The organism is Microbacterium profundi (assembly GCF_000763375.1).
Taxonomy (GTDB): domain Bacteria; phylum Actinomycetota; class Actinomycetes; order Actinomycetales; family Microbacteriaceae; genus Microbacterium; species Microbacterium profundi.
In genome coordinates, this window is the sequence record NZ_JPSY01000003.1 from 112,634 (window position 1) to 168,520 (window position 55,887).

At 67.1% G+C, this 55,887-nt stretch carries 57 protein-coding genes, 4 tRNA genes and 3 pseudogenes (2 of these 64 only partly in view); 20 read left to right on the top strand and 44 right to left on the bottom strand.

The genetic code is table 11. From position 1 onward, the window contains the following. The 16 genes from JF52_RS0113200 to JF52_RS0113275 all read right to left on the bottom strand — a co-directional run. Positions 1–632 carry the 5' end (the start) of an FAD-dependent oxidoreductase gene (locus tag JF52_RS0113200; protein WP_033107076.1) on the bottom strand. The gene continues 991 nt to the left of window position 1, outside the view, so only the first 632 of its 1,623 coding nucleotides appear in the window; its start codon is at positions 630–632; the stop codon falls past the left edge of the window. A 2-nt stretch (positions 633–634) separates the two neighbouring features. Next, a complete protein-coding gene (locus tag JF52_RS0113205) occupies positions 635–2,023 on the bottom strand; it encodes an MFS transporter (RefSeq protein WP_235272463.1) in 1,389 nt (462 codons plus the stop codon). Between the two features lie 197 nt (positions 2,024–2,220). Beyond that, entirely contained in the window at positions 2,221–5,475 is a 3,255-nt protein-coding gene (locus tag JF52_RS0113210) for a DEAD/DEAH box helicase (RefSeq protein ID WP_033107078.1), read from the bottom strand. A gap of 65 nt (positions 5,476–5,540) precedes the next feature. Then, positions 5,541–5,951 carry a transcription antitermination factor NusB gene (nusB, locus tag JF52_RS0113215; RefSeq protein ID WP_033107079.1) on the bottom strand — a complete coding sequence of 137 codons (411 nt, stop codon included), beginning with the start codon at positions 5,949–5,951 and terminating at the stop codon, positions 5,541–5,543. A gap of 3 nt (positions 5,952–5,954) precedes the next feature. Further along, entirely contained in the window at positions 5,955–6,515 is a 561-nt protein-coding gene (gene efp / locus JF52_RS0113220; RefSeq protein WP_033107080.1) for an elongation factor P, read from the bottom strand. 95 nt (positions 6,516–6,610) lie between these two features. Next, the gene (aroQ, locus tag JF52_RS0113225; RefSeq protein WP_033107081.1) at positions 6,611–7,048 is read right to left on the bottom strand and encodes a type II 3-dehydroquinate dehydratase; all 438 of its coding nucleotides are present in this window, start codon (positions 7,046–7,048) and stop codon (positions 6,611–6,613) included. Further along, on the bottom strand, positions 7,045–8,133 hold the full coding sequence (gene aroB, locus JF52_RS0113230) for a 3-dehydroquinate synthase (protein ID WP_033107082.1): 1,089 nt from the start codon (positions 8,131–8,133) through the stop codon (positions 7,045–7,047). The genes aroQ and aroB overlap by 4 nt, the downstream gene beginning before the upstream one ends. Then, a complete protein-coding gene (locus JF52_RS0113235) occupies positions 8,130–8,648 on the bottom strand; it encodes a shikimate kinase (RefSeq protein ID WP_033107083.1) in 519 nt (172 codons plus the stop codon). The genes aroB and JF52_RS0113235 overlap by 4 nt, the downstream gene beginning before the upstream one ends. Continuing rightward, positions 8,635–9,864, bottom strand: coding sequence for a chorismate synthase (gene aroC, locus JF52_RS0113240; protein ID WP_033107084.1), 1,230 nt, complete (start codon positions 9,862–9,864; stop codon positions 8,635–8,637). The genes JF52_RS0113235 and aroC overlap by 14 nt, the downstream gene beginning before the upstream one ends. A gap of 57 nt (positions 9,865–9,921) precedes the next feature. Beyond that, positions 9,922–10,746, bottom strand: coding sequence for a shikimate dehydrogenase (locus tag JF52_RS0113245; protein ID WP_033107085.1), 825 nt, complete (start codon positions 10,744–10,746; stop codon positions 9,922–9,924). 4 nt (positions 10,747–10,750) lie between these two features. Further along, positions 10,751–12,226, bottom strand: a complete 1,476-nt coding sequence (mltG, locus tag JF52_RS0113250; RefSeq protein WP_084595860.1) for an endolytic transglycosylase MltG — start codon at positions 12,224–12,226, stop codon at positions 10,751–10,753. Between the two features lie 2 nt (positions 12,227–12,228). Next, entirely contained in the window at positions 12,229–12,702 is a 474-nt protein-coding gene (ruvX, locus tag JF52_RS0113255) for a Holliday junction resolvase RuvX (RefSeq protein ID WP_033107086.1), read from the bottom strand. Next, positions 12,699–15,359, bottom strand: coding sequence for an alanine--tRNA ligase (alaS, locus tag JF52_RS0113260; protein ID WP_033107087.1), 2,661 nt, complete (start codon positions 15,357–15,359; stop codon positions 12,699–12,701). The genes ruvX and alaS overlap by 4 nt, the downstream gene beginning before the upstream one ends. 74 nt (positions 15,360–15,433) lie before the next feature. Continuing rightward, positions 15,434–15,637: a hypothetical protein gene (locus tag JF52_RS0113265; protein ID WP_033107088.1), complete on the bottom strand. Its 204-nt coding sequence runs from the start codon at positions 15,635–15,637 to the stop codon at positions 15,434–15,436. Positions 15,638–15,762: 125 nt separating this feature from the next. After that, on the bottom strand, positions 15,763–16,392 hold the full coding sequence (gene rpsD, locus JF52_RS0113270) for a 30S ribosomal protein S4 (RefSeq protein WP_033107089.1): 630 nt from the start codon (positions 16,390–16,392) through the stop codon (positions 15,763–15,765). A 192-nt stretch (positions 16,393–16,584) separates the two neighbouring features. Then, entirely contained in the window at positions 16,585–17,913 is a 1,329-nt protein-coding gene (locus JF52_RS0113275) for a replication-associated recombination protein A (protein ID WP_084595861.1), read from the bottom strand. Between the two features lie 85 nt (positions 17,914–17,998). On the opposite strand from JF52_RS0113275, the gene JF52_RS16600 reads away from it, so the two are divergent. Next, positions 17,999–18,283, top strand: a complete 285-nt coding sequence (locus JF52_RS16600) for a hypothetical protein (protein WP_052167042.1) — start codon at positions 17,999–18,001, stop codon at positions 18,281–18,283. A 103-nt stretch (positions 18,284–18,386) separates the two neighbouring features. Here JF52_RS16600 and JF52_RS0113285 read toward each other — a convergent pair whose 3' ends face one another. Genes JF52_RS0113285 through nirB form a run of 5 tightly spaced genes read right to left on the bottom strand, consistent with a single transcriptional unit; the run spans position 18,387 to position 24,420 of the window. Beyond that, the gene (locus JF52_RS0113285; RefSeq protein ID WP_033107090.1) at positions 18,387–19,067 is read right to left on the bottom strand and encodes a sirohydrochlorin chelatase; all 681 of its coding nucleotides are present in this window, start codon (positions 19,065–19,067) and stop codon (positions 18,387–18,389) included. Next, positions 19,064–20,197, bottom strand: coding sequence for a uroporphyrinogen-III synthase (locus JF52_RS0113290; protein ID WP_033107091.1), 1,134 nt, complete (start codon positions 20,195–20,197; stop codon positions 19,064–19,066). The genes JF52_RS0113285 and JF52_RS0113290 overlap by 4 nt, the downstream gene beginning before the upstream one ends. Further along, on the bottom strand, positions 20,194–21,450 hold the full coding sequence (cobA, locus tag JF52_RS0113295) for a uroporphyrinogen-III C-methyltransferase (protein WP_033107092.1): 1,257 nt from the start codon (positions 21,448–21,450) through the stop codon (positions 20,194–20,196). Before cobA ends, JF52_RS0113290 begins: the two co-directional genes overlap by 4 nt. 1 nt (position 21,451) lies before the next feature. Then, positions 21,452–21,844, bottom strand: coding sequence for a nitrite reductase small subunit NirD (gene nirD / locus JF52_RS0113300; RefSeq protein WP_052167043.1), 393 nt, complete (start codon positions 21,842–21,844; stop codon positions 21,452–21,454). Then, positions 21,841–24,420, bottom strand: a complete 2,580-nt coding sequence (gene nirB / locus JF52_RS0113305; protein ID WP_268746251.1) for a nitrite reductase large subunit NirB — start codon at positions 24,418–24,420, stop codon at positions 21,841–21,843. Before nirB ends, nirD begins: the two co-directional genes overlap by 4 nt. 206 nt (positions 24,421–24,626) lie before the next feature. On the opposite strand from nirB, the gene JF52_RS0113310 reads away from it, so the two are divergent. Then, positions 24,627–26,000, top strand: a complete 1,374-nt coding sequence (locus tag JF52_RS0113310; protein WP_234000239.1) for a DUF349 domain-containing protein — start codon at positions 24,627–24,629, stop codon at positions 25,998–26,000. A gap of 51 nt (positions 26,001–26,051) precedes the next feature. Beyond that, positions 26,052–26,657: a hypothetical protein gene (locus tag JF52_RS0113315; RefSeq protein WP_052167044.1), complete on the top strand. Its 606-nt coding sequence runs from the start codon at positions 26,052–26,054 to the stop codon at positions 26,655–26,657. Here the strand turns inward: JF52_RS0113315 and JF52_RS0113320 are convergent. The 10 genes from JF52_RS0113320 to pdxS form a co-directional block, all read right to left on the bottom strand. Further along, positions 26,627–28,876: a RelA/SpoT family protein gene (locus tag JF52_RS0113320; RefSeq protein ID WP_033107093.1), complete on the bottom strand. Its 2,250-nt coding sequence runs from the start codon at positions 28,874–28,876 to the stop codon at positions 26,627–26,629. The genes JF52_RS0113315 and JF52_RS0113320 overlap by 31 nt on opposite strands. 65 nt (positions 28,877–28,941) lie before the next feature. After that, the gene (gene secF, locus JF52_RS0113325) at positions 28,942–29,931 is read right to left on the bottom strand and encodes a protein translocase subunit SecF (RefSeq protein WP_033107094.1); all 990 of its coding nucleotides are present in this window, start codon (positions 29,929–29,931) and stop codon (positions 28,942–28,944) included. Next, a complete protein-coding gene (secD, locus tag JF52_RS0113330; protein WP_033107095.1) occupies positions 29,931–31,658 on the bottom strand; it encodes a protein translocase subunit SecD in 1,728 nt (575 codons plus the stop codon). Before secD ends, secF begins: the two co-directional genes overlap by 1 nt. Before the next feature lie 43 nt (positions 31,659–31,701). Beyond that, positions 31,702–32,112, bottom strand: a complete 411-nt coding sequence (locus tag JF52_RS0113335; RefSeq protein WP_033107096.1) for a preprotein translocase subunit YajC — start codon at positions 32,110–32,112, stop codon at positions 31,702–31,704. A gap of 69 nt (positions 32,113–32,181) precedes the next feature. Further along, positions 32,182–33,222, bottom strand: coding sequence for a Holliday junction branch migration DNA helicase RuvB (gene ruvB / locus JF52_RS0113340; protein WP_052167045.1), 1,041 nt, complete (start codon positions 33,220–33,222; stop codon positions 32,182–32,184). Then, positions 33,215–33,838 carry a Holliday junction branch migration protein RuvA gene (ruvA, locus tag JF52_RS0113345; protein WP_033107097.1) on the bottom strand — a complete coding sequence of 208 codons (624 nt, stop codon included), beginning with the start codon at positions 33,836–33,838 and terminating at the stop codon, positions 33,215–33,217. Before ruvA ends, ruvB begins: the two co-directional genes overlap by 8 nt. A 9-nt stretch (positions 33,839–33,847) precedes the next feature. Continuing rightward, the gene (ruvC, locus tag JF52_RS0113350) at positions 33,848–34,432 is read right to left on the bottom strand and encodes a crossover junction endodeoxyribonuclease RuvC (RefSeq protein ID WP_033107098.1); all 585 of its coding nucleotides are present in this window, start codon (positions 34,430–34,432) and stop codon (positions 33,848–33,850) included. Between the two features lie 47 nt (positions 34,433–34,479). Further along, positions 34,480–35,238 (bottom strand): YebC/PmpR family DNA-binding transcriptional regulator, encoded by a 759-nt coding sequence (locus JF52_RS0113355; RefSeq protein WP_033107099.1) that lies wholly within the window; start codon positions 35,236–35,238, stop codon positions 34,480–34,482. A gap of 196 nt (positions 35,239–35,434) precedes the next feature. After that, on the bottom strand, positions 35,435–36,028 hold the full coding sequence (pdxT, locus tag JF52_RS0113360) for a pyridoxal 5'-phosphate synthase glutaminase subunit PdxT (protein WP_033107100.1): 594 nt from the start codon (positions 36,026–36,028) through the stop codon (positions 35,435–35,437). Then, positions 36,018–36,935, bottom strand: coding sequence for a pyridoxal 5'-phosphate synthase lyase subunit PdxS (pdxS, locus tag JF52_RS0113365; protein WP_052167046.1), 918 nt, complete (start codon positions 36,933–36,935; stop codon positions 36,018–36,020). Before pdxS ends, pdxT begins: the two co-directional genes overlap by 11 nt. 96 nt (positions 36,936–37,031) lie before the next feature. Here pdxS and JF52_RS0113370 point away from each other — a divergent pair, with 96 nt between their 5' ends. Both JF52_RS0113370 and pdxY read left to right on the top strand, forming a co-directional pair. Next, positions 37,032–38,339 (top strand): aminotransferase class I/II-fold pyridoxal phosphate-dependent enzyme, encoded by a 1,308-nt coding sequence (locus JF52_RS0113370; protein ID WP_033107101.1) that lies wholly within the window; start codon positions 37,032–37,034, stop codon positions 38,337–38,339. Positions 38,340–38,378: 39 nt separating this feature from the next. After that, positions 38,379–39,230, top strand: a complete 852-nt coding sequence (gene pdxY / locus JF52_RS0113375; RefSeq protein ID WP_033107102.1) for a pyridoxal kinase PdxY — start codon at positions 38,379–38,381, stop codon at positions 39,228–39,230. 214 nt (positions 39,231–39,444) lie between these two features. On the opposite strand, the gene JF52_RS0113380 is transcribed toward pdxY, so the two are convergent. The 3 genes from JF52_RS0113380 to JF52_RS17850 all read right to left on the bottom strand — a co-directional run bounded on the left by JF52_RS0113380 (position 39,445) and on the right by JF52_RS17850 (position 42,743). Continuing rightward, positions 39,445–39,978 carry an HIT family protein gene (locus JF52_RS0113380; protein ID WP_033107326.1) on the bottom strand — a complete coding sequence of 178 codons (534 nt, stop codon included), beginning with the start codon at positions 39,976–39,978 and terminating at the stop codon, positions 39,445–39,447. Positions 39,979–40,034: 56 nt separating this feature from the next. Beyond that, positions 40,035–41,963 carry a threonine--tRNA ligase gene (gene thrS / locus JF52_RS0113385; protein WP_052167077.1) on the bottom strand — a complete coding sequence of 643 codons (1,929 nt, stop codon included), beginning with the start codon at positions 41,961–41,963 and terminating at the stop codon, positions 40,035–40,037. A 387-nt stretch (positions 41,964–42,350) separates the two neighbouring features. Beyond that, positions 42,351–42,743, bottom strand: a complete 393-nt coding sequence (locus JF52_RS17850) for a transposase (protein ID WP_033107104.1) — start codon at positions 42,741–42,743, stop codon at positions 42,351–42,353. A 19-nt stretch (positions 42,744–42,762) separates the two neighbouring features. On the opposite strand from JF52_RS17850, the pseudogene JF52_RS17855 reads away from it, so the two are divergent. After that, positions 42,763–42,954 (top strand): annotated as a pseudogene (locus JF52_RS17855) (glutaminase); the annotation flags it as partial. 67 nt (positions 42,955–43,021) lie between these two features. Here JF52_RS17855 and JF52_RS17660 read toward each other — a convergent pair. Further along, positions 43,022–43,558 (bottom strand): annotated as a pseudogene (locus tag JF52_RS17660) (transposase); the annotation flags it as partial. A 371-nt stretch (positions 43,559–43,929) separates the two neighbouring features. Between JF52_RS17660 and JF52_RS0113400 the strand changes: the two are divergent. The 5 genes from JF52_RS0113400 to JF52_RS0113420 all read left to right on the top strand — a co-directional run bounded on the left by JF52_RS0113400 (position 43,930) and on the right by JF52_RS0113420 (position 46,408). Continuing rightward, on the top strand, positions 43,930–44,175 hold the full coding sequence (locus JF52_RS0113400) for a type II toxin-antitoxin system Phd/YefM family antitoxin (protein ID WP_033107328.1): 246 nt from the start codon (positions 43,930–43,932) through the stop codon (positions 44,173–44,175). Between the two features lie 10 nt (positions 44,176–44,185). Further along, a complete protein-coding gene (locus JF52_RS0113405) occupies positions 44,186–44,443 on the top strand; it encodes a type II toxin-antitoxin system RelE family toxin (protein ID WP_033107105.1) in 258 nt (85 codons plus the stop codon). A 296-nt stretch (positions 44,444–44,739) separates the two neighbouring features. Continuing rightward, positions 44,740–45,531 (top strand): nucleotidyl transferase AbiEii/AbiGii toxin family protein, encoded by a 792-nt coding sequence (locus JF52_RS0113410; RefSeq protein WP_200881026.1) that lies wholly within the window; start codon positions 44,740–44,742, stop codon positions 45,529–45,531. 1 nt (position 45,532) lies between these two features. Then, positions 45,533–45,985, top strand: coding sequence for a helix-turn-helix domain-containing protein (locus tag JF52_RS16605; RefSeq protein ID WP_052167048.1), 453 nt, complete (start codon positions 45,533–45,535; stop codon positions 45,983–45,985). Positions 45,986–46,015: 30 nt separating this feature from the next. After that, entirely contained in the window at positions 46,016–46,408 is a 393-nt protein-coding gene (locus JF52_RS0113420; protein WP_033107106.1) for a hypothetical protein, read from the top strand. A 206-nt stretch (positions 46,409–46,614) separates the two neighbouring features. Here JF52_RS0113420 and JF52_RS0113425 read toward each other — a convergent pair. From JF52_RS0113425 to JF52_RS0113435, 3 genes are all read right to left on the bottom strand, one after another. Next, positions 46,615–46,686, bottom strand: a tRNA-Val gene (locus JF52_RS0113425). A 28-nt stretch (positions 46,687–46,714) separates the two neighbouring features. Next, positions 46,715–46,785 (bottom strand) — tRNA-Cys (locus JF52_RS0113430). A 54-nt stretch (positions 46,786–46,839) separates the two neighbouring features. Beyond that, positions 46,840–46,911, bottom strand: a tRNA-Gly gene (locus JF52_RS0113435). Positions 46,912–47,060: 149 nt separating this feature from the next. On the opposite strand from JF52_RS0113435, the gene JF52_RS0113440 reads away from it, so the two are divergent. Continuing rightward, positions 47,061–47,136, top strand: a tRNA-Val gene (locus JF52_RS0113440). Positions 47,137–47,174: 38 nt separating this feature from the next. On the opposite strand, the gene JF52_RS18035 is transcribed toward JF52_RS0113440, so the two are convergent. Next, the gene (locus JF52_RS18035; RefSeq protein WP_160175068.1) at positions 47,175–47,498 is read right to left on the bottom strand and encodes a tyrosine-type recombinase/integrase; all 324 of its coding nucleotides are present in this window, start codon (positions 47,496–47,498) and stop codon (positions 47,175–47,177) included. Between JF52_RS18035 and JF52_RS17860 the strand changes: the two genes are divergently transcribed. Continuing rightward, on the top strand, positions 47,383–47,688 hold the full coding sequence (locus JF52_RS17860; RefSeq protein ID WP_234000244.1) for a phage major capsid protein: 306 nt from the start codon (positions 47,383–47,385) through the stop codon (positions 47,686–47,688). The genes JF52_RS18035 and JF52_RS17860 overlap by 116 nt on opposite strands. Before the next feature lie 46 nt (positions 47,689–47,734). Here the strand turns inward: JF52_RS17860 and JF52_RS17350 are convergent, their stop codons facing one another. Further along, positions 47,735–48,268 carry a hypothetical protein gene (locus JF52_RS17350; protein WP_152594903.1) on the bottom strand — a complete coding sequence of 178 codons (534 nt, stop codon included), beginning with the start codon at positions 48,266–48,268 and terminating at the stop codon, positions 47,735–47,737. Here JF52_RS17350 and JF52_RS0113455 point away from each other — a divergent pair. Together JF52_RS0113455 and JF52_RS0113460 are read left to right on the top strand one after the other, a co-directional pair. Beyond that, entirely contained in the window at positions 48,245–48,628 is a 384-nt protein-coding gene (locus JF52_RS0113455) for a hypothetical protein (RefSeq protein ID WP_152594904.1), read from the top strand. The two genes, JF52_RS17350 and JF52_RS0113455, sit on opposite strands and share 24 nt — an antisense overlap. A gap of 48 nt (positions 48,629–48,676) precedes the next feature. Then, positions 48,677–48,946 carry a hypothetical protein gene (locus JF52_RS0113460; RefSeq protein ID WP_033107110.1) on the top strand — a complete coding sequence of 90 codons (270 nt, stop codon included), beginning with the start codon at positions 48,677–48,679 and terminating at the stop codon, positions 48,944–48,946. A 156-nt stretch (positions 48,947–49,102) separates the two neighbouring features. On the opposite strand, the gene JF52_RS17510 is transcribed toward JF52_RS0113460, so the two are convergent. Further along, complete coding sequence (locus tag JF52_RS17510; protein WP_160175069.1) at positions 49,103–49,261, bottom strand: hypothetical protein; 159 nt, start codon at positions 49,259–49,261, stop codon at positions 49,103–49,105. A 210-nt stretch (positions 49,262–49,471) separates the two neighbouring features. On the opposite strand from JF52_RS17510, the gene JF52_RS0113465 reads away from it, so the two are divergent. Beyond that, entirely contained in the window at positions 49,472–50,032 is a 561-nt protein-coding gene (locus JF52_RS0113465) for a dihydrofolate reductase family protein (protein ID WP_033107111.1), read from the top strand. A 15-nt stretch (positions 50,033–50,047) separates the two neighbouring features. On the opposite strand, the gene JF52_RS0113470 is transcribed toward JF52_RS0113465, so the two are convergent. Next, complete coding sequence (locus JF52_RS0113470) at positions 50,048–50,653, bottom strand: helix-turn-helix domain-containing protein (protein WP_033107112.1); 606 nt, start codon at positions 50,651–50,653, stop codon at positions 50,048–50,050. Between the two features lie 64 nt (positions 50,654–50,717). Between JF52_RS0113470 and JF52_RS0113475 the strand changes: the two genes are divergently transcribed. Together JF52_RS0113475 and JF52_RS0113480 are read left to right on the top strand one after the other, a co-directional pair. Then, positions 50,718–51,725 carry an NAD(P)/FAD-dependent oxidoreductase gene (locus JF52_RS0113475; protein ID WP_052167049.1) on the top strand — a complete coding sequence of 336 codons (1,008 nt, stop codon included), beginning with the start codon at positions 50,718–50,720 and terminating at the stop codon, positions 51,723–51,725. Further along, on the top strand, positions 51,722–52,042 hold the full coding sequence (locus tag JF52_RS0113480) for a class I SAM-dependent methyltransferase (protein ID WP_052167050.1): 321 nt from the start codon (positions 51,722–51,724) through the stop codon (positions 52,040–52,042). The genes JF52_RS0113475 and JF52_RS0113480 overlap by 4 nt, the downstream gene beginning before the upstream one ends. 370 nt (positions 52,043–52,412) lie before the next feature. Here the strand turns inward: JF52_RS0113480 and JF52_RS0113485 are convergent, their stop codons facing one another. Further along, positions 52,413–53,354: a GlxA family transcriptional regulator gene (locus JF52_RS0113485; RefSeq protein ID WP_033107113.1), complete on the bottom strand. Its 942-nt coding sequence runs from the start codon at positions 53,352–53,354 to the stop codon at positions 52,413–52,415. 107 nt (positions 53,355–53,461) lie between these two features. Here JF52_RS0113485 and JF52_RS0113490 point away from each other — a divergent pair, with 107 nt between their 5' ends. Then, a complete protein-coding gene (locus tag JF52_RS0113490) occupies positions 53,462–53,773 on the top strand; it encodes a putative quinol monooxygenase (protein WP_033107114.1) in 312 nt (103 codons plus the stop codon). 355 nt (positions 53,774–54,128) lie between these two features. Here the strand turns inward: JF52_RS0113490 and JF52_RS0113495 are convergent. Next, a pseudogene (locus tag JF52_RS0113495) lies at positions 54,129–55,364 on the bottom strand (IS3 family transposase). Positions 55,365–55,704: 340 nt separating this feature from the next. Here JF52_RS0113495 and JF52_RS0113505 point away from each other — a divergent pair. Then, positions 55,705–55,887, top strand: the 5' end (the start) of a protein-coding gene (locus tag JF52_RS0113505) for an ISL3-like element ISPfr2 family transposase (RefSeq protein ID WP_033107116.1). 1,143 nt of this gene lie beyond the right edge of the window; only the first 183 of its 1,326 coding nucleotides appear in the window; its start codon is at positions 55,705–55,707; its stop codon lies beyond the right edge, outside the window.

Sequence of the window (55,887 nt, forward strand, 5' to 3'; positions counted from 1 at the left end):
CGGGGCATGGGCGTCGCCCCGTGATGCACCACCGCGACCTCTGCGTCCGCACCGGCCGCCAGCAGAGCGAACTCCAGCCCGAGCACACCGGCGCCCAGCACGACCAGTCGCGCCCCTTCGCTCACTGCCGCACGAACACGCTCGGCGTCTGCGAGATCTCGCAGCACCGTCACCCCGTTCGGAAGCACGGGATCCGCGCCGATGACGCTGGCACCCGATCTGGCCAGCGAGTCGACGTCGAAGGCAGGCCGGTGGATACCGGTCAGCGTGGGTATGTTGGCGCGCGCGCCGGTCGCGAGCACCAGTCGGTCGTAGGCCACCCGCTCACCGTTCGAGAGCTCTATCTGCTTGATCGTCCTGTCCACGCTGACTGCCCTGGTGCCGAGGCGCACGTCGACCCCCGCCCGCATGCTCTCCTGCGGATCGTGCAGGGTGATGCCCGCGGCATCCGCTCTGTCGACCGCCAGTTCGGCGACGAGAACACGGTTGTACGGCGCATCCGACTCAGCCCCGATCACGGTGAGAGCCATCGAACCGGTCTTGACCGCAGGAAGCAGTTCCTCGCACAGCCGCGCGCCGACGGGGCCGAACCCGACGATCACGACTCGGAGCGGTGGAGCGCCTTCCGACACGTTCAGATCCGCCGTCCGTCGAGCGAGGCCCGTGGCACGGCGTATGCGAGGGCTGTGATGATGAGGAGTACGAGGTAGGCGATGCCGAACCCGACGAACGCGGCCTGGTACCCGCCCGAGGCGAGCTGCGAAGCGTTCAGCACCTGGGGCACGACGAAGCCGCCGTACGCTCCGATCCCGGCGATGAGTCCGAGTGCTGCTGCGGCACGACGCGCCACCATCGCAGCGTCGCCCTCTCGTCGCGCGATCGCCCTTGCGGAGAAGACGATGGGGATCATCCGGTACGTCGAGCCGTTCCCCACTCCGGTGGCGGCGAACAGCACCAGGAAGCAGACGAGGAAGAGCCAGAACTGCTCGAGCGCGAGCACACCGAGAATGCCGAATGCGCCGACGGCCATCACGGCGAAGGCCGCGATGGTCACCCGGGCGCCGCCGAAACGGTCGGCCAGACGCCCGCCCAGCGGTCGGAAGACGGAGCCGACGAGCGCGCCGAGGAACGCCAGGGACACGACGGCGGCGCCGACATGCAGACTTGAGAACTCGGGAAACTCATCCACGATCAGCTTCGGGAAGACGCTGGAGAATCCGATGAACGATCCGAAGGTGCCGATGTACAACAGTGAGAGCAGCCACAGGTGCGGTTCTCGCAACGCCGCTGCCGATCCCGCGAAATCGGCCTTCGCCGAGGACAGGTTGTCCATGTACCGCCAGGCACCCCAGGCAGCGAACAGGATGAAGGGCACCCACATCCAACCGGCCAGTGGCAGACCGAGACCGATCCCTGCACCGATCGAGACGACGACCGGCACGAAGAACTGTGCCACCGAAGTGCCGAGGTTGCCGCCCGCGGCGTTGAGGCCGAGAGCCCAGCCCTTCTCCCGCTGAGGGAAGAAGTACGTGATGTTCGCCATGGAGCTGGCGAAGTTGCCCCCGCCGAAGCCTGCGAGCCCGGCGATCACCAGCATCAACCAGAACGGCGTCTCAGGGTTGCCGACCGCGACCGCCAGCAATGACGCTGGGATCAGCAGCAGCACAGCGGAGACGATCGTCCAGTTGCGTCCGCCGAAGCGCGGCACCATGAACGTGTACGGAAAGCGCAGCGTCGCGCCGACGAGGCTCGGCACTGAGAGCAGCCAGAACGTCTCCGCGCTGGTGAAGGTGAAGCCCGCAGCAGGCAGCAGCACGACGACGACGCTCCACAGCTGCCAGACGATGAAGCCGAGGAACTCCGCGTATATCGACCAGCCGAGGTTGCGTCGTGCGATTCGGCGGCCCTCGGTGCGCCAGAACTCGGAGTTCTCGGCGTCGAACCCGTCGACCCACCGTCCCGGCCGGCGAGTGAGCACGACCGGACGTGCGTGCTGATCCTGTGTTGCTGCGACGGACGAGATGACCACGGCTGACCCCCTGATGCGCGCGGGTCCGAGACTTCCGGACGGTACGGCATCGACGATAGGAGGACGCTGTTTCGGGAGATCGCGGGATTCGTTTCCGGCGCGTCACTTCTGCGTCACCTGCGCGGATGGGCTCCGTGAGGCGCGTGTCATGTCGTCGTAACACGCGCTGCGCCGGCACCCGCACGCAGCCCTCAGCTCTCGAACAGTCCCCTGATGTCGTCGGCGGTGAGCGACTGGGCGAACATCTCCTCGTCGTCCATGACCGCCGTGAACAGGCGCGCCTTGCGCTCCTGGAGGGCGAGGACCTTCTCCTCGATCGTTCCGGAGGAGATCATCCGGTACACCATGACCGGGTTCTGCTGACCGATGCGGTGCGTACGGTCCACCGCCTGCGCTTCGGCGGCCGGGTTCCACCATGGATCCAGCAGGAATACGTAATCGGCTTCGGTGAGGGTGAGGCCGAATCCGCCCGCCTTCAGGCTGATGAGGAACACGGGCTGCTCGCCTGCGCGGAAGGCGTCGATGACCTGGGGCCGCCTGGTCGTCGATCCGTCCAGGTACGCATACGCGATGCCGGCGTGATCGAGCCGCGCTGCCGCCTCCTTGAGGAACGAGGTGAACTGGCTGAACACGAGTGCGCGGTGGCCTTCTGCCTGCAGCTCCTGTACATGCTCGAGAAGTGCATCCAGCTTGCGGGAGCCGATCTTCGCGTCCGCGGGGTCGACGAGTCCGGGTGACAGGCTCAGCAGACGGAGCATCGTGAGCGAGCGGAACACGATGAAGCGATTGCGGTCGAGATCCTCCAGCAGACCCAGCACCTTCTGCCGCTCGCGCTGCAGCACCACGTCGTACAGGGCCCTGTGCGACGGGCTGAGCTCGACGTGCAGCTGCTGCTCCTGCTTCTCTGGAAGGTCTGCGGCCACCAGCTGCTTGGTCCGGCGCAGCATGAGCGGACGGATGCGGCGGCGGAGCCGTTCCAGGCGCCGCTGCCGGTACTCGCCGCCCTCCTCGTTCTCCGGAACCTTGCCCTTCTCGATGGGCTGCACGTAGTCCTCGCCGAACTTCCTGGCCGACGCGAACAGGCCGGGAGCCGCGAGCTTCAACAGCGCCCAGAGATCGGTGAGGCTGTTCTCCATCGGGGTGCCGCTCACGGCGTACACGACATCGGCCTTCAGCGCCGCGACGGCGCGGTGCTGCTTCGTCTTGGGGTTCTTCACGAACTGCGCCTCGTCGAGGATGAGGCCGGCCCATCGGGTCTCAGCGAATTCCTTCTCGTCAAGACGCACCAGGGTGTACGAGGTGATGACGAGGTCGGCGCCGTGGGCAGCATCCGTCATCACTTCACGTTTGACGCTGCTGCTGTCGATCACGCGCACGCGCAGGCCGGGAGCGAATCGCGCGGCTTCGCTCTGCCAGGAGCCGAGCACGGACGTGGGGGCGACGACGAGGAACGGCCGCTTCTCCCCCGCCTCCTTCGCGTGCAGCACGAGCGAGAGCAGCTGGATGGTCTTGCCGAGTCCCATGTCGTCGGCGAGGATGCCGCCCAGGCGATGCGTCCACAGGAATGCGAGCCAATCGAATCCGGTCCTCTGGTACGGCCGCAGCTCGGCCACGAGCCCCGCGGGCACGGGTGTCGACGGCACCTCGGTCGCCTGACGCAGTCCCTCGGCTGTGGCACGCCAGCTCACAGCGGGGAGCGCTTCGTCCGCGAGGTCTTCGAACTCCTGCCACAGATCGGTCTGGTAGCGGCTGATGCGCGGGCCGGTCTCCCATTCCTGCAGCTCTGAGGCCTCGTCGATCAGCTCACGGAGCCGGTCGAGCGCGGGGTGATTGAGAGACAGATAACTGCCGTCGACGAGCAGCAGCTTGCGCCTGCCCTTCGCCATCGCCGTGAACAACGGAGTGAACGGGATGGTGCGCCCGTCGATCTTCACGAGCACCCCGAGATCGAACCAGTCGGCGTCGACGGTCTCCACGGTCGAGACGGTGATCTCCGGGATGCCGGTGATCTCCTGGTAGTCCTTGCGCGTGCCGTTCTCGATGATGCTGACGCCCTGAGCCTGGAAGGCGGGAACGACGTGCGCGACGAACTCGGCGGCGTCGATGTCGTGCAGCGTCGCGGATGCCGTGAAGACCGAGTCGGAGAGCTGCTGCCAGATCTGCTCGATCTCGCTCTGACGCTCCCGTTCGGCGGGCGCGTCGCGCACGGCATCCGCTGTCGGCGAGAGCGGGAATCTTCCGTGGCCCTTGTACGTCCATTCGAATGCGTAGTCGATCGTGTCGCCGCTGCGGAACGTCACGACCAGAGTCGGCTGCGGCAACGGCACAGCGGGCAGCTTCACCGCGCCGACGGTACGGATCGGCGCGCGTCTCGCCAGCGCAGGGTACGCCTCACGCAGGAACGCCGCTTCGTCGGCCTTGGTGACGGTGATCGCGCCCTGCGCCTTCAGGAGCGTGTGGACGGGGTCGCTGAGCTCGACCTCGGCCAGCGTGAGGGCGATGCGGCTGCCGATCGACTCGGCCGTGTAGATCCCCGAGTGTCCGATGGCCCGCACGGACGCAGTCGGAACCACCCGCTCGTCGAGGATGACCTCCGCGCCGATGCTGAGCGCGCCGTCGTCGTTCCGCGTGAACTCCGCCGCGACGGACGCCGCCTCGCCGAGCGCCACGGTCGTGCTCTTCCGTGTCGACACCAGAGGGATGCCGAGTCCGGGTGCCTGGCGAAGATGGCCCCACAGCAGCGAGGATTCGATCAGATCCATCGAGAGCCAGTCCCCCGCGGTGCCCGACAGCAGGGAGTCGCGTGAGAGGCTCAGCAGGTCGGCGAACCAGCGCACGCGCTCGCGACCGAACTGAGCAGCCGAGCGGCGCACCGAGTCCCATGACACATCGCCCTGGATCCAGGAACCGGTCGCCGCGCTGCGCATGAGCGGACGGATGCCGAGCAGCAGTTCGCCTGTTCCCTTGGCGAGGTCGCGCGGGGTGGCGGGGCGCACCGGTCGCGGCGACCAGTGGTGCGCTCCACCGGCCGCCCGCTGGCGCAGTTCCACTCCGAGCGCGATGTCCGTCGAGCCGTCGGCAGAGGCGGAGGGAACGAGGGCACGCCAGGCGGCGGGTCTCGGCCGGTCGTCGACGACCGCCGGCGACTGCAGGGCATCGTCATTGTTCACGAGGAGCGTCGCGACGATGTGCTTGCAGCCCTGCGCCACCGGGCACGAGCAGAATGCCGATGCCACGGCGGCGGTCACACCCCTTGCGGAGAAGCGGACCGAGCAGCGGTACGCGTGGCCGGCCGACCCCGCCACGACCGATGTCAGTACTCGCTCGGCATCGTCCCACGCGGTGCGTGTCACCATGCCCGAACGCTGATACGACAGACCGCGGCGGTACCCGCCGTCGTCCGTCAGAGCACGGATGACAGCGGGATCGACGTACGGCGCTGGCATACCGGCATCCTCTCGTCGAGCATCGACGCTGCACTCCCAGGATGCGCGTGCGCGCATCCATCGGGTCAGCCGGCTCGGGCCACCCTCGCGAGTACGCCGTGCACGAATGCGCCGGAGTCGTCGGTCGAGAACTCCTTGGCGAGCTCAACCGCCTCATCGATTGCGACCGCGGTCGGCACCTGCTCGTTGTGCAGGATCTCCCACACGCCGATGCGCAGCAGGGCGCGGTCGACGGCGGGCATCCGCTCGATCTTCCAGTCACGGCTGTGCGTCACGATGTGCTCGTCGATCTCGTCGCGGTGATCGACGATGCCGTCGACGATCTCGCGCGCGTACAGCCAGGAGGCCTCGCGAGCGGGTTCGCCGGCGGCGCGCTTGGCTTCTGCGGCGAGAGCGACAGCGAGGTCGTCTCCACGGACGTCCGAGGAGAAGAGGATGTCGAGTGCGCGCTTGCGCGCCTTCGTCCGAGCGCCCACGCCTTACTTCTCGCGACCGAGGTACTCACCCGTGCGGGTGTCGACCTTGATCTTCGTTCCGGTCTCGATGAACAGCGGCACCTGCATCTCGTACCCGGTCTCCACCGTCGCAGGCTTCGTGCCTGCCGAGGAACGGTCGCCCTGCAGGCCGGGCTCGGAGTACGTCACCTCGAGCGTGACAGATGCGGGGAGGTCGATGTAGAGCGGATTGCCGTTGTTCAGGGCGATCGTGACCTGCTGGTTCTCCAGCAGGAAGTTCTTCGCGTCGCCGACCGTGGCCGCACCGACGGTGATCTGGTCGTAGTCGGTCGTGTCCATGAACACGAAGCCGTCGCCGTCCGCGTACAGGTAGGTGAAGTCACGGCGATCGACGTTCTCGATCTCGATCTTCGCGCCGGCGTTGTACGTGCGGTCCACGGTCTTTCCCGAGACGACGTTCTTCAGCTTGGTGCGCACGAACGCGCCGCCCTTGCCAGGCTTGACGTGCTGGAACTCTATGACGTTCCAGAGCTGTCCGTCGATGCTGAGGACGACGCCGTTCTTGATGTCTGCGGTGGATGCCATGCGCTGAGAGTTCCGTTTCCGTTGGTGAGGGGCCGGTCTTCACCGTTTCGGGTTTCACCCTGTCCGGGTTCGATGAGTGCGGCCGACAGTCGATTCTACGGGATGAGCGCCGTGAGCTGACGTACAGCGTTCGCGTAGCCGTCCACGCCCTCCCCGATCACGCGCACTGCTGCGACATCCTCGAGGTAGGAGAAGTGCCGGAACTCCTCACGCGCGTGCACGTCTGAGACGTGCACCTCGGCGAACGGCAGGAACACGCCGGTGAGCGCGTCGCGCAGAGCGACGGAGGTGTGCGTGAGCCCGCCGGGATTGATCACGATCGCGGCGCAATCCTCACGGGCCGCGTGGATCGCGTCGATCAGCACGCCCTCATGGTTGCTCTGGATGCTGCGCACCTCGAACCCCGCCTCTGCCGCGGCATCGCGCGTGATCCGCTCGACGTCCGCGAGGGTTGCGGAACCGTACACCTCCGGTTCGCGGGTGCCCAGCAGATTGAGGTTCGGTCCGTTGACGAGCAGGATGCGGCGGCTCATGCCCCGACCTCCTGGTAGGCGGCGAAGAGCAGCGATTCGTCCGGCGCCTGCAGCACTGTGGGCTTGGCGATGTCGTCGAGAACGATGAAGCGCAGCATCCCGCCTCTGCTCTTCTTGTCGCGCTGCATGGTCGCCAGCAACGTTTTCCAAGCACCGGCGCGGTAGGTCGTCGGCAGGCCGAGGGACTCCAGCACGGTGCGATGGCGGTCGGCGACGTCATCGGAGAGCCGGCCGGCGAGCCGGGAGATCTCGGCCGCGAACAGCATCCCGACCGAGATCGCCGCGCCGTGGCGCCAGCGGTACCGCTCGGCGTGCTCGATCGCGTGGCCGAGGGTGTGGCCGTAGTTGAGGATCTCGCGCTGACCGGCCTCGCGGAAGTCATCAGACACGACCTGCGCCTTCATGTCGATCGCGAGTTCGATCGTACGACGGAACTCTTCGGTCGTCGTGTCGACGGCACGGGAGGGGTCGGCCTCGATGATGTCGAGGATCTCCGGCGACCAGATGAAGCCGGCTTTGACCACTTCGGCGAACCCTGCCGTGGCCTCGTGGGTGCTGAGGCTGCTCAACTCGTCGAGGTCGCCGATGACGGCGCGCGGTGCCCAGAAGGCGCCGACGAGGTTCTTGCCCTCTGCGGTGTTGACGCCGGTCTTGCCGCCGACCGAGGCGTCGACGAGGCCGAGCACAGTGGTCGGCACCTGCACGATCTGCACGCCGCGCAGCCACGTGGCCGCGACGAAGCCGGCGAGGTCGGTCACGGACCCACCGCCGTATCCGACGACGGCATCGGTGCGCGTGAAGTCGGACTGGCCCATGATCTGCCAGCAGAACGCGGCGACCTCGATGCGCTTGCCCTGCTCGGCATCAGGCACCTCGGCCAGCAGCACCTCACGGGGCCCGTCGGCGGTGTCGGCGAGCAGACGGTCGCGCAGTTCCGCGGCGCGCTCTGCGAGCGTGGGCGGATGCACCACGAGGATCTTCCGCACCGTTGGATCGAGGGCCGCGGACACCCTGTCGAGGATGCCGCGTCCGACCGTGATGTCGTAGGATGCCTGTCCGCTCACGCTGATCGTGGTCGTGCTCATGCCTGTTCTCTCCTCCATGCCGCGATCTCTTCGGCGATGCGCTGCATCGGCCGATGAGAGGTGTCGAAGGTCACATCGGCGACCTCCTCATACCAGCCGCGGCGTTGCTCGTAGATCTGATTCCAACGCTCAAGGGGGTCGTCGTCGCCCGCGAGGAGCGGCCGTCCGCCGGTGCGGATGCGATCGACCACGGCCTCCGGCGACACCGCCAGGAAGACGACCGGATGCCGATGCAGGAGCTCGCGCGTCGCCGATGAGCTGACCGCACCACCGCCGACGGAGATCACTCCCCCGTCTCGGAGCGCCGTGGCGACGGCCAGCTGCTCGAGTTCGCGGAAGTGGGATTCGCCCCGTGACTCGAAGAGTTCCGGGATCGGGCCGTGCTCGGCGGCGATCCGCTTGTCGGTGTCGATGAATCTCACGCCGAGGCGCTTGGCCACCTGCCGTCCGACGCTGGTCTTGCCGGCGCCCATCGGACCGACGAGCACGACGATCAGCCGCTCAGACGTGATCATCGTATGCGATTAGGGCCGCCTCCGAGGCGGGCGCGGTGCGCAACTCTGCCGGGATCGCGTCGAGGTAGCTCTGCAGGTTGCGGGCCGTCTCGCGGACACTGTCTCCGCCGAACTTCTCCAGCACGGCGTTCGCGAGCTCGACGGCGACCATCGCCTCGGCGACGACACCCGCCGCGGGCACCGCGCACACGTCGGAGCGCTGGTGATGGGCTGTCGCGGTCTCGCCGGTGGCGACGTCGATCGTGCGCAGCGAGCGCGGCACCGTCGCGATCGGCTTCATCCCCGCTCGCACGCGCAGAACGGTGCCAGTGGACATGCCGCCCTCAGTGCCGCCTGCGCGGTCGGATCCTCGGGTGATGCCCGCATCGGCGGAGAAGAGCTCATCGTGGGCGGCGGAGCCGCGCCGACGCGTGGTCTCGAAACCGTCGCCGACTTCTACGCCCTTGATGGCCTGAATGCTCATGAGAGCCTGGGCGAGACGTGCGTCGAGACGGCGATCCCAGTGAACGTGCGAGCCGAGTCCAGGCGGTAGGCCGTAGGCGAGCACCTCGACGATGCCACCCAGCGTGTCGCCGTCCTTGCGGGCATCATCGACTTCCGCGACCATGGCGGCCGAGGTGTCGGCGTCGAAGCATCGCAGCGGATCGGCATCGAGCGCGTCGACGTCATCGGGTGTCGGAAGTGCAGCGCCGTCCGGTACCCGCACCGGGCCGATGGACAGCGTGTGGCTGACGAGACGGATGCCGAGCGCACCGAGGAACGACCTGGCCACGGCGCCGAGGGCGACACGTGCCGCGGTCTCGCGTGCGCTCGCGCGCTCGAGGATCGGGCGTGCCTCATCGAAGTCGTACTTCTGCATGCCGACGAGGTCGGCGTGTCCAGGGCGGGGCCGAGTGAGCGGCGCTGAACGGCCGCGCGACTTGTCGGTGATCTCGATGGGCTCGGGGTTCATGACCTCGATCCACTTCGGCCACTCGGTGTTGCCGATGCGCAGGGCGATCGGGCTGCCGAGAGACCTGCCGTGCCGAACACCACCCGAGATGGTGAGCTCGTCCTGCTCGAACTTCATGCGTGATCCGCGCCCATAGCCGAGTTTACGGCGGGCGAGATCCTGCTGGATCGCCTCGGATGAGACCGGGACGCCGGACGGCAGCCCTTCCATGACGGCAATGAGTTCGGGGCCGTGCGATTCGCCGGCCGTGAGCACGCGGAGCATTGCTCCAGTCTCCCATGAGCGGGGACCCTGTTCTTCCCGCATGTCGCGGAGATCCGGTCAGGACGGTGCCGGTTCCCTCAGCGCAGTGCGCATGGCGGCCAGCACGGTTGCTTCATCGTCGAGCTCGTCGACCGGATCGCCGTGTACGAAGACGCGCACCTGCCGCACGGCCTGGTGCAGCAGCATGCCCACCCCGGAGATGACGTGCTCAGTGGCCCAGGCCTCGGCCAGAGCGGACGGCCACGGCGCGTAGGCGACGTCGAGCAGTATGCCTCCGTGCTCGGCGAAAGCTGCCGTACGCTCGAGCACGGCTCCGCCGGGAAGCGTGGCGACCGTGACGTCCACGGGACCGATCTGATCGGCGAAGCCGCTCACCGTCACCTCGACACCGAGCCGCTCGCCCAGAGCACGAAGTGTCTGGGTACGTTCCGGACGTCGCGCGCGGACGTCGATGCGGTGTGCCCCCATCTCCGCCACCGCGACCAGCGCCGAAGCCGCCGTCGCACCAGCGCCGAGGATGCGCGCACGCGCGGCGCCGGTGACCTCGTTCTCGGCGAACGCGTCGATGATGCCGCCGACATCCGTGTTGAAGCCCGAAGGCGCTGCGTTGAGAAGCAGAGTGTTCACCGCGCCGGTGAGTTCGGCGTGACGGTCGTGCGTCTGCGCCGCGCGAAACGCCTGTTCCTTGAGCGGCATGGTGAGGGAGAGCCCTCGCCAGGAATCGTCCAATCCGCGCAGCGCGGCGGAGAAGCCGTCGGCGTCGACCTCCCGGCGACCGTACTCCCAATCCAGACCGAGCACTCGGATCGCCGCACCGTGCAGAGTCGGCGACTTGCTGTGAGCGATCGGATCGCCCCACACCGCCAGGAGACGGGTGGTCATCGTTTCAGCATCCCTGGTCGGGATTCGCACGACACCATGCCTGCCACGTCTCGATGGCGGCCTGATGCTCTTCGTACGTGCTCGTGAACACCGTCTCGCCGGTCTGGAGGTTGATCGTGACGAAGTAGAGCCACGGACCGTCGGCAGGATTCAACGCGGCTTTGATCGCAGCGTCGTTCGGATTCGCGATCGGACCGGCCGGCAGCCCTTCGTACACGTAGGTGTTCCAAGGGTTGTCGTTGTTCTGCGCCTCGGATGATGTGCTCACCACGCCCTCGTGGAGCTCTCCGTAGCCGTACTGCGCCGTCGAATCCATCTGCAGCTTCATCCCGTCATCCAGGCGGTTCTGGATGACGCGCGAGACCTTGGCGAAGTCGTCGGTACGGCCCTCGCGCTGGATGATGGATGCGATCGTCAGGACGCGCTGCTCGTCGCCGGCCGGCACGCCGGCCGCGGTGAGCGATTCACGTGTGCGATCGACCATGCGCTGGATCACCTGGGTGGCCGTGGCTTCGGGATCGAACGTGTACACGGCGGGGAACAACCAGCCTTCGAGGCTCTCGGACGCGACCCCGTAGGCGCCGGGATCGGCGACGGCCGCCTGCAGGTCTTCGAGAGGGATGCCGATGCTCTCGGTGATCACGGGGAGCGAAGACTCCAGAGTGCTGCCTTCAGCGATGCCGACGGAGTTCTCGAGCTTGTTCGCCTCGTCCTGGAGAGCGGTCAGCGCAGCCTCGGCGGTCATCTTCTGCTGCAGCTTGTACACACCGGGGTAGAACGTCACCGCGACGTTCTCCTTGACGAGATAGTCGTAGAAGACACTCTCCGTCTTGGTCACGCCCGCCTCGTACAAGGCGGTCGACACAGGAGAACCGGTATCGCCATCTTGGATGGTGACCAGTGCCTCGCCGGACGCGATGCCCGCTTCGTAGTCATCCGGCTCGCCCCAGCCCATGACCTCGCTGATCTTGTCGCCGTAGGTGTTCCAGGCCCATGCGCCACCGGCCACCGCACCGCCGATGAGGGCGAGCACGATGATGAGGGCGACGAGACAGCCGGTGCGCCGTTTCTTCCTGCGTGGTGCGCTGCCGTTGGAATCGTCGTGTTCGGCCGCGAAGAGATCGTCGAGGGATGCCGCCGCCGACGCGGTCACCGGACGCGTCGCCGGATCAGCGGCAGTGTCGAAAAGCGACTCGTTCTCGGCCGCATCATCCGCTGTCGAGGCCGCGGCCTCGTTCGGCTGAGCGACCTCGTGGTTCGTGGCTGCGGACCGGACCCGCTCGGACGGTGTCGTCTCGGACTGCGCGGCCTCGCGCAGCGCGCGGCGCGAGCCGGGTGCCGGTAGCGGCTGGTCGGCGGCGGGAACCTGGTGTCCCGGCGCGGGGAGCTTCGAGAACAGGTCGTCGGAAAGCGAGTTCGACCCGCGTTCGGGACTCTCGCGTTCGGGACTCTCGCGTTCGGGACTCTCGCGTTCGGGCATGCTCAAGTGGGCTCCTCGTCGGTTGGAACCACGGAACCGGCCGGGTTACCGGTGCTCTTCTCCGTGTCGATCGCGTGCTGCAGAAGCACCACTGCCGCGACCTGATCGACAATGCTACGAGAGTTTCGCTGAGTTCTGCCAGAAGAGCGCAGAGCGGCGTGCGCTGTGACCGTGCTGAGTCGCTCGTCCATCATGCGCACCGGCACCGCGGTGAGGCGCTGCAGAGCGGCCGCGAACTCACGTGCATCCGCAGTGGAAGGCGTGTCAGCACCCTGCATGTTCACCGGAAGACCGACGACGAACTCCAGCGGTTCGTACTCCGCGGCGATCTCGGCGATGCGGGCAAGGGACTGCTCCGATCGCTGCACGGTCTCCACCGGCACGGCGAGCATGCCGTCAGGGTCGCAGCGCGCCACGCCCACCCGCGCCTTGCCGACATCGATGCCGAGCCGCACTCCGCGGCGAAATCCGCTCACGCGCCGCGCAGCTCCTGCGTCACGGCGTCCAGCGCCGCGCCCAATGCCGTGGCATCCGTTCCGCCGCCCTGTGCGACATCATCGCGTCCGCCGCCGCCGCCCCCGAGCACACCGGCCGCGCGCTTCGCGAGCGCACCAGCCTTCGCGCCCGCCGCACGTGCGGAATCGTTGGTGGCGACCACGACGACCGGACGTCCGGCTGCGACGCCGCCGAGTGCCACGACCGCGGCATCCGAGCCGAGGCGCTCACGGACGCTGAGCGCCAGCGTGCGCACGTCGTCCGCCGATGCGACGTCGCCGAGCGACACCGCCGCGACGCGATATGCGCCGACGCGCTCCGCCGCCTCCGCGATCGCGGGCACCTGCCCCTCGCGCTGCTTCGCCTCGAACTGCGCGATCCGCTTCTCGGCCGTCTTCAGGTTCGCGGCGATCTCGGCGATCCGCTCCGGCAGCTGCTCGCGCGGCGTCTTGAGAGCGCTCGTGAGCTGCGACACGATCGCACGCTCTGCAGCGAGCTCGCGGAATGCGTCCTGACCGACCAATGCCTCGATACGTCGGTTGGAGGCGCCGACCGACGACTCGCCCACGACGCTGACAAGTCCGATCTCCGCGCTGGTGTTCACGTGGGTGCCCGCGCAGAGCTCCCGCGACCACGGGCCGCCGATGTCGACCATCCGCACGACGTCGCCGTACTTCTCGCCGAACAGCGCCATGGCGCCGGCTTCCTTCGCCTCATCGAGCGACACGATGCGCGTCGTCACCTCGAGGGCGTCCTGGACGGCGCGGTTGGTGATCTCCTCGATATCGGTGCGTGCGTCCACGGAGAGCGCCTGCGACCACGAGAAGTCGAAGCGCATGTAACCCGCGCGGTTGAGCGATCCGGCCTGGGTGGCGGTCGGACCGAGCGTGTCGCGCAGCGCGGCGTGCACGAGGTGCGTCGCCGAGTGCGCCTGACGGGCTGCTCGGCGGTTCGCCGCGTCCACGACGGTCGTCGCGCGATCATCGAGTGCGACGCTGCCGCTGACCACCTGCACGGTATGGCTGATGAGGCCGGCGACCGGCTTCTGCACGTCGAGCACGTCGAGCTCGAACCCGGCGCCGACGATCGTTCCCTTGTCGGCGACCTGACCGCCTGACTCGGCGTACAGCGTCGTCTCGGCGAGGATGATCTCGGCGACCTGGCCCTCGCCGGCGGATGCTACTGGTTGGCCGTCGACGAGGATGCCGAGCACGCGCGACTCGATGTCGAGATCGGTGTATCCGGCGAATCCGGTCTCGCCGAGGGCGCGGAAGTCGCGGTAGACCGAGACGTCGGCGAGCTGGCGCTTGCGGCTCTTCGCATCGGCCTTCGCACGTGTGCGCTGCTCCTGCATCAGCGTGTCGAAGGCCGTGCGATCGACGTTGAGGCCCGCCTCCTCTGCGATCTCGAGCGTGAGATCGATCGGGAAGCCGTAGGTGTCGTGCAGCAGGAAAGCCTCAGGCCCGGCAAGAGTCTGCTTGCCTGCCTTCTTGGTGTCGGCGAGTGCGAGGTCGAGGATCGTGGATCCCTGCGCGAGCGTGCGCAGGAACGTCTCCTCCTCGGCGACGGCCAGGCCGGAGAGCCTGGTCCAGTCGGTCTCGAGAACCGGGTATGCGGACTTCATCGCGTCTCGGGAGGTGGCGAACAGTTCGGGGAAGACAGGTGCGTCCACGCCGAGCAGCCGCATGGCGCGCACCGTGCGGCGCATGAGCCGGCGCAGCACGTAGCCACGGCCCTCGTTCGAGGGTTTCACGCCGTCGGAGAGCAGCATGAGCGACGATCGCACGTGATCCGCGATCACGCGGAAGCGGACGTCGTCCTCATGGACGGCCCCGTAGCGCTTGCCGGACAGCTCGACGGCGCGGTCGAGCACAGGACGGATCTGGTCCGTCTCGTACATGTTCGCCACGCCCTGCTTGAGGAAGGCGACACGCTCCAGGCCCATGCCCGTATCGATGTTCTTCTTCGGCAGCGGACCCGCGATATCGAAGTCGACCTGGGAGCGCACGTCGCTGAGCAGCTCCTGCATGAAGACGAGATTCCACAGCTCCATGTATCGGTTGTCGTCCGCCGCCGGACCGCCGTCGCGCCCGAACTCCGCGCCGCGATCGAAGAAGATCTCCGAGTCGGGGCCGCCGGGACCGGGCTGGCCCGTGTGCCAGTAGTTGTCGGCACGTCCGAGGCGCTGAATCCGCTCCTCCGGAAGCCCGATCACGCGCCGCCAGATGTCTGCGGCTTCGTCATCGGTCTCGTAGACGGTGACCCAGAAGTCCTTCTCCTGGAACCCGAGTCCGCCATCGGCCTCGCTCGTGGTCAGGAGCTCCCACGCGTACGTGATCGCTCCCTCCTTGAAGTAGTCGCCGAACGACCAGTTGCCGAGCATCTGGAAGAACGTGCCGTGACGCACCGTCTTGCCGACCTCTTCGATGTCGTTGGTACGAATGCACTTCTGCACATCGGCTGCACGCGAGTACGGCGCAGGCACGACTCCGGTCAGATACGGGATGAACGGCACCATGCCGGCGATCGTGAACATCACCGTCGGGTCGTCGCTCACGAGCGACGCAGAGGGCACGATCGTGTGCTCGTTCTTCTCGAAGTAGCTGAGATAGCGCTGCGCGATGTCCGCAGTTTTCATAGGGGTACGGCTGTCCTTCAGTGAGGAGGATGAGCATCGCGACGGCCGCGATGCACAATGCTGGGGATCAGTGCTCAGTGATCAGTGCTCGGAGGAGCGACGGGCTCGACCAGGCGAGCCTCCTGCGCTCGATAGGCGTCGCTGAGAACCGTCGTGAAGCCGTTGATCCTGGCGTCGACCTCGGCGAGGATGTCGTGACCGCGAGGATCCTTGTTCATGAAGTGGGCGGCGACGAATCCGCCGATCACACCGATCAGGAACCACAGGAACGTCTTCATGTCGTCTTCCTTGCCTTGGGCCGCGAGGCGCGGTCTCTCCATCGTATGCGGAAACGACAGAGGGCGTCGGGATGAATCCCGACGCCCTCTGCGGAAATGGTTCGCGTCTCAGCGAGCCGTATGACTCAGCGAGCCGCGTAGTACTCGACGACGAGCTGCACTTCACAGGTCACGGGGACCTCGGCGCGCTTCGGACGACGCAGCAGACGCGCGTGGAGCTTGTCGAGCTCGACCTCGAGGTAGCCGGGAACGGGGGGAAGCACCTCTGCGTGACCGCCGGCTGCTGCCACCTGGAAGGGCTCGGTGCCCTCGCTCTTGGCCTTGACGTGGATGAGCTGACCCGGCTTCACGCGGAACGACGGGCGGTCGACGAGCTGGCCGTCGACGAGGATGTGACGGTGCACGACGAGCTGGCGAGCCTGCGCGGTGGTGCGGGCGAAACCGGCACGCAGCACGAGCGCGTCGAGACGCATCTCGAGCAGCTCGACCAGGTTCTCACCGGTCAGGCCGTCGTGGCGGCGAGCCTCGTTGAACGTGTTGCGCATCTGCTTCTCGCGGATGCCGTACTGCTCGCGCAGACGCTGCTTCTCGCGCAGACGGACGGCGTAGTCGCTGTCGGTCTTGCGCTTGGTGCGGCCGTGCTCGCCCGGAGCGTAGGGACGCTTCTCGAGGTAGCGGGCGGCCTTCGGTGTGAGTGCCACGCCGAGGGCGCGGGACAGGCGGACCTTGCGGCGGTCCTGGGACTTCGTGACCACGAAGTTTTCCTTCCGATGACGTGGACGTGTCTTTCACGTCTCACGGACGTATCTCCGCCGTTCTGCCTTCGGGCGCACGCCGGGGCGCCGAGAAGGTGGGGTGTGAACGAGGGGATGCCCGAAAACTGTGTTTCGAGCCGCTCAAGTCTAACAGACTGTGATCCGCGCCCGCGGCCGGCTGGACGAGCGACGTCAGCGATCACCGAGGATGCGACGGATGCGTTCGAGCCTGGCCGACACGTCGCGCTCGGCTCCGAGCTGCTTGGGCTCGTAATAGCGACGGCCGACGAGTTCGTCCGGCAGGTACTGCTGCGGCACGATGCCGTACTCGTTGTCGTGCGGGAAGACATAGCCCTTGCCATGGCCGAGGCGCTTGGCGCCCGCATAGTGCGCGTCGCGAAGGTGCGCGGGAACGCGGCCGAAATTGCCGGCACGGACATCCGCGATCGCCGCGTTGATGCCGTTGTACGAGGCGTTCGACTTCGCCGTGGTCGCGAGATACACGGTCGCCTCTGCGAGGGGGATGCGTCCCTCCGGCATACCGATGAACGCCACCGCATCGGCGGCAGCTGTGGCGATGACCAGTCCTTGCGGGTCTGCCAGCCCGATGTCCTCGGATGCCGAGATCACCAGGCGCCGTGCGATGAAGCGCGGGTCCTCCCCCGCCTCGATCATGCGTGCGAGGTAGTGCAGCGCCGCATCGACGTCCGAGCCGCGGATCGACTTGATGAACGCGCTGATCACGTCGTAGTGCTCGTCGCCCTGCCGGTCGTAGCGCAGCAGTGCGCGGTCGACGGCCTGAGCCACATCGTCGGCCGTGATCGCCGTCTCGGTGTCGTCTGCGGTATGCGACATCGCGACGGCGGCAGCGGCTTCGAGGCCGGTGAGTGCGCGTCGCGCGTCGCCGGACGCCAGCCGCACCAGCGCCGACCGGGCGGCCTCGTCGATCGCGACGGTGCCGTTCAGCCCGCGCGCGTCGGAGATCGCACGATCGATCAGCATCGCGATGTCGTCGTCGGTGAGGGGCTGAAGCGTGAGCAGCAGCGACCTCGACAGCAGCGGTGAGATCACCGAGAACGACGGGTTCTCGGTCGTCGCGGCGATCAGGATCACCCAGCCGTTCTCGACACCCGGCAGCAGCGCGTCCTGCTGCGCCTTCGTGAATCGGTGGATCTCATCGAGGAACAGGATCGTCGTCTGCCCGTACAGATCGCGCTGGGTGATCGCCTCCTGCATCACCTCGCGCACGTCTTTCACGCCGGCGGTGATGGCCGACAGTTCGACGAAGCGTCGGCCGGAGGAGCGTGCGATGGCCTGTGCGAGCGTGGTCTTCCCCGTGCCTGGCGGGCCCCAGAGGATGATCGACACCGCCCCTGGCGACGTCGCCTCCGGGTCTGCCAGCGCGACGATCGGCGATCCGGCGCGCAGCAGATGCTGCTGGCCGGCCACCTCGGCGAGCGAGACGGGTCGCATCCGCACCGCAAGGGGTGTCTGTCCCGAGAGCAGAGGCGCAGATGTCATCCGTCCAGGCTAATGCGCGGCGCCGACAAAGCTCCCCACGATAGGCTCGCAGACGGCGCTCAGGCGAGGCGTCGAAGGAGGATCCATGGCCGGTCGCGGACCGAAGAACGCTCAGCGCTCACGAACCGAATCGGAGCGCGCACGTCTGTATGCCGCCCGTACGGCCTGGCACGACGCCCAGATCAGAAGGCGGACGCGCGATAACCTGATCGCCGGGATCGTCGGCGGGTTGCTCGTGGTGGGCGCGATCGCGAGCCAGTCCGTGCACGCAGCGGTGTTCGCTCCCGAGCCCGAACCCACCGAGACCTCCACGCCCGGTCCGATAGAGAACCCCTTCTCGGGACTCTTCGCCGACACTGCTGCCCAATAGCGGGATCTCACACGCGCGGTCCCGTCGGCACCGTCTGACCGAACGCACCAGCGCGCCCCGGTGAGTCCGGAGCTCACCGGGGCGTACTGCTGCCGGCACGCCGTCAGCGGGTGGCGTGGAAGCGGTCTGCGACGACCCTGGCGATGCGCCGATCGGGCGCGAGGGGCGTGCTGACGACATCCGCACCTGCGGCCGAGACGAGCCCGGCGAAGAAACCCGGCGCCAGCACATGACTGGCTGCGATCACACGAGCGGCGCCGCTCAGGCGCGCATCCGCGACAGCATCCGTGATGCGGGGAGCGGATGCCGATGCGTATCCGACGGTGACGGGAACGGGAAGCATCGTCCGCACCGCGGCTGCGACCGTTTCCACATCGATCAGTGCCGATGGGTTGCTCGATCCCGCAGCGGCGAGCACGACATGGTCCCCCGGCAGCCATCCGCCGGGCAGCGCCGTAGCCAGACGATCCACGAGGACGTCCGCGATGAGCGGATGCGTACCGAGCGGTTCCGACTGCCGGGCGCCGGCATGCCTGTCGACGGCTCGCGAGATGTCGACGGCGGTGTGGTACCCGACTGACAGCAGCAACGGCACGACGATCACGTCGTCCCGTCGTGCCTCATGGTCGATCACCTCATCGATCTGCGGCTGCTCCACGTCGACCACAGCCGCGACGACCCTCACCTCCGGCAGCAGCGCCCTGACGTCGTCGATCAGGCTGCGGACCGCATCCTGCCCGGCCAGGTCGTTCGTTCCGTGCGAGCAGGCGATCAAGGTGGTCACGCTGGGTCCTCCACAGCGAGGCGGTAGCCCCTCTTCACGACGGTGCGGATGACGTCCACGTCTCCGAGCGCCTCCCGAACGCGTGCGACAGCCATCTCGACGGCATGCGCATTGCCTCCTGTGCGCGGCAGCGCGACGGCGATCTCCTCCCGCGACAGCACACGGCCGCCCGCGTCGAAGAGGGCGCCGAGCAGGCCAGCGCCGGCGCGGGAGAGCGCGATGAACTCGCCGTCGATCACGACCCCGCCACTGCGCATCGACACACTGCCCGCTGATGTCATCAGCGCCGGTGCGCCTCCCCCGCCGCCGAAGTAGCCGATCACACAGCGCGCGAGGGAGCCGAGCCGGCCGCGATCGGCGATCGTCTCGCGGAGCCCGTGCTCGCGCAACGGCGCCGCGGTGATCGGTCCGACCGCAGCGAGCAGCAGCCTGCCGGATGCCGCTCGGTGCCGGATGCCGTCCAGCGCCTTCAGTCGTCTGGCAGCGCGGATCCATTCCGCGGCGCCAGGTGCCGAGGTGAACAGCACCGCATCGACCTCGCCTCCTGCGGCGTGGGCGACCGAGCGTTCCACGAGATGCGGATCGGCCGGCGGACCCCAGCGATACACAGTGAGGCTCTCGACCTCCGCCCCTGCGACCTCGAGCAGGTTGTCCAGTCCGTCGGATCCTGCGCCATGATGCTGCACCGCGATGCGCTTTCCGGTGAGAGAGGAGGAGAGCAGGTACTCCCCTACTTCGGCGGCCGTCTCCGACTCGGCCACCCAGTCCGCGACGAACCCGGCCTGCTGGATGGCTCCGTTCGCTTTGGGTCCCCTGGCGACGAACTGCGAGCCGCGCAGCGCATCGGTCAGCGCTTCGGCGAGATCATGTTCATGTGCGGCGTCCATCCAGCCGCGGAAGCCCACTCCGGTGGTGACGACCACGATGTCCGGTGGACGCTCGACGAGATCACGCGTGCGGCGGATGAGTTCTTCGTCGTCGGCGTTGGGCACGATGCTCAGAGCGGGAGCGCGGCAGACCACAGCGCCCCGCCGCTCCAGCGCGCTCGCCAGATCGCCCGCTCGACGATCTGCGGCGACGACGATCGTGCAGCCCGCGAGCGCGGCATCCAGAATGCTGCGGGAGCTCACCGATGCGACTCCCGTGTTCGGACGGATTCCGGCATGAGCAGGCCGGCCCTGGCGACATCGCCGAACACGATCACTGCCGGGTTCTGCACGCCGACCGCGGCGGCACGTGCGACGACGTCACCGAGAGTGCTGCGGGTCGTGCGCTGGCGCGGGGTGTGACCGTTCTCGATGATCGCGACCGGAAGCTCGTCGCTGATCCCGTGCTCGAGCGCCGTTCGCACGACTTCCGGGAGCGCCGCGACGCCCATGAGCATCGCGGTCGTCACTTCGGGGTCTGCGAGCGCGTGGAGGGTGGTGGCCGACACGTCGCCCTGGCCGTTCACGACATGCAGGGCGGATGCTGTGCCCCGGTGCGTCACCGGGATCCCGGCGGCCTGCGGCACCGACAGCGCGCTGGAGACGCCGGGAGTGACCTCGACGGGGATACCCGCCTGTTGACAGGCGATGATCTCTTCGCCGCCTCGGCCGTACACGAACGGATCGCCGCCCTTGAGGCGGACGACGCGCTTGCCTGCCGCGGCGTGTTCGACCAGCAGTGCGTTGATCTCATCCTGCGGCACAGGGTGGTGGTGCGGGCGTTTGCCGACGTCGATCACGTGCACTTCTGGATCGAGCTCGGCGATCACCGCATCCGTCGGCCCGAGACGGTCGGCGATGACGACATCGGCTTCGGCGAGCAGTCGCCGTGCGCGCACCGTCATGAGATCGATGGGACCGGGTCCGCCGCCGACGAGGTCGACGCGGCCGGTGCCCCCCGTGCGTCGCCTGCGCAGCGGCAGGCGACCGGATTCCAGCATCCCCTCGATCGCGTTGCGCACTCCGGCCGCACGACGAGGATCGACGCCCACTTCGCTCGACACGCCGACGACCACGTCACCTGACGTGGCCTGCGCAGTCATCCGTGCGCTGCCGTGCGCACCGTCGGACGCGTTGATGCAGAAGATCCGCCGCTGCTCGCAGAGTGCGGCGACCTCTCGGTCGACGGTGACGTCGCCGGTCGCGCAGTGCGCGAGCCATGCCTCGTCGAGGTCTTCCGCGATGAAGCGGCGCGGAACCCATTCGACCTCGTCCGCGCCTGCTTGCTCCCGATGCGAGGCGACCAGGGCGTGCAGCTGCGGCGCGAGCGCGGGTGCCACGATGCGCACCAGCGCTCCATCGGCGAGGAATCGCCCGAGGCGTCGAGCGGAGACGGCTCCACCGCCGACGAGCACGACGCGGCGTCCGGTCAGCGACAGCCCGAGCATCGTGGTCATCTCAGCCCACCTCCTGCAGCGCCTCGTCGGACGACCGAGCCGCATGCGAAGGCAGATACACGTCGTCTCCGTCGATGCGAACTGCCCATACGCCGAGGGCCAGAGCAGGTTTTCCCTGGCTCTCCACGCACTCGCCGGTCCGCAGATCGAACACCTGCTTGTGCATGGGCGAGGCGATCGTCGGCGCATCACCCCTCGTGCCGACGATGCCGCGCGAGATCACGTTCGCCCCGCTGTACGGATCGAGGTTCGAGACGGCATGCACGGTGCCGTCACGGAGCAGGAACAGCGCGATCTGCTCCGCCCCGAGCAGTGCGGCGCGGCCCCGCTCCACCTCGAGGTCATGGATGCTGCACACGCGCACCGCGCTGCGGGTGTCGGGCATGAGCGTCATCGACGCACCTCCAGGGTGGTTCCGGCGATCATCACGCCACCTGCCTCGCGTTCCTCTGACGTGGCCGGTCGGAGCTGGCCACGGGTCGCGACGTACGCGAGGGACGGATCCGGTGTCTCGGTCGCGTTCACGAACGACTCGAAGCGCTTGAGCTTCTGCGGATCGCGCAGCGTCGCCGCCCACTCGTCCTCGTAGTTGTCGACATGCCTGGCCATCGCGGCGTCGAGGTCGGCGCAGATGCCGAGCGAGTCGTCGAAGATGACCTCCTTGAGCCCGGCGAGTCCGCCGTCGAGCTCTTCGCACCAGGGTGCGGTGCGCTGCAGGCGGTCGGCCGTGCGGATGTAGTACATGAAGAACCGGTCGATGGCGCTGATCAGCTCATCATCGGAGAGCCCTGAGGCCAGGAGTTCGGCGTGCCGTGGTGTGAACCCGCCGTTGCCGCCGACGTACATGTTCCACCCGGTCTCTGTCGCGATGACGCCGACGTCCTTACCTCGCGCCTCGGCGCACTCGCGCGCACATCCCGACACGCCGATCTTGAGCTTGTGGGGCGCCCTGAGGCCGCGGTACCGCAGCTCGAGCCGAACAGCCATGCCCACCGAGTCGAGCACCCCGTAGCGGCACCAGGTCGAGCCGACGCACGACTTCACCGTCCGCAGCGACTTTCCGTACGCCTGGCCGGATTCGAAGCCGGCGTCGACCAGTCGCTGCCAGATGAGCGGCAGCTGCTCCAGGCGCGCCCCGAACATGTCGATGCGCTGTCCGCCGGTGAGCTTCGTGTACAGGCCGAAGTCCTCGGCGACCTGTCCGATCACCATCAGGCCTGCGGGTGTCACCTCGCCGCCCGGCATCCGCGGCACGACGGAGTAGGTGCCGTCCTTCTGCATGTTGGCCATGACGTGATCGTTGGTGTCCTGCAGAGTCGCGTTCTCGCCGTCGAGCACGTGCGCGCCGACGAGGACGGAGAGAATGCTGGCGAGGGCCGGCTTGCAGATGTCGCAGCCGCGACCGCGGCCGAATCGCTCGATCACGGCGCTGAACGTCGTGAGCTCCGACACGCGCACCGCATCGAAGAGCTGCCGGCGCGACATGTCGAAGTGCTCGCACAGCGCGTTCGACACGGTCTGACCGAGCTTCGCGAGCTCCTGCCCCACGACCTTCTTCACCATGAGCACGCACGAGCCGCAGGTCGCACCCGCCCTGGTGCAGGCCTTGACGGCACCGGCATCCATGCAGCCCTCTTCGTGCACGGCCTGCCGGATCCGGCCGGCCGTCACATTCGAACACGAGCACACCACGGCCTCGTCGGGCAGCGCGCCTCCCGTCGCTTCGACGCCGCCCTCGGGCATCAGATATGCGACAGGATCAGCGCCGAGTCTGGCACCCACCAGCGGACGCAGCGAGCCGTACGCCGCTGCGTCTCCGACGAGGATGCCGCCGAGCAGAGTCTGCGCATCGTCCGAGAGCACGAGCTTCTTGTAGACGCCGGCCACGGGGTCGGCATACACGACATCGAGCGCGTTCGGCGTCTGCGCGAACGCATCCCCGAAGCTCGCGACGTCGACGCCGGACAGTTTGAGCTTGGCCGACTCGTCGTAGCCGGGGAACGTCGCGTCGCCGCCGAGCAGCCGCGTCGCGGCGACCTCTGCCATCGCGTACCCCGGGGCGACCAGACCGACACTGCGGCCGTCGAAGTTCGCCACCTCGCCGATCGCGAGGATGGCAGGATCACTCGTGCGACAGCGATCATCGATCAGCACGCCCCCGCGGGGGTGCACGTCGATCTGCGCGTTGCGGGCGAGTTCGTCGCGTGGGCGCACCCCGACGGTGAAGATCACGACGTCCGCGCGCTGGAAGCTGCCGTCCTGGAACTCCAGTGCGGTGACGGCGCCCGATTCATCCGGATCGAGTCTCGTCGTCCGCGACTCGGTGCGCACCGAGATGCTGCGCGCCTCGATCAGGCGGCGCAGCATCCCGCCTCCCGCGAGGTCGAGCTGGGCGGACATCAGCCGATCGGAGGACTGCACGACCGTGCAGTCGACCTCGAGCCCCTGCAAGGCGCCTGCGGCCTCGAGCCCGAGAAGCCCGCCGCCGATGACGGCGCCACGCAGTGGCCTTCCGAGTTCGGCGCTGCGGTGCTGCACGAACCGCCGCAGTTCCTGCACATCGTCGAGCGTGCGGTAGACGAAGCATCCGGGCAGGTCGGCACCGTCGACCGCCACACGCGCGGCATACGATCCGGTCGCGAGTACGAGCGTGTCGTAGGCGATCGCCTGCCGTGCGCGCGTCACCACCGTCTGCGTCCGCCGATCGATGCGGACCACGCGGTCGTCGGCGATCAAGGCGACGCGCTCGTCGTCGAAGACCGCACGATCGAGGGTCAGCTCCGTCGGCGTCGCACCGGAGAAGTACCCGGTGAGTCCGACGCGGTCGTACGGATGCCGTCCTTCGTCGCCGATCACGGTGATGTGCACTGCGCCCTCGGGGTTGCTCAACACGCTCTCGACGAACCGGTGCGCCACCATTCCGGCGCCCACGACGACGACCCGTGTCGCCGCTTCGGTGTTCTCGTTCACTGCGCCTCCAGCACGTCGGGGATGACCAGACACTATGAGCGCGGTGTTTCGCGGACCCGGCGGCTCCCGTTACGCGCGTCGAACGTTCTCCTCACAAAACGGTAACGAGACTGTGAGGTCCGGCCCCCTCGAGCACTGCCCCGCTCGTACTAGGCTGAACAACGTCCCTTCCCTCTCCCGCGGGCTGACCGCGCTAGGAGCACATCGTGTCTGCCACCGAGCCTTCGAAGCCGACTCCCCCTGTCCCCTCACCTCCTGTTCCCGGGCCCCCGCGCATCCCGATGCCGCCGCGCACTGCCGCACCGGCTCAGGCCGCTGCACCCGTGTCGCCGGTGTCACCGGTCGCGGCCGCCGACTCCGCCGACTGGGGTCGCGTGAGCGAAGACGGAACCGTCGAGGTGCGCGAGGGCGAGGAGTGGCGGGTCGTCGGTCAGTATCCGGATGGCACCTCGGATGAGGCTCTCGCCTACTTCGTGCGCAAGTTCGACGATCTCGCGTTCAAGGTGCACACGCTCGAGCAGCGTCATCAGGCCGGGGGTGCGTCCGCCAGTGACCTGACGACGCAGGCCAAGCGCCTCGTCGACGAGGTGACGGGTGCTGCGGCCGTGGGCGATCTCGCATCGCTGCACGCCAGGCTCGAGACGCTCAGCACCGCCCTGTCGGAGGCCAGCGCCGCTGAGGCCGAGCAGGCCAAGGAACTCGTGGACGCTGCCATCGCCGAACGGACCGTCCTCGTCGAGAGCATCGAGCAGATCGCCGCGCGCGACCTCGCGAAGGTGCAGTGGAAGCAGGTCACCGAAGAGGTCACCGCGCTCTTCGACGCGTGGCAGGCACAGCAGCAGAGCGGTCCCCGCCTGCCCAAGGGCATCTCGCAGCAGCTCTGGAAGCGGTTCCGCGACGCCCGTTCCGTCGTCGACAAGAGCCGCCGTGCGTTCTACTCCGACCTCGACGAGACGCACAAGGCCGCGCGCGACCGCAAGGCGCAGTTGATCGAGCGAGCCGAAGCGCTGGCACCCAAGGGCGTCGACGGCATCCCGGCATATCGCACGCTGCTCGACGACTGGAAGGCATCCGGTCGCGCAGGGCGCAAGGCCGACGACGCACTGTGGGCACGGTTCAAGGCCGCCGGCGACGCGCTGTACGCGGCACGCGCAGAGCAGTCCGCCGCGGAAGAGGCGGAGTCGGCTCCGAAGATCGAGGCCCGCGAGACGCTGCTCGAAGACGCCAAAGCCGTCGCCGATGAGCCTGACATCAAGCAGGCACGCGCCCTTCTCACCCGCATCCAGCGCCAGTGGGATGACGTGGGACGCATCTTCCCGCGCGACCGCGAGCGTGCACTGGACGACAAGCTGCGCACGATCGAGCAGGCGCTCAAGTCGCGCGAAGAGGTCGACTGGAAGCGCAACAACCCCGAGACCAAGGCGCGTGCGAACGACATGAGCCAGCAGCTCCTCGACGCGATCGAGAAGCTCGAGGGCGAGAAGGCCGCGGCCGAGAAGGCCGGCGACAAGAAGGCAGCCAAGGAGGCGGCGGACGCTCTCGAAGCGCGCCGTGCCTGGCTGAACGCGCTCGACGGCTGACCTTATCCACAGCCCACCCCGGCGAGGAGAGCAGGGAGCCACACTGAATGTGTGGATCCGTCACTGTTCTACCGACCCGGGGCGCTGCTGTCTCAGCAGGAGCTGAGCGCTGCGCGCCTTGATGGACTGCTCGTCGAGGTCGGTGAGGGGTACATGCCTGTCGATCTGCCGGAGGATGCCGGGGCCAGGGCCGCGGCGCTCGCACCGATCCTCTCCCCCGGCTACGCCATGAGCGGGCCCACCGCGGCGTGGGTGCACGGGATCGGCGACGGGCCACCACTGCGCCATCACATCCAGCGCGCCGTCGATCGCCGACCTCGAGTCCAGCCACGGCACAACGTGATCGTCCACGAAGGACAGGTGCCGGCGGACGATCTGATGCTGGTCGCCATCATGCCGGTGACGACGCCGCTGCGCACGTTGACCGATCTCGTCCTGACCTCGAGCCGGTACGGCGAGTGCGCGACATGGATGCGCACCATGGCGGCAGCGTGTCCGTCACTCGTGCCGCTGGTGCAGACCCTCCTCGCCGCACGGTCACGGATGCCGGGTAAGCGGGCTGCACTGGCCGTCGTCGCCGAGCTCCTGGACCAGCGCGCGCCGGGTGCTCGTGTCGAAGAGTTCGCTCAGGAAGAGGTGACCCGGTACACGTCGTAGACCGCGTCGATGCGGCGAACCGCGTTGAGCACGCGATCCAGGTGCACTGAGTCGCCCATCTCGAACACGAATCGGCTGATCGCCAGTCGCTCGTCGTTGGTGTTCACGGTCGCCGAGAGGATGTTCAAGTGGTGCTCGCTGAGCACGCGCGTGACATCGGAGAGCAGACCTGCACGGTCGAGCGCTTCGACCTGGATATGCACCCGAAACACGCTCTTGGTCGTCGGTGCCCATTCGACCTCTACGAAACGCTGCTCTTCGGCGCTGAGAGCCTTGACGTTGACGCAGTCCGTGCGGTGCACGGACACGCCGCTGCCGCGGGTGACGAAGCCGACGATCGGGTCACCCGGCACAGGAGTGCAGCACTTGGCGAGCTTGACGAGGATGTCATCCGCGCCGCGCACCAGGATGCCGGAGTCGCCGGTGCGCGGCTCGCGGGTGCGGGAGCCTCCCGGAATCTCGATCGCACCGGTCGTGGTGTCGTTCGCCGCGATGAGGGCGGTGACCTTCTCCAGCACCGACTGGGTGGAGACGTGGCCCTCGCCGACCGCGGCGTAGAGGGCGGAGACGTCTTCGTAGTGCAGCTGCTGGGCCACTTCGGCGAAGGAATCATGGCTCATCAGCTTCTGCAGCGGCAGGTTCTGACGGCGCATCGCGCGGGCGATGGACTCCTTGCCCTGCTCGATGGCCTCTTCGCGCCGCTCCTTCGTGAACCAACCGCGGATCTTGTTGCGCGCGCGTGTGCTCTTGACGAAGCTGAGCCAGTCCTGGCTGGGACCGGCATCCGGATTCTTGGAGGTGAACACCTCGACGACGTCACCGCTCTTCACGGCCGTCTCGAGCGGCACCAGGCGGCCGTTGACCTTCGCACCCATGGTGCGGTGGCCGATCTCGGTGTGCACGGCGTACGCGAAGTCGACAGGCGTCGCACCGGAGGGAAGGCCGATGACCCGGCCCTTCGGGGTGAAGACGTAGACCTCCTTCGCGCCGATCTCGAAGCGCAGCGAGTCGAGGAACTCGCTGGGGTCGGCGGTCTCGGCCTGCCAATCCGAGATATGGGCCAACCAGGTCATATCGGTGTCGGTGGGTCCGGCGACAGGCTTTCCGCCGTTCATCCGCTCCTTGTACATCCAGTGCGCGGCCACGCCGAATTCCGCCTGCTGATGCATCTCATGCGTGCGGATCTGGATCTCGACCGTACGCCCGCTCGGCCCGATGACCGTGGTGTGCAGGGACTGGTAGAGGTTGAACTTCGGGGTGGCGATGTAGTCCTTGAACCGGCCGGGAAGCGGCGTCCAGCGTGCGTGGATCGCGCCGAGGACGGCGTAGCAGTCGCGCACCGAGTTCACCAGCACGCGGATGCCGATGAGGTCGTAGATGTCGTCGAACTCGCGTCCGCGGATCACCATCTTCTGGTACACGGAGTACAGCTGCTTCGGTCGGCCGCCGACCTTGCCGCGGATCCTCAGATCATGCAGGTCCTCGTTGATGGACTCGATGACCTGCTTGAGGTACTTCTCGCGCTGAGGGGTGCGCTGCGCGATGAGGCTGTTGATCTCGGCGTAGATCTTGGGATGCAGCACCGCGAACGAAAGGTCTTCGAGTTCGGACTTGATCGCCTGGATGCCGAGGCGATTGGCGAGCGGAGCGTAGATCTCCAGCGTCTCCCTGGCCTTGCGCTCCGCCTTCTCCGGCGGGACGAATCCCCAGGTGCGGGCGTTGTGCAGGCGGTCGGCGAGTTTGATCAGCAGCACTCGGATGTCCTTGGACATCGCCACGATCATCTTGCGGACTGTCTCCGCCTGAGCGCTCTCGCCGTACTTGACCTTGTCGAGCTTGGTGACGCCGTCGACGAGCATCGCGACCTCGTCGCCGAAGGCTTCGGTCAGGTCGGAGAGCGCGTAGCCGGTGTCTTCGACCGTGTCGTGCAGCAGAGCCGCCGCTATGGCGCGCGGTCCGAGGCCCATCTCGGCGAGGATCTGCGCGACGGCGAGCGGATGCGTGATGTACGGTTCGCCGCTCTGCCGCTTCTGCCCCTCGTGCTTCTCGTTGGCGACCCGGTACGCGCGTTCGATGATCGCGAGGTCACCCTTCGGATGGTTCACCCGGACCGTGCGCACGAGGTTGTCGAGGTCGTTGATGCGGGGCGCGCGTGAGAAGATGCGGGGCACCAGCCTCCTCAGACTGGATCCCTGCGCCTGAGTGTTAGCCTCAGCCATCACTGCACCTCCGGGTCAGAACATCCTACGCGTCGCGAACAGGCACCCACTCGCGCCTGACGGTGCTACGCGTCGGCGCGTGCGCGTTCGCGCAGCTCGAGCACGCGGTTGTCCCGAGCGATGATCTGCGGCTCCTTCTCGCGGAACAGCGAGTACAGCGGCGCGGCCACGAACAGCGTCGAGTATGTGGCGACGAGGATGCCGACGAAGATCGACAGCGAGATGTCGGTGAGGGTCTCCGCGCCGAGCCAGAACGACCCGATGAACAGGATCGCCCCGACGGGGAGCGCCGCGACGATCGAGGTGTTGATCGACCGGATCAGTGTCTGGTTGACAGCCAGGTTGACGGCCTCGCCGAAGGTACGGGACGAGTTCTCGCCGTCCTCCGTCGTGTTCTCCCTGATCTTGTCGAACACCACAGTCGTGTCGTAGAGCGAATACGCGAGGATCGTGAGGAAGCCGATCACCGCCGCCGGCGAGATCTCGAAACCGGCAAGCGCGTACACGCCGACGGTGATGACGAGAACGTCGAGCAGACCGAGGATCGCCGCTGCCGACATCTTCCAGGTGCGGAAATAGATCGCGAGGATCAGGAACGTCAGCGCGAGGAAGATCGCGAGGCCCCAGAGCGACTGCCTGGTGACGCTCTCACCCCAGACCGGACCGATGAACGAGGAGGTGACCTCTTCGGCGGGAACGTCGTATGCCTCTGCCAGGGCGCCGGCGACGCTCTGCGTCTCCTCCGGGCTCATCTGCGAGGTCTGCACACGCACATCCGTGCCGTTCACGATGGCGACCTTGGCTGCGGCTTCGGGAACCACGGAGCGGACGGCACCCGAGGCGATCGACTGGTCGGTGCTGTCCGGTGCGAGCACCGTGAACTGCGAACCGCCCGTGAACTCGATCGAGAACTGCACCGGGCGCAGAAGCGGGACGAGAGCGGATGCGACGACGAGAGCGATCGCGATCACGAACCACAAGCGCCGGCGGCCGACGAACGGGAACGAGGTCTTCCCGCTGTAGAGGTTGTTGCCGAATTCATCCATGGAGGCCATCAGCGCTCTCCCTCGCTTCCGGCGTCGGTGGATCTGTCGCCGGCCAGCGCCTCTGCGCGCTTGCGCTCTGCGATGGTCTGACGGCGTTCTGCTTCTGCGCGTGAACGGCTGTTCCTGGCAGCGCGTCCGACGGTCGCCGACGTGACCTGACGGTACTGCGTGCGTGTGCGGTACACCGCGCCGAGCGCGTCGGGGTCGAGGCCGGACAGCTTGTGACCGCCCCCGAAGAACCGTGTTCGAGCCAGCAACTGCATCACTGGGTGCGTGAAGATCACGAAGATGAACACGTCGATCAGCGTCGTGAGACCCAGGGTGAAGGCGAACCCCTTCACGGTGGAATCGGCGAGGATGTAGAGCACCACGGCGGCGAGGATGTTGATCGACTTCGAGATGTAGATGGTTCTCTTCGCGCGACCCCATCCGTCCTCGACTGCACCGGTGATCGACTTGCCGTCACGCAGTTCGTCACGGATGCGCTCGAAGTAGACGATGAACGAGTCGGCCGTGAAACCGATCGACACGATCAGACCCGCGACGCCGGCGAGCGACAGGCGGAAGCCGAGCCGCCAGGCCAGGATGCACACGATGATGTAGGTCAGAATGCCCATCACCGCGATGGACGCGATGATCACCGAGCCGAGCGCACGGTAGCTGAGCAGCGAGTAGAGCGCGACGAGCGCGAGGCCGATGAGGCCGGCGATCAGACCGATCTGCAGCTGCTGCGTGCCGAGCGTCGCGGAGACCGTGTCGGAGCTCTCGGTCGTGAAGCTGAGCGGCAGTGCGCCGTACTTGAGCTGGTCGGCGAGCGTTTCCGCCGTCTCCTGAGTGAACGAACCCGAGATGCTGGGCTTGCCGTTCAGGATCTGGGCGTTCATCTGCGGTGCGGAGATGACCTTGCCGTCCAGCACGAACGCGAACTGGTCTCGGGGGCTGAGTCCGTCGAGCTGGTTCTGGTAGAGCCGCTGGCTGATCTTGCCGAAGACGTCGGTGCCGTTGCCGTCGAGTACGAGGTTCACAGTCCACGCGCCCGAGTCGGGCGCGCGTCCGCTGGTCGCGTCGTCGATGGCGTCGCCGGAGAGCTCCATCGGGCCGAGGATGTACTTCACGGCCCCGGTGTCGTCGCATGTGATCAGCGGCTCGTCCTCGGACGCGTCCGCCGCGGTGTTCTCGGGATCTGCGCAGTCGAAGGCGAGGAACTCGGACTGCAGTCTCTCCGTGACCCACGCCATGTCGCTGCCGTCGGTCGGCTCTGCGGTCGGAACGTCGTTGGCGCTGGGATCCGGCGACGGGTACGGCGTGGCGTTGCCGTCTTCGCCGACGAACTCGGTCGCGGGATCTCCCACGTAGATGACGGAGCGGAACTCGAGTTGTGCGCTCGCCTGGATCCGCGCTCGTGTCTCGTCGTCGGCCGTGCCGGGGATCTGGACGACGATGTTGCGTCCGCCCTCAGTCGTGACGTCGGCCTCGGCGACGCCCGCGGCGTCGACGCGCTGGCGGATGATCGCCGCGGCCTGGTCGAGCTGCTCCTGCGTGGGATCAGCTCCGTCTTCTGTCACCGCGCCGAGCACGATCTGGGTGCCGCCTTGGAGATCGAGCGCGAGCTCAGGAGCCCAGGAACTCTTCCCGAGCATGACACCGATCGTGTTCACGCCGAAGAGCGCCGCAGTCACGATCAGAAGGCTGAGAAGAACCTTCCAGGCGTGACGGACTGGAGAAGAAGATGCCACGTACGTTCAGCTTTCTACGATGCCGGGCGGGCGAGGCGAGGGTCTACTTGCCGTCGGAGTCGCGATCCAGGCGGGCCCGGGTCTCCTCCGGGGTCTCGAGCGAGGGCTGAGACTCGTCGACGATGACGGGTGCATCATCGACAGCATCCGACTCGGCGTCGTCGTCGGTCTCGATGACCACGTCCTTCGGCTCGACGATGCGGAGGATCGCCTGGCTGTGCACCTCGATGATGGTACCGGGCGCGATCTCCACGAGGGCGGGCGAGTCGAGGTCTTCCGCGTCGTAGGCGACGATGGTTCCGTAGATTCCGCCCTGCATCAGAACCTTGACGCCGGGGACCGTCTTGGTGGCCTTCTCCTCCTGATCGGCCTTCAGCTGCTTCTGACGCTTGCGCGTGTTGAGGAACATGAAGACGAGGAGAACTGCGAGGAGTCCGAAGAGGACGATTTCCATCAGGCGAAGCCTTTCAAAGAGCGCACGCCATCGAAGGACGCGCAGAGGGTCGGGGGAAGCCTCCAGCGATTATAGATCATTGAACAATGCGGCAGTCTCCGGATGCTGCAGTCCGAGGTGTTCGTAGGCCTCCGGCATCGCCACACGACCCCGCGGAGTGCGGCCCAGGAACCCGATCCGCACGAGGAATGGCTCGACGACGCTCTCGACGGTCTCGGCTTCCTCACCGACCGCGACGGCAAGAGTGCTGAGGCCGACCGGACCACCGCGGAACCTGCGCACGAGCGTGTCGAGCACCGCACGATCGAGGCGATCGAGGCCGATCGGATCGACGTCGTACAGCTCGAGAGCGGCCCGCACCTCGGCGATCGAGGCGGAACCGTGCTCGCCGTGGACGAGGGCGTAGTCGCGCACACGGCGCAGCAGACGGTTGGCGATGCGGGGTGTTCCCCGTGAACGGCGTGCGATTTCCGCACGTGCGTCGCCGGGCATCGACACGCCGAGCATGCCGGACGATCGAAGGATGACCTTCTCGAGGTCGCTGTCGTCGTAGAACTCGAGGTGACCGGTGAACCCGAATCGGTCACGCAGCGGGTTGGGGAGCAGTCCGGAGCGCGTCGTGGCGCCGACGAGCGTGAACGGTGCCAGATCGAGCGGGATGCTGGTGGCGCCAGCGCCCTTTCCGACCATGATGTCGATGCGGAAGTCCTCCATCGCGAGATACAGCATCTCCTCCGCGGAACGCGCCATGCGGTGGATCTCGTCGATGAACAGCACCTCGCCGGGCACCAGGCTGGACAGCAGCGCGGCAAGGTCGCCGGCGTGCTGGATGGCGGGACCACTGGAGAGGCGCAAGGGACGCTCGCTCTCGTGCGCGACGATCATCGCGAGCGTCGTCTTTCCGAGTCCTGGCGGACCCGCGAGGAGAATATGGTCGGGTGAGCGGTTCTGGATCCGCGCAGCATCGAGCAGCAGCTGCAGCTGACCGCGCACCTTCGGCTGTCCTATGAACTCTCCGAGACTGCCGGGGCGCAGGGCGCCTTCGATCGCGAGCTCCGCCTCGTCGATGGGCTCGGCGCTCCTGCCTTCCGGCGAGCCTTCGTCAACCACGTGGTGCTCCTGCCTTCGCCGGGCCGAGCGCGGCCAGGGCCTGCCGCAGCAGCGCCGACACCGACCGGCGGTCGGCATCGCTCGCCGACTCAGCTGTCTCCGTCGCTGCTTCGTTCGCGACCTTCTCCGACCAGCCGAGCCCGACCAGAGCCGCGGTCACCTGCGCGACGACGTCCGTTCCTGTCGCGGAGCGAGCATCGGCCGCGCGCGGCGACGGCGCCTTGAGCTTTCCGGAGAGCTGCACGACGATGAGCTTCGCGGTCTTCGGGCCGATCCCGGACACGCGTCGAAACGGCGCGTCGTCGTCTTCTGCCACGGCCGTCGCGATCTGGTCGACCGTGAGGTGTCCGAGCACGCCCAGCGCAGACTTCGGTCCGACGCCCGTGACGCTGAGCAGGTGTCCGAACACCTCCAGCTCGAGGGGTTCCGCGAATCCGAACAGGGTGAGGGCGTCCTCGCGGACGATCAGGCTGGTGTGCAGGCGCAGTTGCTCGCCGATGCGGCTCGTGTGCGCGAAGTCTCCGGTGACGAAGACGAAGAACCCCACGCCGCCGACCTCGATCACGACATGGTCGGCACCTGTGGAGAGCACGGTCCCGTGCAGCGAGGAGATCATTCTCCCAGCCTACGAGCCTGATCGTATGTATGTTCGAGCGACACGCTCAGCATCCGCCCACGCGCGCTGCGCCGGCGTCAGGGTTTCAGCCGTACCTGGTACTGCACCGGCCCTGCGCCAGGCGTGACAGAGGGCGATCGCGAGGGCATCGGCCGCGTCGGCGGGCTGCGGCGGAGCGTCGAGGCGCAGGATGCGGGCGATCATCGCCTGCACCTGCTTCTTGTCCGCCGAGCCGTAGCCGGTGACGGCGGCCTTCACCTCGCTGGGTGTGTGGGTCGCGGCGGGCAGGCCCGCTTCCGCGGCGAGCAGCAGTGCGACGCCGCTCGCCTGCGCCGTCGCCATCACGGTGTGGCTGTTGTGCTGTGCGAAGACACGCTCGACGGCGACGGCATCCGGTCGGTGCTGCTCGAGGGCGGACCTGATCCCGGCGGCTATCGCGGCGAGGCGGTCGCCGATCGGCATCTCCGGAGGCGTGCGGATGACGCCGACGTGCACGAGGGTGCCGCGGCGCGAGCGATCGACGTCGACGATGCCGACGCCGCACCGGGTGAGACCGGGGTCGATGCCGAGCACGCGCAGAGAGGAAGCCGCCACCCTCCCAGGCTAAGCGCCTCGAGGTGTGGCGGCTTGCGCGGCGCGCCTTACTCGTCGTTCTCGAGTTCGGCCTGCACCTGCGCGGTCAGGTCGAAGTTGCTGTAGACGTTCTGCACGTCCTCGCTGTCTTCGAGCGCATCGATGAGGCGGAAGATCTTCCGTGCGGTGTCGGCGTCGATCTCGACCTTGAGGTTCGGCACGAACTCGACGTCGGCGGACTCGTAGTCGATGCCCGCATCCTGCAGCGCGGTGCGAACGGTCACGAGGTCGGATGCGTCGGTGATGACCTCGAAGCCCTCGGCGTGCGGCTCGATCTCCTCGGCGCCGGCCTCGAGCGCCGCCATCATGACATCATCCTCGGACGTACCTTCGGAGCCGACGACGATGACGCCCTTGCGGGTGAAGTTGTAGGCGACGCTGCCAGGGTCCGCCAGGGTGCCGCCGTTGCGGCTGAGAGTGGTGCGAACCTCGGCGGCCGCACGGTTCTTGTTGTCGGTGAGGCACTCGATCATCAGAGCCACGCCGTTGGCGCCGTAGCCCTCGTACATGATCGAGAGGTACTCGATCGATTCGCCGCCGATGCCTGCGCCGCGCTTGACCGCGCGGTCGATGTTGTCCTTCGGGACGGACATCTTCTTCGCCTTGAACACGGCGTCGAACAGCGTCGGGTTGCCGGCCATATCGGCGCCGCCGAGCTTCGCCGCGACCTCGATGTTCTTGATGAGCTTGGCCCATGACTTCGCGCGCCTGGAGTCGATGACCGCCTTCTTGTGCTTGGTCGTCGCCCACTTGGAATGCCCGGACATATGTCTCCGCTCGTCGTATCCGCCCTGCTGACATCGCAGCGCGTCGTCCATTCTAAAAGATTCCGCCCGCGTCGTGTCACACCACGGGTCCAGAACCGCGGAGGTCTCGACGCACGTGTCAGCAGGAATCACACCTGTCAGCCGAAAACGCGGTGTTTCGGCCGACATCCGTCATCTGCGCTGACAGGCGTGCGGGTCAACGAGCATGTACGGCCGCAAGGAAGCGCTCGTGGAAGCGCGTCTCCCCGGTGATCTCGGGGTGGAAGCTGATGCCGAGCAGCGCACCCTGCTCGACCGCGACGACTCGGCCGTCGTCCAGGCCGGCCAGCACTGCGGCTTCCGGCCCGACGTGCTCGATGACAGGCCCTCGGATGAATGCCGCACGCACCTGTTCGGGCCCGAGCGCCGGCACGTCCAGGACAGCTTCGAACGACTCGACCTGCCGTCCGAAGGCGTTCCGGCGCACCACGACGTCGAGCCCGCCGAACGACTCCTGACCGTCGATCGCATCCACGAGACTGTCGGCGAGCATGATGAGGCCGGCGCACGTGCCGAGCATCGGCATCCCATCGCGAATCGCTTCGCGAATCGGATGCTGCAGACCGAACAGCCGCGACAGCTTGTCGATCACGCTCGACTCGCCGCCGGGGATCACGAGGCCTGAGACCTGCGCGAGCTCCTCGGGGCGGCGCACGCGGACGACGTCCACCCCGAGGTCGCGCAGAACCCGCTCGTGCTCTCGCACGTCGCCCTGCAGCGCCAGGACGCCGACGGTGGGGTTACCAGCCACGCTCGGAGAGTCGGTGCGGTGCCGGGAGGTCGGCGACGTTGATCCCGACCATGGCTTCACCCAGTCCGCGCGAGACCTCGGCGACGACCTTGGGATCGTCGTAGAACGTCGTGGCCTTCACGATCGCGGCGGCACGCTCCGCCGGGTTGCCCGACTTGAAGATCCCGGAGCCGACGAACACGCCGTCCGCACCGAGCTGCATCATCATCGCGGCATCCGCCGGAGTGGCGACGCCGCCGGCGACGAACAGCACGACGGGGAGCTTCCCGGTCTCGGCGATCTCGGCGACGAGTTCGTAGGGCGCCTGCAGCTCCTTCGCGGCGACGAACAGCTCGTCCTTGGGCAGTGCGGTGAGCGCAGCGATCTCGCCGCGGATCTTGCGGATGTGCTTCACGGCCTCTGAGATGTCTCCGGTGCCGGCCTCGCCCTTGGAGCGGATCATCGCCGCACCCTCGTTGATGCGCCGCAGCGCCTCGCCCAGGTTGGTCGCGCCGCAGACGAAGGGAACCTTGAAGCCGAACTTGTCGATGTGGTTCACGTAGTCGGCTGGCGAGAGCACCTCGGACTCGTCGATGTAGTCGACGCCCAGCTCCTGCAGCACCTGCGCCTCGACGAAGTGTCCGATGCGCGCCTTAGCCATGACCGGGATGGAGACGGTCTCGATGATGCTGTCGATCATGTCCGGGTCGCTCATGCGCGAGACGCCGCCCTGCGCACGGATGTCGGCGGGGACGCGCTCGAGCGCCATGACGGCGACGGCGCCTGCGTCTTCGGCGATCTTGGCCTGATCTGCCGTGACCACGTCCATGATGACGCCGCCCTTGAGCATCTCGGCGAGACCGCGCTTGACGCGCGATGACCCTGTCGTGGGATTCTGGCCGGTGGTGGGATTCTGGTCTGCAGCCATGAGCTGTTCCTTCCGGGTATCCAAACGTGCACTTTGATCTATGCCAAAAGATACCACCGCTCGAGCGCCCCGTAGACTCGCATGTCGAGGGGTGACATGAATGACCAGATCACGGGTGCCACGGCATCCGACATCGCGACGAGCGTGCGCGAACTGCGTGACCGCGGCGTGCTGCGTCCCGGTGCCGCGCTCCCGCCGGTGCGCGAGCTCGCAGCACGTCTCGGGGTGAACCGCAACACCACCGTCGCGGCGTACCGGCAACTGGCGCAGGCGGGTCTCGTCGTCAGCCGTGGACGGGCGGGCACCATGCTCGTCGAACACGACGCGGTCGCGCAGGAGGGCTACGCCGCCGACACCGTGCTGCGCGATGTCGGCACCGGCAACCCCGACCCTCGGCTGATTCCCGACCCCACCCCTGTGCTGGCGACGGTCACCGGGCGTCCTGTCCTGTACGGCGAACCTGTGATCGACACCGGACTCGAGGCGTGGTCACGCGAGTGGATCTCCCCCGACCTCCCGGCGCCCGACTTCCGCATCACGATCACCAGCGGAGCGGTGGATGCTGTCGAGCGCCTTCTCGCGCAGGCGCTGATGCGCGATGACGCAGTGGCTCTCGAAGACCCGTGCTTCCTCGCGAGCATCCACACGGTCCGTCTCGGCGGTTACCGTGCGGTCCCGGTGGCGGTGGACGACGAGGGGATGACGGTCGACGCACTGCGCGCGGCGCTCGACGCCGGGGTCAGGGCGATCATCTGCACACCGCGAGCGCAGAACCCGACCGGGGTGAGCCTCTCCCCCGCACGCGCCGCGGCGTTGCGGGAACTGCTGGCCGAGCATCCGTACGTCCTGATCATCGAGGACGACCACTTCTCGATGCTCTCCTCCCGTGGGTATGAGAGCCTGATTGGCCCTGATCACAAGCGCTTCGCGCTGTTGCGGTCGGTGTCGAAGTTCCTGGGTCCGGACATGTGCCTCGCGGTCGCGGCGACGGATCCGGAGACCGCCGAGCGGCTCGCCATGCGGCTGAGCCCCGGCACGACCTGGGTGAGCCACCTGCTGCAGCGCCTGACGCTGGGACTGCTCGAAGACAGCGGCGTGCGCACAGCGATCCGAGCCGCGGGCACGCACTACGCCGAACGCAACGCCGCGTTCGCGGAGCAGCTGCGCGCACACGGTATCGAGACCCGCTACGTGGACGGAATGAATCTCTGGGTCGAACTGCCGATCCCCGCGCAGATCGTTTCGGAGCGGCTGATGCGTCGTGGCTGGCTGGTGCGGACCGGTGACGGATTCTCGCTCACGAACGCGGACACGCCGTCACATCATCTGCGGCTCACCGTGCACGATCTGACAGACGATGACGCGGCGCAGCTCGTCGAGGACATCGCCGGCGCGGTGCGCTGAGGTGCGCGTGGCGGCATCGAGCAGTGAGAAGATCGAAGGATGAAGATCCTCTCGATCCAGTCAGCTGTCGCCTACGGCCACGTCGGCAACTCCGCCGCGGTGTTCCCCCTGCAGCGCATCGGCGTCGACGTGCTTCCCGTGTACACGGTCAATTTCTCGAACCACACCGGTTACGGCGCATGGCGCGGGCCGATGATCGATCCGAGCGACGTCGCCGACGTCATCACGGGGATCGAGGAGCGCGGTGCCTTCGCACAGGTCGACGCGATCCTGTCGGGCTATCAGGGCGGCGAGGGCATCGGCGATGTCATCATCGACGCCGTCGCGCGAGTGAAGGCCGCGAATCCGAACGCGCTCTACGCGTGCGACCCGGTCATGGGCAATGCGAAATCCGGATGCTTCGTCGCGCCGGCGATCCCCGAGCTTCTGCGCGAGCGCGTCGTACCCGTCGCCGACATCATCACGCCGAACCAGTTCGAGCTGGGCTTCCTCACCGGCACCGATCCCGACACCCTCGAGTCGACCCTCGCATCGGTCGATGCCGCGCGCGCGATGGGCCCGTCGACGGTGCTCGTCACGAGCGTCGAGCGGCCCGACCGTGAAGAGGGCACGATCGAGATGCTCGCGGCCGACGATGCCGGAGCCTGGATCGTACAGACGCCCTTCCTGCCGATGAAGGCCAATGGCTCGGGCGACGTGACTGCGGCACTGTTCACGGCCCACTATGTCTCCACGGGCAGCGCGAAGGTCGCTCTCGAGCGCACCGCGTCGAGCGTATTCGACCTGCTGCAATTGACGCTGGATTCGGGCGACCGCGAGCTGCAGCTCATCGAGGCGCAGGAGTCCTACGCGCACCCGAAGATGCAGTTCAGCGCGCGTCAGGTGCGCTGAGCGGATATCCCGCGGGTCGTTGAGCGAGCGCAGCGAGTCGAAGCCTCAGTTCCTGGGCCCAGCCCCGCGGGTCGTTGAGCGAGCGCAGCGAGACGAAACGGGTTGAGCGAGCGCAGCGAGTCGAAGCCTCAGCGAGCCCAGCGTGACATCCCGCGGGTCGTTGAGCGAGCGCAGCGAGACGAAACGGGTTGAGCGAGCGCAGCGAGTCGAAGCCTCATCCCTGAGGCCAGGCGTGCGCCACGGCCTCGCGCACCTGTCCGAGCAACTGCGGCAGCGCCTTTGTCTTGGCGATGATCGGGAAGAAGTTCGAATCCGATTTCCAGCGCGGCACGATGTGCTGATGCAGGTGTCCGTCGACGCCGGCGCCGGCGACCGCGCCCTGGTTCATGCCCAGGTTGAATCCGTCGCAGTTCGACACCTCACGAAGCACGCGCATGCCGGTCTGCGTCAGGGCGCCGATCTCGGCGACCTCTTCCGCCGTCGCCTGGTCGTACGTCGCGATGTGGCGGTACGGGCACACGAGCAGGTGCCCCGAGTTGTACGGGAACAGGTTCAGCAGCACGTAGGCAGTCTCGCCGCGCGCGACGATGAGTCGCTCGGCATCCGGATGCTTCGGTGCCTCGCAGAACGGGCACTCGTCGCGCAGCGGTTCAGGACCCGCTTGGATGTACGCCAGCCGGTGCGGGGTCCACAGCCGCTGGAACTCATCGGGGATGCCGGCGAGGTGCCCGGCATCCTCCGCGCCCACGCCGGACGCCTCGGTCTCCGACGCGGCGTCGGTGAACGATGGGTCCGGCGTCGTTGTCACGCCAGATCCTCCACTGTGTGCACGAGCGCGTGGGTGTCGATCGCCGCACGGATGCGAGCCACGGCATCCGCGATCGGCACGCCGTTCTCCTGCGTACCGTCACGGAAGCGGAACGAGACGGTGCCGGCATCCCGGTCCTTCTCCCCCGCGATGAGGATCAGCGGCACCTTGCCCGTGGTGTGGGTGCGGATCTTCTTCTGCATCCGGTCATCCGACACGTCGAGTTCGGCGCGCACGCCGCCGTCGCGCAACGTCGTGACGATCTCGCCGAGGTAGTCGGCGAAGTCATCTGCAACCGGGATGCCGACGACCTGCACCGGGGACAGCCACACCGGGAAGTCACCGGCGTAATGCTCGAGCAGGATGGCGAAGAAGCGCTCGATCGAACCGAACAGCGCGCGGTGGATCATGATCGGGCGCTTCTTCTGCCCGTCCTTGTCCATGAACTCGAGGTCGAAGCGCTCTGGGAGGTTCGGGTCGACCTGCACCGTTGACAGCTGCCACGTGCGGCCGATCGCATCGCGCGTCTTCAGGTCGATCTTGGGGCCGTAGAAAGCGGCCTCGCCGGGTACTTCGGTGAGCTTGAGACCGGATGCCACGGCGACGCGCCGCAACGCATCCGTCGAAGACTCCCAGAACTCGTCCGAGCCGATCCACTTCGCCTTCTCGTCGTCTTTCATCGACAGCTCGAGCTCGAAATCGGTGAGCCCGAAGTCGCGGAGCATCGACAGGATGAATTCGAGGACCTTCGCGACCTCGTCCTCCAGCTGATCGGGGGTGACGAAGAGGTGCGAGTCGTCCTGGGTGAATCCGCGCACGCGGGTGAGCCCGTGCAGTGCGCCGGAGAGCTCATTGCGGTAAACGGTGCCGTTCTCCGCGAGGCGCAGGGGCAGGTCGCGGTAGCTGCGCGCACGCTCCTTGTAGATGAGGATGTGCATCGGGCAGTTCATGGGCTTCAGGTAGTAGTCCTGGCCCTGCTTGGTGATCTCGCCGTTCTCGTCGCGCTCCTCGTCCATCACGATCGGAGGGAACATGCCCTCCTTGTAGGTGACGAGGTGGTTCGAGGTGAGGAAGAGGTCTTCCTTGGAGATGTGCGGCGTGTACACGTAGGTGTAGCCGCCCTCGATGTGGCGCTTGCGTGCGTGCTGCTCCATCTCGCCGCGGATCATGCCGCCGCGAGGGTGCCAGACCGACAGACCCGAGCCGATCTCCTCGGGGAACGAGAAGAGGTCGAGTTCCTTGCCGAGGCGGCGGTGGTCGCGCTTGGCCGCTTCTTCGAGCCGGTGCTGGTAGGCGCGCAGTTCGTCCTTGGTCGGCCAAGCGGTGCCGTAGATGCGCTGCAGCTGCGGGTTCTTCTCACTGCCGCGCCAGTAGGCGGCGGCGATGCGGGTGAGGTCCCAGCCGTTGCCGATCATGCGCGTGCTGGGCAGGTGGGGGCCGCGGCAGAGGTCCTTCCAGGCGACCTCGCCGTCCTTCGTGGTGTTGTCGTAGATGGTCAGCTCGCCCGCGCCCACCTCGACGGATGCGCCTTCGGCTGCTTCCTTGTTGCCGCCCTTGAGCCCGATGAGCTCGAGCTTGAACGGCTCGTTCGCGAGTTCGGCGCGGGCCTCGTCATCCGTGACCACACGGCGCACGAAGCGCTGTCCCTCGCGGACGATGCGCTGCATCTCCTTCGAGATCGCCTTGACGTCCTCGGGTGTGAACGGCGTCTCGACGCCGAAGTCGTAGTAGAAGCCATCGGTGACCGGCGGGCCGATGCCGAGGTTCGCCTGGGGGTTGATGCGCTGCACCGCCTGGGCGAGGACGTGCGCGGTCGAGTGCCGCAGGATCGCGAGCCCGTCTTCGCTGTCGATCGTGACGGGCTCGACCTCATCGGTCGTCGTCACGGTGGTCGCCAGATCCTTCAGGTCGCCGTTGACGCGCATCGCGACGACGGATCGGTCGGAGAACAAGGCGAAGCCGTCTGTCGGCTGGGCGTTTTCAGGCACTGATCACTCCATTTGGGTCGCCTCTAGGCTACTCGCCTCGCGGCGTCGTCTGCGCGCTCGGAGCGGATGCCGTCGGGGTCGTCCCCGTTAACGAAAAGTGCTCCCGTGGAGTGGAAGTCCACGGGAGCGGCGATCACGTTCGTCTAGGTGCGCGGGTCAGAATCGGGTGGCGTGGCGCGCGGCGTTGACTCTGGCATCGCGCGCTGACGGTCGCGAACGGGAACGGGCGGGCCGTTGCGGTGTGAGAGCGTGCGGGATCGCACGGCGAGGGGCTCGTGGCGACTGTCGGTGCGTGCTGTGACGCCCCGGGACCCCTGGGGAGGCCTATGCGGGCGCCAGCCCGGCGGCTGTAGCGACGCGGAGCTTGCGGAGGTTGTGGCAGATCGTGTGGAGTAGCCATTCGCCTTGGGCGCCGGCGAGTCCGCGTAGCCGGAGCTGTCCGGCGTTTTGCCGGGTCTTCATCTGCCCGAACGCGGGTTCAACGATGGCTTTGCGGCGCGCGTAGTCGGTGCGGCCCTGCTCGGTGCGCAGCGCGTGCGCCATCCGCTCCCGCCGGCTCGCGTCCTCTGGGGCCGGGTCCGGGGCGCCGGCGGTAGGGAAGCTCTCGCCGTGACGTTGCCGTCCCGTCGCGATCAACACCTGTGCGTCCAGATCGTCGGCGGCTTCGAGGTTGGGCGCCGGCTCTCTCACCGCCCCGGTGGCGGAGACTCTCGACACGTACTTCCGTCAGTGCTCCGTGCTCGTCACGGCGCGCGACATCGCCGTGATGGGAGCAACCCTCGCCAACGGCGGAGTGAATCCGGTGACGGGTGAGCGCGTCACCAGCGCGGAGACGTGCCAGCACGTCATGACGATCATGGCCACCTGCGGCATGTACGACTACGCCGGTGAATGGCTGCTGCGGGCCGGGCTCCCGGCGAAGTCAGGAGTCGCCGGCGGACTCGTCGCGAGCTCGCCGGGCGAGGTCGGGCTGGGCCTGGCTCGTCCCCGCGCCGGTCCTGGCCGAACTGCTGATCCTCGGCCTCATCGACCGCCTCCGCCTCGGCGAGCAGCGCAGCGACCTCGGCTTGGAGCTGATCGATCTTCGGCACGATCCGGTCATAGCTCATCGCCTTATGCCGCGACGCGTTCGCAGCCAGCTTCGTGCCATCCAGCGCGACACGCCCCAACCGCACCAGCCCCGCCTCCGCGCAGACCCGCAGCACCTGCAGGAACAACCCCGGCAGGGCATCCAGGTGACGCCGACGAAACCGGGCCAGCGACCGGTAGTCGGGCGCCTGGTTGCCCGACAGCCACCGGAAGGCGATATCGCGCTTGCAGCGCCGCTCCAACTCACGAGACGAGGTCACGCCCGTCGCGTACGCGAACAGCAGCAGCTTCAACATCATCCGCGGGTCATACGGAGGCGCACCCGAGGCGGACGCGTACGACGCGTAGACCGGCGTCAGATCCAAGAGCTCTTCGACGACCTCGGAGATGAACCGGGCCTCATCATCCTCGTCCAGCCAGTCATCCAGACTCGGCGGGAGCAGGAAACACTGCCCCTGGTCATACCCACGGAACGTCTTGCCCGCACCCGCCGGTGCAGCCGATCCCGGCGCCCGCGCCTCACCCGGCTCGACCTCGAACAGACCCTCCAGGCTGGCAGTCACCGTCATGAATCGATTCTCCCAGCACCCCGCGCTATCCACCGGATTCACCCCGGCGCGTTAACGGAAGGATCTGACCCACGCACCTAGAAGGGACGACGCGTGAACAAGTCAATTCTCTCACAGAGCGGGGCATGTCGATGGAAGGACGGGAAAGCGACCTCGAACCCGTGCATCGTCGCATTGATCCGGTCAGCGAGCTCGGCTCGGCTCCAGCGATGTACATCTCATCCTCACAGTTGTACAACGCGAGCATGTCCCGCATCACTGCCTCTGAGGCGCGCAAGAGCTTCGCTAGTGTCATCGAGACAGCCCAGCGCGAGGCCGTCACCGTCGAGCGTCGCGGCGAGGCTCAGGCTGTCATCGTGTCGGCTGCCGAGTACGACCGACTGAGGAGCGCTGCCCAGGAGATCGAGGACATCACTGCGTTCGATGCCGCCATGGCCGAGGAAGGACCCAACATCCCCTGGGAGCAGGTCAAAGCCGATCTGGGCTGGTGAGACGTCCCGCATGGCCTATGAGATCGAAGTGCGTCCTGCTGCGCTGCGAGCTCTGAAGAAAATCGACAAGCGGGACCAATCCCGGATCCAGGGTGCGATCGCACTCCTGGCGGCCGATCCGCGTCCACCAGGAGCGAAGGCGCTGCGCGTCCGCGACGGGCTCCGCATCCGTGTCGGGGACTACCGCATCATCTACACCGTCCAGGACAGCCGGCTGCTGGTGGTCGTCGTCACCCTCGGTCAACGTCGAGAGGTGTACGACCAATGAACGGTACTGCGTCCTCTGGTCAGCGCTGGGACGGCGATCACCTGGCTCACGAGCGATGTCCGCCGTCCCGACGGTCCAGGCGAGGTGAGCCTGTTCACTGCCCTGGACTCTGCCCGCTGGCAGGAGCAAGGGCTGCCACGCGACCGCCAGTGTTGGGCGCGAAAAGTTCCCCACACTTTGAAAGCACAATCGACACTGCTGAGGCTCTGTGGGTTGCGCTCGGCGACACAATCGAGTGCGCCGACGATCCATCGTTCTACGGCCCGCAGAGGTATCAGAACTGATACTATCCTGTCATGGTGAAGGATCAGAATGGGCGCGCCCACCGTCCTGCCGTCCCCGGTGGCGGCCAGTTCTCCGAGTCTGCACACACGCCACCGGAAGCGAACCTGCCGCCAGCGGACACGATGCCTGCAGGTCTGGAGGCCGTGCTCGAATCAGCCGCGCGACTGCAGCGTCTCGTACCCGACGCGGTCCTCGTCGGAGGCACCGCTGCCGCCTACTACGCCCGGCACCGCACGTCCACCGACCACGATCACATCGTTCGTGACCTGAACCAGCGCTTCGAGGTCGTCCTCGACGCGCTGGAACGCGACGGAGACTTCGTCCTCAACCGAGCCACTCCGGGGAGGATCATCCTCGGCGAGCTCGGCGGCATCGAAGCCGGCGTCCGGCAGCTCATCCGCGCCCGCCCGTTGGAGACCACCCAGGTGCAGCTCCGCTCCGGAGACATGCTCACCGTCCCCACCATCGACGAACTCGCACGCATCAAGGCCTACCTGATCGTGAAGCGGAACCAGATGCGCGACTACGTCGACATCGCTGCCCTGTCCGCGACTTTCGGACCAGACCGAATCGGCGCCGTCCTCGGCGACATCGACGACTACTACCGCGACGACACCCATCCCGAAGATCGCCCCGTCCGATCCCAGCTCGCCCGCCAACTCGCCTCCCCGCAGCCGCGGGACGCTTCCCAGATCGCACGGCTGAGCTCATACAAGGGGATGACCCCTCGATGGCAGAACTGGGATGAGATCGTCGCAGCGTGCCGAACCGTCGCCGCGCATATCCCCACCGGAGGTGAATGACATGCCCTTGGCCTTTCGGAACATCGACGTGACCCCGAACGACCCCGTCGAAGCATGGGGGTTCGAGGGCATGCTCGCCGCACTCGATCGCGGATACCTGCAGCACTGGGCGCGCATCGCTGACGCCGTGCACGCGAACCCCGACCTGCGCGCCGTGTTCGAAGAAGCCGCTGACGCCGCCGAATCGACGTCCGCGGTCGAATACGTGCGCCTCCTTCTCGCCATGAAGGGCCGGTCCCCCAGCGAGATCGCGCACGACCATCTCGTGACGGCCTTCCGGAAGACTCGGATGACGCAGCAGCAGGTCGCCGAGCGGCTCGGAACGTCCCGACCCCGGCTGAGCACCTACCTGTCCGGCAAGGTGACCCCCAGCATGGACGTCCTCGTCGCCCTCGAGAGTCTCGCGGAAGAGCGGGTCGCTCCCCTCCTCGCGCCACGTCTCGTCCTCATGTGACCACCCGCGCCCGCAGGGTTCATGCGGGGCATGACCGACATCAGCGCCGACGCGCACGCACGCGGTGAAGCAGCCCGGGTACGGGGACGGTTCGGTGAGCAGGAGCGCACCGCAGAGGAAGTCTCACTCGCCGGAGCATCGACTTTCCGCAGCTGCCTCGAGAACCAGGTGGACCTTCGCGACATCAGGTCCATGGGCGGGGACGAGATCGACGCGTTCGACGACATAGAGGCGGAGAGCGCCGCACGTCGAAAGCTCGGAGTCGCGGGCACCACACGATCGGATACTGAGTTCTGCAACTACCTCCGGTACGACCTTCGAGAGAACCCGTTACGTGGTTCCCGGGGCGTGCGGGAGCGCCCTGGCACCGGTTCTCAGGTGCGCAGTGGCGCCAGCGGCGGGGTAGCAGCCGGCCGCGGGTGAACATGCCGATCAGCGTCCACGCGGACAGTTGGGAGTCCCCGCGCCGTTGGCAGGCCAGCGTGGTCGCGGCGAGCAGGTTCAGTGCGTCCCCGAGCCGGGTCGGCCACACCAGGCGGCGGTTCAGGATGTCGGGCTCAATTGGTAGCGGCGCCGTAGTGGAAACAAAAAAGCCCCGGAAAACCGGGGCTGATCTGGTATTTAGTCTGTGCGCGATACTGGGATCGAACCAGTGACCTCTTCCGTGTCAGGGAAGCGCGCTACCGCTGCGCCAATCGCGCCTGTGAAGGCTATTAAGTTGATGCGACGAGGTGGCGACGGGATTCGAACCCGTGTAAACGGCTTTGCAGGCCGGTGCCTAGCCGCTCGGCCACGCCACCGTGTGGATTGACCCCACGTGCCGTGAGCCCCTCAGAAAGAGACTCCTGCACTCGAGCGGATGACGAGATTCGAACTCGCGACCCTCACCTTGGCAAGGTGATGCGCTACCACTGCGCTACATCCGCGTTGTGTTCCGGCTCACCGGGCACTTGTAAAACTTTAGCCGATCATTTCGATCCCGCAAAACCGAAACCCGATCTCGCGCGTGTCATGCGGTTTGGTCATGACGGCGTCCGGCATTCGGGTAATATCGTTTCTCGACCCCCTGGGTCATGGGCGATTGGCGCAGTTGGTAGCGCGCTTCCTTCACACGGAAGAGGTCATCGGTTCGAGTCCGGTATCGCCCACCATGAAAACCCCTGGTTATCCGGGGGTTTTCGTCTTTCAACTACTGGCCCACAGCGTGTTGTGTGGACAGATCGGCCGGTTGTGTGGAATCGGGGTCCGCGAGCGCTCCAGCCGCGAGCGCCCAGGGCCGTTGAGCGTCCACCTGACGGTGTGTATAGACGCCCTCTGTGATGTTGCTGGCTGAGTGCCCGACACGCTGTTGGATGACCGGCAGAGGGCACCCCGCCTGGTCCAGCAGAGTCACGTGAATGTGCCTCCAGCCGTGCATCCCCATCAGCGGCAACTTCTCCCGCTTCTCCACGACGATCATGCGCCGCGTGACGTACTTGGGATCGACCGGCGACCCGTCCTCCTGTGAGAACACCAGGCCGTTGTCCTCCCAGATGGGCATCCCGAAGGTGCGCGCGATCCTGGTTCGCCGCAACGACGTCGACCTGGCCGTGGACCGTTCCGCGTACTTCACCAGCGACCGCACTGCGATCCGCGCGACCATGCGCGTGTCGTTCGCGTTCCCGCACGCGGCCGCAGTTCAGAAGATCAGCCTCAGCGCATGATCTGAAGCGGAGCAGGAGGGATCGGCCGGAAGGGTTCGGTCCCTCCTCACGCCAATGTGCACAACTTGTGCTGATCGTCCTTCTTGAGGGGATTCCCTGCCGGGCTTTGCCAGGTGAGAAGGTCGCGGATCCAGTGGTCCGCCCCGTGAAGGGGGCTCAGCCTGGACATGATCGGCAGGTTCGTCACCGTACCGCCGAACAGTCCCGAATCCTTCTGCGCGCTTTTCCAATTCCGGTCTTCGTCGCGCTCACGTTGTTCATGCTTGTACGTCGCAAGAGCCCGGGGGAAGTCCAGGATGATGGCCTCGCCCGATTCTAACCTGAGCGCCTCACCGACCACGGTTTCATCGTCCACGGTGATCTGGGCGCGCACGTTCAGCGCGATGTCCGGCCCTAGATTCTGGACGCGATAGCGGCCCGGTGTGTCCCAGTCACAACTCCAGTCGATTCGGTGAAGTTCGGTAGCCCGCTCGGCCTCACGCTTCGTGATCGCGTTGGCCTCTCCGACGCCTGGGTGGAGAGGATCACCCGACCCCGGATCGATAGCGACCCGCGCGTGATCGACGCCGAGCAGGAACACCAGGCAGCACGCGACGCGCTACTGCACCGGCCCGAGCGCGCACAGACCGCACGACTCGCCGCATACGCGCGAGCATTCGGCGCGGAGACCGTGATCCGCAACCAGCAGGCATACCTCACCACCAACCCCGCACAGCAAGCCGCACGAGCCACGAAGACCGCAAAGCAGGCGCGGGAAGAAGCCAAACTGCTGCGCACACTCACCCCCGCCGAAGCCGCAGAGCGGATCGAGCAGACCCGCGCAGCACAGGCCGCACGCGACGCCCAGCAAGCGGAGCAGCGACGTGCCGCGCTCCACGACCAGAGCCAGCACCGAGCCGCCCCAAGCCAAGCAGCGTCCGACCGTGGCCATAGCTTGTGAGCGCCGCAAATCCTCCCCATTGTCAGTCCCCAGCGATAGACTGAAACCATGACTCCGAAGCTCGCAGAAGTGCTGGACGCAGCTCGTGCGCTCTCGCGCTCAGAGCGCGCCGAGATCGCACACGAGCTGATCGCTACTCTCGAAACCACTGAAGAGTTCGATGAAGCCCGCTACGCCGAACTCACATCTGCGGTGAACGAGGGCATCGAACAGCTCGATCGTGGCGAGGGGATTCGCGTTTCTGCCGACTCCATCGATGAATATATTCGCGATCTCGGTCAGGTCGCTACAAAACGCGCTGCTCGTCGTATCGCGTGACGCACGAACTCTTCCTAGCACCCGCGGCTCGCGCGGACATCGTTGACGCGCTTGAATGGTCAGTGAAGAGCTTCGGCGACACCGTACGCGATGGGTACGAGGCTCTGATCATCGCAGCAATCAATCTGATCAGAGACGATCCGACCGTACTGGGTTTCACGCGAACGTGACGACCTTGCGATCGGCCTGCGGACCCTTCATTTGCGGGCCTGTCGCAACGAGGTCAGCCCGGCGGTGCGTCGCATCGCCAGCCCGCGCCACTTCGTGGTCTACCGGCACGTTGGCGAGGTCGTCCAGGTCGTTCGCCTGCTGCACGAGGCGATGGACATTCCCGCGTAGCGCATCCCGAATAGCGGCTGAGAACGATCACCCTAAAATCACCCCGACAGCGGTTTCATGGGTCTCTGAGGCACCCGTAGGCCCCGAAGAATCAAGGGAAGCCCTGATCTGAGCGCCTACACACGGAAGAGGTCATCGGTTCGAGTCCGGTATCGCCCACCACACTGTCAGATCTAGACTCCCCGCATGGGACTCCTGACCTTCAGCGCCAACGTCACTCTCGACGGCTGCGTCGATCATCAGGAGGGCATCGCGGATGACGAGACGCACGCCTTCTTCACCCGCCTCATAGACGAAGCCGGTGCGATGCTGTGGGGGCGCATCACCTACGAGATGATGGAGAGCTACTGGCCGGCCGTCGCTCGTGGCGACGAGAGCGCACCTCCGGCGTTGCGCGAGTGGGCGATCAAGCTGGACGCCAAGCCGAAGTACATCGTCTCGTCCACCCGAACTGACTTCCCATGGACCAACAGTCACCACATCGCAGACGATCTGCGTGCGGGCGTCCAGAGGCTCAAGGACGCGACGCCAGACGGTGTACTCCTCGGCAGCGGCGCGCTCGCGACGGAGCTTGACCGGTGGTTGGAGCTGATCGATGAGTACAGATTTCTCATCCAACCCGTGATCGCCGGCCACGGCCCGACCCTGTACCAGAGCGGACTGGCGAGCACGCGAATGCTCGAGTTGGTCTCCGCAGAACCGCTGCACAACGGCACTGTCGCCATGCATTACCGGCGCGCAGGCTGATACCGAGAACCTCACTTATTGAGGTGTCTCCGTGCTCCCATTGGATGGAGCAGCAGGACGCGCGCGCAGATGGATGCGCTTGCCCTCCTTGCTGAAGATCGACAGCAGCTCCGTTTGTCGGGTGCCGACGCCCGACAACCAATGCGGGATGCGCGTGTCGAATTCGGCAGCTTCTCCGGGACCGAGCACCACGTCCTGCTCACCGATCACGAGACGGAGACGACCCGACAGCACGTAGAGCCATTCCTGCCCGTCGTGCACTTTCGGCTCCGGCACGGCGGCGACGCCTGCCGGGTTCGCCGGAAACGTGACTTTATAGGTCTGCACCGGACTGGATTCAGGCGAGAGCGACTCATACCAGGTGTCCCCCATGCGCTTTCTGGTGCGTGCCACACGCGGGTCCGGTGCTTTACGCGGAACGATGTCGTCGAGTTCCAGCCTCAGCGCCCTGGCGATCGGCACGACGAGCTCCAGGTTCGGCGCCCGCTTTCCCGCCTCCAGGCGCGATAGCGTGCTCGACGATATCCCGGTCGCTTCCGAAAGGTCGGCGAGGGTCATACTGCGCTTCTCGCGCCAGCTCTTGAGTCGGGGGCCGATGAGTGAGACCGAGTCGTCGGGCATGATTCTCCTTGCTGATTCAGCACAGATATTTGCCACAACGGTACCATCTGCGCACTCTTGGAACATGACACGCGACGACCGAACATCAACAACACCCGCAACCGGCACTGCAACACCCGACGAACTCTGGGATGTCATCATCATCGGGGGCGGCGCCGCAGGCCTCAGTGCCGCGCTCATCCTCTCGCGCGCCAGACGACGTGTTCTCGTCCTCGACGCACAGGAGCCGCGCAACCGCTTCGCACCGCACATGCACGGCGTGCTGAGCCGCGACGGCTACTCCCCTCTCGATCTCGTGGCCGACGGCCGACGCGAGGTTCTGGCTGCGGACGGAGTGATCCGAACGGCGCGCGTGATCGAGACCCGCGCTGTCTCCGACGGATTCGAGGTCATCACCGAAGCAGGCGCCCGCATCACCGCGCGTCGCCTCATCGTCGCGACGGGAACTCGCGATGTGCTCCCCGAGATCGATGGGATCGCAGAGCAGTGGGGCCGTGGCATCGTCGCGTGCCCGTACTGCGATGGCCGCGAAGCCGTCGGGAGCAGGATCGGTGTGCTGCTGGGCTCTGCCGCCGGCATCCACAAGGCGCACATGCTGCGCTCGTATTCCGCCGACATCACCGTGTTCACGGCACTCGCAGACCCGATCGGTGAGACCGATCGACTCATCCTCGAGCAGCGCGGCATCCACCTCGAACACCGGAGCGTCACACGCGTCGTTTCCGACGGAGACCGGCTGACCGGACTCGCACTCGCCGACGGCACGGTCGTACAGATCGAGGCGATCTTCGCCGAACCGCGACTCGTCCCGCTCGATGAACCGCTGCAGCAGCTCGGTGCCGCGCGCACCGAAACGCCTTTCGGCGCGTGGCCCGCGGTCGACGAGTTCGGACGAACGAGCGTCCCCGGAGTCTGGGCGGTGGGAAACACGGCGAATCCGGCCGCGCTGGTTCCCATCGCGATGGGGTCGGGCGCCACAGCCGCGCTCGCATTGAACGGAGAGTTCGTCGCGGAGGAGGTCGCGCTCGCCGCCCGAGCAGTGAACGCCGATCAGGAAGCGGGAGTGCGGTGACTCACGAACCGGATGCCGCGACAGACGCGACTCGATTCTGGGATGAGCGGTATGTCAGTCGACGCACCGAGCACGGGCGGATATGGAGTGGGCGGGTCAACGCGACGGTGGCTCAGCAGGTGTCTGAGCTGACGCCGGGCACGGCGCTCGAACTCGGATCCGGCGAAGGCGCTGATGCACTCTGGCTCGCCGCTCGAGGGTGGTACGTCACCGCGCTCGACATCTCTTCGATCGCTCTGGAGGTCGGCGCAGCAGAGGCTGCGAAGGCGGGACTATCCGACCGGATCGAATGGGGCTCTTCCCAGATGAGGGTGTAGGTTGGCCGGGCGCGTCGGTCCGCAGATAGACGTCGAGATCTCCCGACGACGGAGGTTCCTACGCCATCCATCCGAAAGACCTCGACGGGCCCGACGCTACCCCGCCGGCCGGCTTCGGCCGCCCTGACCTAACCGCCTTCGCGTCTCATCCCAATCGGCTCTGATCGAGTCTGCTGACCCCCTCGACGAGAACGCAGCGACATCACAGCCACCCAACCCCGACCGTCCGGGAAGCCGGGGCACGTCACATGGGCTGTGCTGCGGGCGTGTCGAGTGGGTCGTCCAGGGGCGACGCAGGAGCGTCGACGCGACGTGCTGAGAGGTGGTTCCAACCGAGCGCTAGGACACCGGCTACAGGCATGGCGATAGGTCAGGAACGGCGTCGCTCCCTGCGCAGGAGGGAGCGCAGAGTCTCGGCGTTTGCGTAGCCGACCCGTAGCGCGATCTCGGCGGAGGTGAGGTGCGTGGTTGCTGAGAGGTGTCGAGCTCGTTCGGTGCGAAGCCGTTGGACGAAGCCGAGCGGAGTGAGGTTGAGCGCCGCACGGACTCGTCGTTCGAGGGTGCGCCGGCTGGTGCCGAGCGACTGCGCGACGAAGGCGACGTTGAACGGTTCGTCCAGGCGGGCGCGCACGAAGCGTTCGAACTCGACGACGATCGGGTCCTCGTGCCGGAGATGTTCGTAGGCGACGAAGGCCGCCTGCGACGGGCGCTCGTCGATGATGAGGAGCTTGGCGACATGTTGGGCCAGGTCGGGGCTGATCGATCGTACGAGTGAGAGCGCGAGGTCGATGTGGGCGAACGCGGCGCCGGCGGTGACGAGGTTCCCGTCGACCACGACCATGGTGTCGAGATCGAGGGCGACGGTCGGATAGCGCTTCCGGAACTCCGGCCCCAGGAACCAGCTGGTCGTCGCCCGCCGATGATGCATCCGTCCTGTCTCGGCGACGGCGAACACGCCGGTGCACGCCGCGGCGATCCGGGTGGTCGCCTCGTCGAGGCGCCCGAGTGAGGCGATGACCGAACGAGCATCTCGACTCTGGAGGGCGTCGTGGGTCGCGGCGGCCGTGAGGGTTCCAAGCGCAGGGACGACGACCACGTCGAACTCTCCGGACTCCGGCAGCGGGTGGTCCACCGACAGGGTCATCGATGCCGTCGTGGTCACTCGCCGTTTCGGTCCGAGGATGGCGAGTTCGATCGGGTCGATCCGCGGGTCGACATCTCCGCGGGCTCCGTCGGCCACCCGCACGATGTCGATGACCGACGCGACCGCCGAACCGAGGCAGCCGTCGATCGCGATCAGTCCGATACGCATGGCGCTAATGATAGCAATACTGCCGTATACGCCACTCCCCACCGGCCCTCGCTCGTCATACGCTGAACTCGTCCCACGAAGAACCCCGACGTCAAGGAGAGTCCCTCATGTCCACACCCGCATCACTTCCGTATGCCTTCGTCGCCAAGATCGTCGCGGCCGATGGACAGCACGACGCGGTCGCCGATCTGCTCGCCGGCGCTGTCGCACTCGCCAACGAAGAAGTAGGAACGATTGTCTGGTTCGCGGTCAGGACCCACGCCGACACCTTCTGGATCTTCGATGCATTCCCCGACGAGGCCGCTCGCGACGCCCACGCCAACGGCGCCATCGTCGCAGCCCTGATGGCCAACCAGCACCTCCTCGGCGCAGCACCCGAGATCCTGGCGGCCGACGTCCTCGCGTCCAAGCTCCCGTAGTCCGCCAACGCACGAGACGATCGCGCCCCGCCGAGCCGTCGCCAGGTCGCGACGCAACGCCACGCTGCGTTGCCGAGCGGTGCGAGGCCTATCGGCACACGGACAGGATGCCGGCCGCGAGCGCTCAGCCGGCGAGGGGTCCGTCGCAGAGGAGAGCGACGTCGGTGTCGGGCAGAGCCGTGAGGCCAGCGCATCGCGCGACCACCAGAACCGAACCGCCTGTCGGAATCGAACCGACGACCTAATCACGTCGGCTTTGCGTCTATCGCTTGATGCGCCCACTGGGCGAACGAGCCGCTGACCTGCGCAAACGCCGGGGCCTTGGCCCTTGATCGTGGACACGGTGTCGGTTCGGTTATGCCGCTTCCGCGAGCGTAGCGGAGCGTGCGGCTTCGTAGGCGTTCGGGCTGATGTTGCCGATCGCGGAGTGGCGCCGGCGAGTGTTGTAGCGGTTCGCCCACCGGAACACGGCCCGGTAGGCGGTGGCCTGGTCCGGGAACGCTGACCGGCCGGCGAGGAGTTCGCGCTTGAGCGTGGCGTTGAAGCTTTCCGCGAGTGAGTTGTCGGCACTCGTGCCGACCGCGCCCGTGGACTGGGTCACGCCCAGCTGCTCGCAGAGCGCGGCGTAGGCCTTCGAGGTGTAGACGCTGCCGTGGTCGGAGTGGAAGATCGCGCCGACCAGCGACCCGCGGTCGCGGTGCGCGGCACGGAGGGCGTCTTCGACGAGTTCGGTGCGCATGTGGTCGGCGACTTGCCAGCCCGCGAGCTTCCGGGAGCCGAGATCGATGCAGGACGCGAGGTAGAGGTTCGTGCCGTCGGCGATAGGCAGGTAGGTGATGTCGCCCACGTAGCGGCGGCCGGGGTCGCCGACGGAGAAGTCCCGTCCGATCAGGTCGGGGAAGCGCCTGGCGGACTGGTCCGGGATCGTGGTCTTCACCCGTCGTCGCAACCGGATCCCCGCGAGACGGTGCTCACGCATTACCCGCGCGACGCGCTTGTGATTCACCCGCTCCGCCACGGGCACACCGTCGTTGAGGTCGGCGGTGATCCTGGGCGCCCCGTAGGCGCGGTCGCCACCCTGAGCGGGGTCTTGGAGCACCCGGATCCGCGCCGCCAACACCGCGTCGTCTGTCGCCTTCGCGGCTCGCCGCCCGACGGAGTCCAGCCAGGCGTAGAACGACGAGCGGGCGACCTCGACGACCTCACACAACCGCTTCACGCCGTAGGCGTCCTTGTGATCCTCAACAAACTGGAAGCGGTTCACCAGTTCGTCTCCCCGGCGAAATACTTCGCCGCCTGACGGAGGATGTCCCGCTCCGTCTCGAGCTTGCGGGCCTCGGCCTGCAAGGCCGCGAGGTCGGCCTCCAACCGGAGGACCTTCGCCGCCTGCGACTCCGGTCGCCCCGTCGCCCCCCGGCGGCGACGCAGCGGCAACCGTGACCCCGGAGCCGAACTTGTCGACCCACTCTTTCAGCGCACCCCGAGAGATCCCGAGATCCCCGGCGATGCCCTTGAGCGTCGAACCCGGCGTGGACTCATACAAGTCCACCGCGCGCTGCCGGAACTCGTCCGTGTAGTTCTTCCTAGCCATCCCTTGGATTCTCGCTTCCCCAGCATCGTGCTGGAATCAGCGTGTCCAAGATCAGGGGTCAAGCGCCCCGAGCGTGGAGGACGCCGCCATCCGGTGGTGACCGACGACGACCGACCAGTACCGACCGTTTCACCGGAGCTTGCGGCGGCGTCGAAGCCGAGCAAGCTCCATTCTTTTAGCTCACCGCGCCCTCCTCCTCGCCGGTCCCGTCGTCGGCGAAGACGTTTCAGGGGTCTTCTCAGATGACGGTGTAGGTCGGCCGGGCGCGTCGGTCCGCAGATAGACGTCGAGGTCTCCCGACGACGGAGGTTCCTACGCCATCCATCGGAAAGACCTCGACGTGCCCGACGCTACCCCGCCGGCCGGCTTCGGCCGCCCTGACCTGACCGCCTTCGCTCGACTCGACGGCCTCGGTCTGAGCGTGACCGGACAACGACTTGAACCGGATCGTGCGGTCCTCGCGTGCCGCGTGGTGGAACCAGATCAGTGGTGCCGACGGTGCGGCAGCGAAGGCGCTGCTCGT

Bases quoted from the DNA above. Each gene is read 5' to 3' on its own strand.
- JF52_RS0113210 (WP_033107078.1), bottom strand. From the start codon at position 5,475: ATGCCAGCGCCGTACGTCGATCCCGCTGTCATCCGTGCTCTGACGGAC.
- efp (WP_033107080.1), bottom strand. From the start codon at position 6,515: ATGGCATCCACCGCAGACATCAAGAACGGCGTCGTCCTCAGCATCGAC.
- aroQ (WP_033107081.1), bottom strand. From the start codon at position 7,048: ATGAGCCGCCGCATCCTGCTCGTCAACGGACCGAACCTCAATCTGCTG.
- aroB (WP_033107082.1), bottom strand. From the start codon at position 8,133: ATGAGCACGACCACGATCAGCGTGAGCGGACAGGCATCCTACGACATC.
- JF52_RS0113235 (WP_033107083.1), bottom strand. From the start codon at position 8,648: ATGATCACGTCTGAGCGGCTGATCGTCGTGCTCGTCGGTCCGATGGGC.
- aroC (WP_033107084.1), bottom strand. From the start codon at position 9,864: ATGCTCCGCGTGCTCACGGCCGGCGAATCGCACGGCCCCGAACTCATT.
- JF52_RS0113245 (WP_033107085.1), bottom strand. From the start codon at position 10,746: ATGACCACCCGTCTCCTGGCGGTGTGGGGCGATCCGATCGCTCACAGC.
- mltG (WP_084595860.1), bottom strand. From the start codon at position 12,226: ATGCCCGAACGCGAGAGTCCCGAACGCGAGAGTCCCGAACGCGAGAGT.
- alaS (WP_033107087.1), bottom strand. From the start codon at position 15,359: ATGAAAACTGCGGACATCGCGCAGCGCTATCTCAGCTACTTCGAGAAG.
- JF52_RS0113265 (WP_033107088.1), bottom strand. From the start codon at position 15,637: ATGAAGACGTTCCTGTGGTTCCTGATCGGTGTGATCGGCGGATTCGTC.
- JF52_RS0113275 (WP_084595861.1), bottom strand. From the start codon at position 17,913: ATGACATCTGCGCCTCTGCTCTCGGGACAGACACCCCTTGCGGTGCGG.
- JF52_RS16600 (WP_052167042.1), top strand. From the start codon at position 17,999: ATGGCCGGTCGCGGACCGAAGAACGCTCAGCGCTCACGAACCGAATCG.
- cobA (WP_033107092.1), bottom strand. From the start codon at position 21,450: ATGACCACGATGCTCGGGCTGTCGCTGACCGGACGCCGCGTCGTGCTC.
- nirD (WP_052167043.1), bottom strand. From the start codon at position 21,844: ATGACGCTCATGCCCGACACCCGCAGCGCGGTGCGCGTGTGCAGCATC.
- JF52_RS0113320 (WP_033107093.1), bottom strand. From the start codon at position 28,876: ATGGCTGAGGCTAACACTCAGGCGCAGGGATCCAGTCTGAGGAGGCTG.
- secF (WP_033107094.1), bottom strand. From the start codon at position 29,931: ATGGCCTCCATGGATGAATTCGGCAACAACCTCTACAGCGGGAAGACC.
- JF52_RS0113335 (WP_033107096.1), bottom strand. From the start codon at position 32,112: ATGGAAATCGTCCTCTTCGGACTCCTCGCAGTTCTCCTCGTCTTCATG.
- ruvA (WP_033107097.1), bottom strand. From the start codon at position 33,838: ATGATCTCCTCGCTGCACGGGACCGTGCTCTCCACAGGTGCCGACCAT.
- JF52_RS0113355 (WP_033107099.1), bottom strand. From the start codon at position 35,238: ATGTCCGGGCATTCCAAGTGGGCGACGACCAAGCACAAGAAGGCGGTC.
- pdxS (WP_052167046.1), bottom strand. From the start codon at position 36,935: ATGGCTGCAGACCAGAATCCCACCACCGGCCAGAATCCCACGACAGGG.
- JF52_RS0113370 (WP_033107101.1), top strand. From the start codon at position 37,032: ATGAATGACCAGATCACGGGTGCCACGGCATCCGACATCGCGACGAGC.
- pdxY (WP_033107102.1), top strand. From the start codon at position 38,379: ATGAAGATCCTCTCGATCCAGTCAGCTGTCGCCTACGGCCACGTCGGC.
- thrS (WP_052167077.1), bottom strand. From the start codon at position 41,963: ATGCGCGTCAACGGCGACCTGAAGGATCTGGCGACCACCGTGACGACG.
- JF52_RS0113400 (WP_033107328.1), top strand. From the start codon at position 43,930: ATGTCCCGCATCACTGCCTCTGAGGCGCGCAAGAGCTTCGCTAGTGTC.
- JF52_RS0113405 (WP_033107105.1), top strand. From the start codon at position 44,186: ATGGCCTATGAGATCGAAGTGCGTCCTGCTGCGCTGCGAGCTCTGAAG.
- JF52_RS0113410 (WP_200881026.1), top strand. From the start codon at position 44,740: ATGGTGAAGGATCAGAATGGGCGCGCCCACCGTCCTGCCGTCCCCGGT.
- JF52_RS16605 (WP_052167048.1), top strand. From the start codon at position 45,533: ATGCCCTTGGCCTTTCGGAACATCGACGTGACCCCGAACGACCCCGTC.
- JF52_RS0113420 (WP_033107106.1), top strand. From the start codon at position 46,016: ATGACCGACATCAGCGCCGACGCGCACGCACGCGGTGAAGCAGCCCGG.
- JF52_RS17860 (WP_234000244.1), top strand. From the start codon at position 47,383: ATGTGCCTCCAGCCGTGCATCCCCATCAGCGGCAACTTCTCCCGCTTC.
- JF52_RS0113460 (WP_033107110.1), top strand. From the start codon at position 48,677: ATGACTCCGAAGCTCGCAGAAGTGCTGGACGCAGCTCGTGCGCTCTCG.
- JF52_RS0113465 (WP_033107111.1), top strand. From the start codon at position 49,472: ATGGGACTCCTGACCTTCAGCGCCAACGTCACTCTCGACGGCTGCGTC.
- JF52_RS0113470 (WP_033107112.1), bottom strand. From the start codon at position 50,653: ATGCCCGACGACTCGGTCTCACTCATCGGCCCCCGACTCAAGAGCTGG.
- JF52_RS0113475 (WP_052167049.1), top strand. From the start codon at position 50,718: ATGACACGCGACGACCGAACATCAACAACACCCGCAACCGGCACTGCA.
- JF52_RS0113485 (WP_033107113.1), bottom strand. From the start codon at position 53,354: ATGCGTATCGGACTGATCGCGATCGACGGCTGCCTCGGTTCGGCGGTC.
- JF52_RS0113490 (WP_033107114.1), top strand. From the start codon at position 53,462: ATGTCCACACCCGCATCACTTCCGTATGCCTTCGTCGCCAAGATCGTC.